53 protein-coding genes, 1 tRNA gene and 1 riboswitch (1 of these 55 only partly in view) are annotated in these 56,607 nt (G+C 60.1%); of the genes, 26 read left to right on the forward strand and 28 right to left on the reverse strand.

Translation table 11 applies throughout. The annotated features are described in order from the left end of the window. Positions 1-628: 628 nt before the first annotated feature. From BMY98_RS11075 to bglX, 3 genes are read right to left on the reverse strand one after another with little or no spacing between them, the layout of a single operon-like run. Complete coding sequence (locus BMY98_RS11075) at positions 629-1,975, reverse strand: sigma-54-dependent transcriptional regulator (RefSeq protein ID WP_074888719.1); 1,347 nt, start codon at positions 1,973-1,975, stop codon at positions 629-631. Further along, positions 1,969-3,732, reverse strand: coding sequence for a sensor histidine kinase (locus BMY98_RS11080; protein WP_074888722.1), 1,764 nt, complete (start codon positions 3,730-3,732; stop codon positions 1,969-1,971). Before BMY98_RS11080 ends, BMY98_RS11075 begins: the two co-directional genes overlap by 7 nt. Positions 3,733-3,775: 43 nt before the next feature. Continuing rightward, positions 3,776-6,073, reverse strand: coding sequence for a beta-glucosidase BglX (bglX, locus tag BMY98_RS11085; RefSeq protein WP_074888725.1), 2,298 nt, complete (start codon positions 6,071-6,073; stop codon positions 3,776-3,778). Between the two features lie 341 nt (positions 6,074-6,414). Here bglX and BMY98_RS11090 point away from each other — a divergent pair, with 341 nt between their 5' ends. The 4 genes from BMY98_RS11090 to BMY98_RS11110 all read left to right on the forward strand — a co-directional run bounded on the left by BMY98_RS11090 (position 6,415) and on the right by BMY98_RS11110 (position 9,440). Continuing rightward, positions 6,415-6,978, forward strand: a complete 564-nt coding sequence (locus BMY98_RS11090; RefSeq protein WP_425438866.1) for a LemA family protein — start codon at positions 6,415-6,417, stop codon at positions 6,976-6,978. Then, positions 6,978-7,763, forward strand: coding sequence for a TPM domain-containing protein (locus tag BMY98_RS11095; protein WP_074888730.1), 786 nt, complete (start codon positions 6,978-6,980; stop codon positions 7,761-7,763). The genes BMY98_RS11090 and BMY98_RS11095 overlap by 1 nt, the downstream gene beginning before the upstream one ends. Positions 7,764-7,790: 27 nt before the next feature. Beyond that, entirely contained in the window at positions 7,791-8,408 is a 618-nt protein-coding gene (locus BMY98_RS11100; RefSeq protein ID WP_074888733.1) for a TPM domain-containing protein, read from the forward strand. A gap of 537 nt (positions 8,409-8,945) precedes the next feature. After that, the gene (locus BMY98_RS11110; protein WP_074888738.1) at positions 8,946-9,440 is read left to right on the forward strand and encodes an Hcp family type VI secretion system effector; all 495 of its coding nucleotides are present in this window, start codon (positions 8,946-8,948) and stop codon (positions 9,438-9,440) included. A 539-nt stretch (positions 9,441-9,979) separates the two neighbouring features. Here the strand turns inward: BMY98_RS11110 and BMY98_RS11115 are convergent. Together BMY98_RS11115 and BMY98_RS11120 are read right to left on the reverse strand one after the other, a co-directional pair. Continuing rightward, positions 9,980-10,690, reverse strand: a complete 711-nt coding sequence (locus BMY98_RS11115; protein WP_074888741.1) for a DUF4225 domain-containing protein — start codon at positions 10,688-10,690, stop codon at positions 9,980-9,982. 40 nt (positions 10,691-10,730) lie between these two features. Then, positions 10,731-11,330, reverse strand: a complete 600-nt coding sequence (locus tag BMY98_RS11120) for a hypothetical protein (protein ID WP_074888745.1) — start codon at positions 11,328-11,330, stop codon at positions 10,731-10,733. Between the two features lie 234 nt (positions 11,331-11,564). On the opposite strand from BMY98_RS11120, the gene BMY98_RS11125 reads away from it, so the two are divergent. After that, positions 11,565-12,782 (forward strand): class I SAM-dependent methyltransferase, encoded by a 1,218-nt coding sequence (locus tag BMY98_RS11125; protein ID WP_074888747.1) that lies wholly within the window; start codon positions 11,565-11,567, stop codon positions 12,780-12,782. On the opposite strand, the gene BMY98_RS11130 is transcribed toward BMY98_RS11125, so the two are convergent. Next, positions 12,779-13,678, reverse strand: coding sequence for a DMT family transporter (locus tag BMY98_RS11130; RefSeq protein ID WP_074888751.1), 900 nt, complete (start codon positions 13,676-13,678; stop codon positions 12,779-12,781). The genes BMY98_RS11125 and BMY98_RS11130 overlap by 4 nt on opposite strands. A gap of 383 nt (positions 13,679-14,061) precedes the next feature. Between BMY98_RS11130 and BMY98_RS11135 the strand changes: the two genes are divergently transcribed. The 3 genes from BMY98_RS11135 (at position 14,062) to BMY98_RS11145 (ending at position 15,093) form a co-directional block, all read left to right on the forward strand. Next, positions 14,062-14,292 carry a hypothetical protein gene (locus BMY98_RS11135; protein ID WP_074888754.1) on the forward strand — a complete coding sequence of 77 codons (231 nt, stop codon included), beginning with the start codon at positions 14,062-14,064 and terminating at the stop codon, positions 14,290-14,292. Between the two features lie 120 nt (positions 14,293-14,412). After that, positions 14,413-14,646: a DUF4160 domain-containing protein gene (locus tag BMY98_RS28075; RefSeq protein ID WP_083398763.1), complete on the forward strand. Its 234-nt coding sequence runs from the start codon at positions 14,413-14,415 to the stop codon at positions 14,644-14,646. 3 nt (positions 14,647-14,649) lie between these two features. Beyond that, positions 14,650-15,093 (forward strand): DUF2442 domain-containing protein, encoded by a 444-nt coding sequence (locus BMY98_RS11145; RefSeq protein ID WP_074888757.1) that lies wholly within the window; start codon positions 14,650-14,652, stop codon positions 15,091-15,093. Between the two features lie 3 nt (positions 15,094-15,096). Here the strand turns inward: BMY98_RS11145 and BMY98_RS11150 are convergent, their stop codons facing one another. Then, positions 15,097-16,128 (reverse strand): DUF4917 family protein, encoded by a 1,032-nt coding sequence (locus BMY98_RS11150; protein ID WP_074889041.1) that lies wholly within the window; start codon positions 16,126-16,128, stop codon positions 15,097-15,099. Between the two features lie 215 nt (positions 16,129-16,343). Between BMY98_RS11150 and BMY98_RS11155 the strand changes: the two genes are divergently transcribed. Next, complete coding sequence (locus BMY98_RS11155; RefSeq protein ID WP_074888760.1) at positions 16,344-16,541, forward strand: SPOR domain-containing protein; 198 nt, start codon at positions 16,344-16,346, stop codon at positions 16,539-16,541. Positions 16,542-16,800: 259 nt separating this feature from the next. Next, entirely contained in the window at positions 16,801-17,277 is a 477-nt protein-coding gene (locus BMY98_RS11160) for a PA2171 family ribosome-binding persister protein (RefSeq protein WP_074888763.1), read from the forward strand. A 101-nt stretch (positions 17,278-17,378) separates the two neighbouring features. On the opposite strand, the gene BMY98_RS11165 is transcribed toward BMY98_RS11160, so the two are convergent. Then, positions 17,379-17,786: a type II toxin-antitoxin system HicB family antitoxin gene (locus BMY98_RS11165; RefSeq protein WP_074888766.1), complete on the reverse strand. Its 408-nt coding sequence runs from the start codon at positions 17,784-17,786 to the stop codon at positions 17,379-17,381. Between the two features lie 443 nt (positions 17,787-18,229). On the opposite strand from BMY98_RS11165, the gene BMY98_RS11170 reads away from it, so the two are divergent. Next, entirely contained in the window at positions 18,230-18,979 is a 750-nt protein-coding gene (locus BMY98_RS11170) for an alpha/beta fold hydrolase (protein WP_217648310.1), read from the forward strand. 57 nt (positions 18,980-19,036) lie between these two features. On the opposite strand, the gene BMY98_RS11175 is transcribed toward BMY98_RS11170, so the two are convergent. From BMY98_RS11175 to BMY98_RS11230, 12 genes are all read right to left on the reverse strand, one after another. Then, on the reverse strand, positions 19,037-19,846 hold the full coding sequence (locus tag BMY98_RS11175; RefSeq protein ID WP_083398764.1) for an EAL domain-containing protein: 810 nt from the start codon (positions 19,844-19,846) through the stop codon (positions 19,037-19,039). 236 nt (positions 19,847-20,082) lie between these two features. Beyond that, positions 20,083-20,156, reverse strand: a tRNA-Gly gene (locus BMY98_RS11180). Between the two features lie 183 nt (positions 20,157-20,339). Next, positions 20,340-21,224 carry an alpha/beta fold hydrolase gene (locus BMY98_RS11185; protein WP_074888772.1) on the reverse strand — a complete coding sequence of 295 codons (885 nt, stop codon included), beginning with the start codon at positions 21,222-21,224 and terminating at the stop codon, positions 20,340-20,342. Positions 21,225-21,307: 83 nt separating this feature from the next. After that, positions 21,308-22,000, reverse strand: coding sequence for a pseudouridine synthase (locus BMY98_RS11190; protein WP_074888774.1), 693 nt, complete (start codon positions 21,998-22,000; stop codon positions 21,308-21,310). Further along, positions 21,990-22,208, reverse strand: coding sequence for a cysteine-rich CWC family protein (locus tag BMY98_RS11195; RefSeq protein WP_074888777.1), 219 nt, complete (start codon positions 22,206-22,208; stop codon positions 21,990-21,992). Before BMY98_RS11195 ends, BMY98_RS11190 begins: the two co-directional genes overlap by 11 nt. Positions 22,209-22,290: 82 nt before the next feature. Then, the gene (locus tag BMY98_RS11200) at positions 22,291-25,515 is read right to left on the reverse strand and encodes a dermonecrotic toxin domain-containing protein (RefSeq protein ID WP_083398765.1); all 3,225 of its coding nucleotides are present in this window, start codon (positions 25,513-25,515) and stop codon (positions 22,291-22,293) included. 350 nt (positions 25,516-25,865) lie between these two features. Then, positions 25,866-29,555: an urea carboxylase gene (gene uca / locus BMY98_RS11205; RefSeq protein WP_074888780.1), complete on the reverse strand. Its 3,690-nt coding sequence runs from the start codon at positions 29,553-29,555 to the stop codon at positions 25,866-25,868. A gap of 136 nt (positions 29,556-29,691) precedes the next feature. Beyond that, positions 29,692-30,327 carry an urea amidolyase associated protein UAAP2 gene (locus BMY98_RS11210; RefSeq protein ID WP_074888783.1) on the reverse strand — a complete coding sequence of 212 codons (636 nt, stop codon included), beginning with the start codon at positions 30,325-30,327 and terminating at the stop codon, positions 29,692-29,694. A gap of 11 nt (positions 30,328-30,338) precedes the next feature. Next, positions 30,339-31,064, reverse strand: coding sequence for an urea amidolyase associated protein UAAP1 (locus BMY98_RS11215; protein WP_074888786.1), 726 nt, complete (start codon positions 31,062-31,064; stop codon positions 30,339-30,341). 12 nt (positions 31,065-31,076) lie between these two features. After that, on the reverse strand, positions 31,077-31,841 hold the full coding sequence (locus BMY98_RS11220) for an ABC transporter ATP-binding protein (protein ID WP_074888789.1): 765 nt from the start codon (positions 31,839-31,841) through the stop codon (positions 31,077-31,079). Next, complete coding sequence (locus BMY98_RS11225) at positions 31,838-32,653, reverse strand: ABC transporter permease (protein WP_074888792.1); 816 nt, start codon at positions 32,651-32,653, stop codon at positions 31,838-31,840. The genes BMY98_RS11220 and BMY98_RS11225 overlap by 4 nt, the downstream gene beginning before the upstream one ends. An 18-nt stretch (positions 32,654-32,671) precedes the next feature. Beyond that, on the reverse strand, positions 32,672-33,739 hold the full coding sequence (locus BMY98_RS11230) for a putative urea ABC transporter substrate-binding protein (RefSeq protein ID WP_074888794.1): 1,068 nt from the start codon (positions 33,737-33,739) through the stop codon (positions 32,672-32,674). 58 nt (positions 33,740-33,797) lie between these two features. Further along, a riboswitch (guanidine-I (ykkC/yxkD leader) is annotated at positions 33,798-33,899 on the reverse strand. A 277-nt stretch (positions 33,900-34,176) separates the two neighbouring features. Between BMY98_RS11230 and BMY98_RS27275 the strand changes: the two genes are divergently transcribed. Next, complete coding sequence (locus tag BMY98_RS27275; protein ID WP_074888797.1) at positions 34,177-34,746, forward strand: hypothetical protein; 570 nt, start codon at positions 34,177-34,179, stop codon at positions 34,744-34,746. 289 nt (positions 34,747-35,035) lie between these two features. Here the strand turns inward: BMY98_RS27275 and BMY98_RS11245 are convergent, their stop codons facing one another. After that, positions 35,036-36,148, reverse strand: coding sequence for an enoyl-CoA hydratase/isomerase family protein (locus BMY98_RS11245; protein ID WP_074888799.1), 1,113 nt, complete (start codon positions 36,146-36,148; stop codon positions 35,036-35,038). Positions 36,149-36,320: 172 nt separating this feature from the next. Between BMY98_RS11245 and ung the strand changes: the two genes are divergently transcribed. After that, complete coding sequence (gene ung / locus BMY98_RS11250; protein WP_074889050.1) at positions 36,321-37,016, forward strand: uracil-DNA glycosylase; 696 nt, start codon at positions 36,321-36,323, stop codon at positions 37,014-37,016. A gap of 199 nt (positions 37,017-37,215) precedes the next feature. On the opposite strand, the gene BMY98_RS11255 is transcribed toward ung, so the two are convergent. The 4 genes from BMY98_RS11255 to BMY98_RS11270 all read right to left on the reverse strand — a co-directional run bounded on the left by BMY98_RS11255 (position 37,216) and on the right by BMY98_RS11270 (position 41,284). After that, the gene (locus BMY98_RS11255; protein ID WP_074888802.1) at positions 37,216-38,262 is read right to left on the reverse strand and encodes an AbrB family transcriptional regulator; all 1,047 of its coding nucleotides are present in this window, start codon (positions 38,260-38,262) and stop codon (positions 37,216-37,218) included. After that, positions 38,255-39,769: a tripartite tricarboxylate transporter permease gene (locus BMY98_RS11260; protein WP_074888805.1), complete on the reverse strand. Its 1,515-nt coding sequence runs from the start codon at positions 39,767-39,769 to the stop codon at positions 38,255-38,257. The genes BMY98_RS11255 and BMY98_RS11260 overlap by 8 nt, the downstream gene beginning before the upstream one ends. 1 nt (position 39,770) lies before the next feature. Beyond that, positions 39,771-40,229 (reverse strand): tripartite tricarboxylate transporter TctB family protein, encoded by a 459-nt coding sequence (locus BMY98_RS11265; protein ID WP_074888808.1) that lies wholly within the window; start codon positions 40,227-40,229, stop codon positions 39,771-39,773. Between the two features lie 74 nt (positions 40,230-40,303). Further along, positions 40,304-41,284: a Bug family tripartite tricarboxylate transporter substrate binding protein gene (locus BMY98_RS11270; RefSeq protein WP_074888811.1), complete on the reverse strand. Its 981-nt coding sequence runs from the start codon at positions 41,282-41,284 to the stop codon at positions 40,304-40,306. A 474-nt stretch (positions 41,285-41,758) separates the two neighbouring features. On the opposite strand from BMY98_RS11270, the gene BMY98_RS11275 reads away from it, so the two are divergent. Both BMY98_RS11275 and BMY98_RS11280 read left to right on the forward strand, forming a co-directional pair. Then, positions 41,759-42,430 (forward strand): response regulator, encoded by a 672-nt coding sequence (locus BMY98_RS11275; RefSeq protein WP_074888816.1) that lies wholly within the window; start codon positions 41,759-41,761, stop codon positions 42,428-42,430. Next, entirely contained in the window at positions 42,423-43,847 is a 1,425-nt protein-coding gene (locus BMY98_RS11280) for a sensor histidine kinase (RefSeq protein WP_074888820.1), read from the forward strand. Before BMY98_RS11275 ends, BMY98_RS11280 begins: the two co-directional genes overlap by 8 nt. 18 nt (positions 43,848-43,865) lie before the next feature. Here BMY98_RS11280 and BMY98_RS11285 read toward each other — a convergent pair whose 3' ends face one another. Then, a complete protein-coding gene (locus BMY98_RS11285) occupies positions 43,866-44,687 on the reverse strand; it encodes an HDOD domain-containing protein (protein ID WP_074888823.1) in 822 nt (273 codons plus the stop codon). Positions 44,688-44,784: 97 nt separating this feature from the next. Beyond that, positions 44,785-45,726: a CAF17-like 4Fe-4S cluster assembly/insertion protein YgfZ gene (gene ygfZ / locus BMY98_RS11290; protein WP_074888826.1), complete on the reverse strand. Its 942-nt coding sequence runs from the start codon at positions 45,724-45,726 to the stop codon at positions 44,785-44,787. Between the two features lie 143 nt (positions 45,727-45,869). On the opposite strand from ygfZ, the gene BMY98_RS11295 reads away from it, so the two are divergent. Together BMY98_RS11295 and BMY98_RS11300 are read left to right on the forward strand one after the other, a co-directional pair. Further along, entirely contained in the window at positions 45,870-46,124 is a 255-nt protein-coding gene (locus BMY98_RS11295) for an FAD assembly factor SdhE (protein ID WP_065992433.1), read from the forward strand. Beyond that, entirely contained in the window at positions 46,108-46,575 is a 468-nt protein-coding gene (locus tag BMY98_RS11300) for a protein YgfX (protein WP_074888829.1), read from the forward strand. Before BMY98_RS11295 ends, BMY98_RS11300 begins: the two co-directional genes overlap by 17 nt. On the opposite strand, the gene nadB is transcribed toward BMY98_RS11300, so the two are convergent. Further along, a complete protein-coding gene (gene nadB, locus BMY98_RS11305) occupies positions 46,544-48,160 on the reverse strand; it encodes an L-aspartate oxidase (RefSeq protein ID WP_074888832.1) in 1,617 nt (538 codons plus the stop codon). The two genes, BMY98_RS11300 and nadB, sit on opposite strands and share 32 nt — an antisense overlap. Before the next feature lie 495 nt (positions 48,161-48,655). On the opposite strand from nadB, the gene rpoE reads away from it, so the two are divergent. From rpoE to era, 9 genes are all read left to right on the forward strand, one after another. Next, entirely contained in the window at positions 48,656-49,237 is a 582-nt protein-coding gene (gene rpoE, locus BMY98_RS11310) for an RNA polymerase sigma factor RpoE/AlgU (RefSeq protein WP_037014368.1), read from the forward strand. Between the two features lie 33 nt (positions 49,238-49,270). Beyond that, positions 49,271-49,858 carry a sigma-E factor negative regulatory protein gene (locus BMY98_RS11315; protein ID WP_074888836.1) on the forward strand — a complete coding sequence of 196 codons (588 nt, stop codon included), beginning with the start codon at positions 49,271-49,273 and terminating at the stop codon, positions 49,856-49,858. Positions 49,859-49,866: 8 nt separating this feature from the next. Continuing rightward, positions 49,867-50,829, forward strand: coding sequence for a MucB/RseB C-terminal domain-containing protein (locus BMY98_RS11320; protein ID WP_074888839.1), 963 nt, complete (start codon positions 49,867-49,869; stop codon positions 50,827-50,829). Positions 50,830-51,121: 292 nt separating this feature from the next. After that, positions 51,122-52,558, forward strand: coding sequence for a DegQ family serine endoprotease (locus tag BMY98_RS11325; protein ID WP_074888842.1), 1,437 nt, complete (start codon positions 51,122-51,124; stop codon positions 52,556-52,558). Between the two features lie 171 nt (positions 52,559-52,729). Next, positions 52,730-54,526 carry a translation elongation factor 4 gene (gene lepA / locus BMY98_RS11330; RefSeq protein WP_074888844.1) on the forward strand — a complete coding sequence of 599 codons (1,797 nt, stop codon included), beginning with the start codon at positions 52,730-52,732 and terminating at the stop codon, positions 54,524-54,526. Positions 54,527-54,535: 9 nt separating this feature from the next. Further along, a complete protein-coding gene (gene lepB, locus BMY98_RS11335) occupies positions 54,536-55,390 on the forward strand; it encodes a signal peptidase I (RefSeq protein ID WP_074888847.1) in 855 nt (284 codons plus the stop codon). Between the two features lie 100 nt (positions 55,391-55,490). Then, a complete protein-coding gene (locus BMY98_RS11340) occupies positions 55,491-55,868 on the forward strand; it encodes a DUF4845 domain-containing protein (RefSeq protein ID WP_074888850.1) in 378 nt (125 codons plus the stop codon). Beyond that, positions 55,865-56,554, forward strand: coding sequence for a ribonuclease III (rnc, locus tag BMY98_RS11345; RefSeq protein WP_074888853.1), 690 nt, complete (start codon positions 55,865-55,867; stop codon positions 56,552-56,554). Before BMY98_RS11340 ends, rnc begins: the two co-directional genes overlap by 4 nt. Continuing rightward, positions 56,547-56,607: the beginning of a GTPase Era gene (era, locus tag BMY98_RS11350; protein WP_074888856.1), read on the forward strand. The gene runs 842 nt beyond the window's last position; the window shows 61 of its 903 coding nt (coding positions 1-61); the start codon lies at positions 56,547-56,549; its stop codon lies off the right edge, out of view. Before rnc ends, era begins: the two co-directional genes overlap by 8 nt.

Here is a 56,607-nt window from a genome sequence, read left to right on the forward strand (position 1 = left end):
GCGTCGGATGTACCGGCCTCTTCGCGGGCAAGCGCGCTCCTACACCGATCGGCGGCGAGCAGTGACATCTGGTGGCAGACGCTGGTCTCTTCCCGCCTGAATGGAACCGGTCCCACGGAATCACCGCGTACTTCAGTGGGACCGGCTTTAGCCGGGAATGCGTCGGGTGCCACACCGCAGGGCAATTGATGTGCCCCATATCTGAATGTAGGAGCGCGCTTGCCCGCGAAAGTGTAGGCACGTACGACCATTACGCGTCGGATGTACCGGCCTCTTCGCGGGCAAGCGCGCTCCTACACTGATCGGCGGCGGACAATGAGATCTGGTGGCAGACGCTGGTCTTTTCCCTGCGGAATCGAACCGGTCTACAGAAACACTGCGTACCTTAGTGGGACCGGCTTTAGCCGGGAATGCGTCGGTTGTTACACCGCAGGGCAATTGACGTACTGCAGATATGTAGGAGCGCGCTTGCCCGCGAAGGCATAGGTAGGTACGACCATTACGCGTCGGATGTACCGGTCTCTTCGCGGGCAAGCGCGCTCCTGCACTGATCAGCGGCGGACAATGATATCTGGTGGCAGACGCTGGTCTTTTCCCGGATAAAGCCGGTACTACTGACGCACTTCGATCATCCTGTAGGGCTGACTTCAGCCAGAAAATCCTCGCGCACCAGCCCGTGCCGCTGCATCTTTTCATTCAGCGTACGGCGGGGCAGTTGCAGTTCGTTCATGACTGCCTTGATGTCGCCCCGGTGCCGTCTCAGTGCCGAGCGAATGCAGTGGGCTTCGAACGCTTCTTGCTGCGCCACCAGCGATTGCCCTATCGGGGTCCCTTGCGCAGCGGGACCGTCCAGCCCCAGCACCTGGCGCTCGGCCGTATTCGCCAGCTCGCGCACGTTCCCCGGCCAGTCATGGCTGAGCAGATGACTGAGCTGTTCACCGCTCAACGTCGGCACGCTGCGGCCGAGGCGCTCTGCCGCATGGCGCGAGAAGTGGCTGAACAGCATCGGGATGTCTTCTCGCCGTTCACGCAATGGCGGCAGTCGCAACTCGGCGATGTTCAGCCGATACGCCAGATCCTCGCGGAAACGCCCGGCCCTGGCTTCGTCCAGCAGATCGGGCTTGGTCGCGGCAATGATGCGCACATCAATGTCGATGCTCTGGTTCGAACCCAGTCGCTCGATCCGCCGCTCCTGAATCACCCGCAGCAGCTTGACCTGCTGCGCCAGCGGCATGCTTTCGATCTCGTCGAGAAACACCGTGCCGCCGTGGGCGTACTCCAGCTTGCCGATTCGCTTGCCCTGGGCGCCGGTGAACGCGCCGCTTTCGTGGCCGAACAGCTCGGCTTCGAACAACTGCTCCGGGATCGCCGCGCAGTTGACCGCAACGAACGGCTTGTCTGCCCGCGGACCGAAGTCATGCAGGCAACGCGCGACCATTTCCTTGCCGCTGCCGGTCTCGCCGCGAATCAGCACATTGACCGGCAATTGCGAGAGGTCCAAGACCTGCCGCCGCAATGTCTGCATCGTCGGCGACATCCCCAGCAGCGTTGCATCCAGGCGCGAGCGGTTGTCCGCCTGCTCATGCAGCGCGCGGTTTTCCAGCACCAGGGCACGTTTCTCCAATGCCCGCCGCAGACTGCCGAGCAGGGTTTCAGGGGTAAACGGCTTCTCCAGAAAGTCATAGGCGCCATCGCGCATGGCGTCCACGGCCATCGGCACGTCACCGTGCCCGGTCAGCAAGATCACCGGCAAATCGCGATCTCGCCGCTGCAACTCGGCCAGCAACTGCAAGCCATCCATGCCAGGCATGCGCACATCGCTAAGGATCACGCCGGGGAAGTGCTCCGGCAGCTGCGCCAGGCATGCCTCGGCACGGCTGAACAGGCGGACCTCGAACCCGGACAGCGAGAGCCATTGCTCCACCGCTTCCCGAATGGGCGCCTCGTCGTCCACCACGATTACCGAGTTCAGCATGGGGCTTCGGCCTCCGGGGCCTTGGTCAGACAGAAGAAAAACCGCGCGCCGTTGTTAATGTTTTCGGCGCTGAGCCGGCCGCCCAGTTCATGGACGATGGCAAACGAAACCGCAAGTCCCAGGCCCAGTCCATCGCCCACCGGTTTTGTGGTGAAAAACGGATCGAATACATTGGCCAGATGCTCTTCGGCAATTCCGCCGCCACTGTCGATCACGGAAACGCACCAGTGCTCGCTTTGCGCGTCGATGCGGATCTCCAGACGCTTGAGCGGTTTGTCGCCCATCGCGTCCAAGGCGTTGCGCATCAGGTTGATGAGCACCTGTTCCAGCCGAATCGCGTCACCGCGCACCCAGGCCGGACGCGTCAGGTCGAGCACGCAACTGACGCGCTCTTCGCGAAGCCGCGCGTCCAGTAACAGCAGCGCCTGATCGACCACGGTGGCGAGATCGAGGCGTTCGCGCAGGCCGCTGGGGCTTTTGCGGGCGAAAGTTTTCAGGTGGCCGGTGAGCGCAGCCATGCGTGTCAGTTGCTGATCCAGCAGGCTCAACGCCTTGTACGCATCGTCGACACGGCCATGCTCCAGCAACAGGCGCAGGGTCGCGAGTTGCATGCGTTGCGCCGTCAGCGGCTGGTTGATTTCGTGGGCGAGGGCGGCGGACATCTGGCCGAGCGCCGCCAGTTTGGTCGACTGCACCAGACCGTCCTGGGCGGTGTGCAGGTCCCGCGTGCGTTCGTCGACCAACCGCTCGAGCTCTTCGCGACTGCGCTGGCGCAACCGGCCAAGTCGCCAGCGCTGATACAGAAACAGCCCGAGGAACACCAATGTCAGCCAGATGCCTGCCGCCGCGAGACCCGCATTGCGCACATCTTCACTGGCTGCCTGCGGCTTACGCAGCAGGTGCAGGGTCCAGCCCTCGGTCGGCAGCGGCATCGACTGCCACAAGAAATCGGCCTGCTCGGCGGGGGCGTCGACCCGGCTGAGCTGGCTGTTCTCGCCGAACGTACGCAGTGGCTCCTGATGCAAGAGCGCCAGCGGCTGCTTGTCGTACTGACGCGTGCTGGCCAGTTCGGCGCGGTCTTGCTCGGTGAGAGGCCGCAGGGCCCGGTAGCGCCAGCCCGGCTGATTGGCGATGAAGACGATGCCCTTGGCGTCACTGACCAGCAGCAGGTCATCGTTTTGCGCCCAAGTGTGTTCCAGGTCCGGAAACTCCAGCTTGACCACCATGGCCCCGATGAACTGCCCAGCCTCGTCGAGCACTGCGCTCGACAGAAAATAACCGGGAATGCCGCTGGTCACGCCGACGGCATAAAAGCGTCCGACGCCGGTGGCGCGGGTTTGCGTGAAGTAGGGACGGAAGCCGTAATTGTGGCCCACGTAGCTGCTCGGCAGACGCCAGTTGCTGGCGCCGACGGCAAGGCCGTTGCGGTCGAGCAGTTCTAGGGTGGAGGACCGGGCAGCGCCGTTGATCTGCTCCAGTTTGAGATTGAGCGCCTGGGTGGTGTCAGCGCTGACCGGCCCGCTCAGCGCCCCCCGCAGTTGCGGATCGAGGGCCAGAACAGCCGGCAGTGCCCGGTAGCGCTCGATCAGGGTTTGCAGCGTGTTGGCATACAGCGCCAGTCGATCCCTGGAACGTTCAGCGTCTTCTTCCAGGGCATGCCGCTGAGCCTGATGCATCGCCAGTGTCGCCGCAATGACGGCACCGGCGAGGATCAGCAACACGTAGAGCACAAGGCGGACGGAACGGGGCATGGGCATGACCTCCTTTCAGTGGCTGGCGCATTCGCCCCGAATTCCTGCCTTACAGCAAATTGAACGTCGTCTCTTTCACGTTTTCCGAATCCAGTCCGATCATCAGCTTGAACTCCCCAGCCTCGGCTGCGTACTTCAGCGACGGGTTGAAGAACTTCAGGTCTTCTTCGGTCAGGGTGAAGCTCACGGATTTCTCTTCGCCAGGGTTCAGCATAATCTTCTGGAAGTTCTTCAGCTCTTTGACCGGGCGGCTGATCGAGGCGGCGACGTCGCGCAGGTAAAGCTGGACCACGGTTTCCCCGGCGACCTTGCCGGTGTTCTTGACCATGACGCTGGCGGTCAGCTTGTCCTTGCGGGTCATCTTGTTGATCGACAGGGTGATGTCCGACACGCTGAACTGCGTATAGCTCAGGCCATAACCGAACGGGAACAGCGGGCTGGTCGGCTCTTCGAAGTAGTTCGAGGTGTAGTTCGAGTCATTCGGGCGATACGGACGACCGGTGTTCAGGTGATTGTAGTAGGCCGGCACCTGACCCACGGAACGCGGGAAGGTCATTGGCAGTTTGCCGGACGGGTTGTAGTCACCGAACAGCACGTCAGCCAGGGCATTGCCGCCCTCGGTGCCGAGGAACCAGCTTTCCACCATGGCGTCGGCCAGCTCGTTTTCTTCACCCAGCGCCAGTGGCCGGCCGTTCATCAGCACCAGCACCAACGGTTTGCCGGTGGCTTTGAGCGCGCGGATCAGCTCACGTTGACGGCCCGGGATCACCAGGTCCACGCGGCTCGCCGCTTCGTGGGACATGTTGCGCGACTCACCGACCACCGCGACCACCACGTCCGCCTGCTGAGCGGCCTTGACGGCTTCGTCGATCATCTCCTGCTCGGGACGCGGGTCGATGGCGATCTGGTCGTCCATCTTGTTCAGGTAGGTAATGGCGTGCTGGTTGTCGGTGACGTTGGACCCTAGCGCATAAATCAGCTTGGCCTTGTCGCCGACCGCCGCTGCGATACCGTCGTAGGCATTGACGGTCTGACGCGCCAGACCGGCCGCCGACCAGCTGCCCATCATGTCCATCGAGCTTTTGGCCAACGGACCGATCACGGCGATGGTGCCTTGCTTCTTCAGCGGCAGGGTGTCGTTCTGGTTCTTCAGCAGTACGACGCTCTTGCGCGCGACATCGCGGGCTTCAGCGCGGTGCAAACGATTTTCGGCGTTACGGTCGGCCGGGTCATCCACTGCCGCGCCGATACGCAGGTACGGGTTGGCGAACAGGCCCATTTCCCACTTCGCGCCAAGCACCTCACGCACGGCATTGTCGACTTCTTTCTCCGACACTTCGCCGCTCTTCACCAGCCCCGGAAGCTCTTCGCCGTAGGCTTTGTCGTTCATGCTCAGGTCGACGCCGGCTTTAATCGCCAGCTTGGCGGCCTCGCGGAAGTCTTTCGCCACTCCGTGGTCGATCAACTCCTTGATCGCGCCGTGGTCGCTGACGGTCACGCCTTTGAAGCCCCAATCCCTGCGCAAGACATCCTGCAGCAGCCAGGCATTGGCTGTGGAAGGTACGCCGTTGATGGAGTTGAGCGCGATCATCACGCCGCCGGCGCCAGCATCAATCGACGCGCGATACGGCGGCAGGTAGTCCTGCTGCATGCGCACCGGGCTCATGTCGACGGTGTTGTAATCGCGACCGCCCTCGACCGCGCCATACAGCGCGAAGTGTTTGACCACTGCCATGATGCTGTTCGGGGCCTGCATGCTGGTGCCCTGAAACGCGCGGGTCATGGTGGCGGAGATGCGCGACACCAGATACGTGTCTTCGCCGAAGCCTTCGGAGCTGCGGCCCCAGCGTGCGTCGCGGGTAATGTCGACCATCGGCGCGAAGGTCATGTCCACGCCGTCGGCGGCGGCTTCGATCGCCGACACGCGACCGGTGCGGGTGATGGCGTTCATGTCCCAGGTCGACGCGAGACCCAGGCTGATCGGGAATACCGTGCGCTGGCCGTGGACGACATCGAAGGCGAAGAACATCGGGATCTTGTTGCGGCTGTGCCCGGCAGCGTCCTGCATCGCGCGGTTATCCGGCAGCACGACGGAGTTGAACGTGCCGCCGATGCGGCCTGCGGTGATTTCCTTGAGAATTTCCGGCTTGGGCATTTCCGGGCCGATGCTGATCAGGCGCAGTTGACCGATCTTCTCGTCGAGGGTCATTTGCTTCATCAGGTTGGCGATGAATGCATTCTTGGCTGGCAGCGTGGAAGCGGTGCCGACGCCGTTGGTGGCGCTTTCGGCCCAGGCGGACTGACTGACCAGGCCGATGACGAGACTCAGTAAACACAGCTTATTCATGAATGGTTTTCTCAAGGCGTTGCCGGCAACTCGCGCGTAATACCGGTCAGCCATTGTTATAGGTGTCGAACCTTTGGTTTTTATTGTCGTCAGGACGGCAACGTCGCTGAACTCCTGCCTCATATGAGCATCAGTAGCGCAACGAGTTTTATCTGATTGTGGCCCTGCAATCCAGAGCCCTGACAACGCGATGGGGCAGGATTATGCCGGGGATCGTCCGGTTTGGCTAAAGTCATGACTGACAGGACTAATTATTGATGAGTACAGGGAGCACGCACGCCATGCAAACAGAGCGTTATGACCACAGCCGGGGCAGTCGTTACAAATTGTCACTGGTGTTGATGATGCTGCTGACAACACTGTTGTCCGGCTGCGGGATCAACAACATTCCGACCTACGACGAGCAGGTCAAGGCCGCTTGGGCGCAGGTGCAGAACCAGTATCAACGCCGCGCCGACCTGATCCCCAATCTGGTGGAAACAGTGAAGGGCTACGCCAAGCAAGAGCAGGACACCCTGACCGCCGTTATTGAGGCGCGGGCCAAGGCGACGTCGATTCAGGTGGACGCCAGCACCCTGAACGATCCGGCCAAACTCAAGCAGTTCCAGGATGCACAGGGTCAACTGACCGGCGCATTGAGCCGTTTGATGGTGGTCTCGGAACGCTATCCGGACCTGAAATCCAACCAGAACTTCCTCGCGCTGCAGTCCCAGCTTGAAGGCACCGAGAACCGCATTGCGGTGGCGCGTCGCGACTTCATCACGTCGGTCGAGCGTTACAACACCGAGATCCGCACCTTCCCGGGCCGTCTGTGGCATACGGTGATGTACAGCGATCTGCCGGTGCGTCCGAACTTTGAAGCCACTGCCGCTGACGCTGACAAAGCGCCGCAAGTGAAGTTCTGATGGGACGCGCGCGCCGGGGAGTGCTGGTCGCGTTACTGACGATGTCGGTGGGTGTGTTTGCCCAGTGGGCGCAAGCCGACCTCACGTTTCCCCCGCTGACCGGGCGCGTCGTCGACACCGCCGGGATGATTGACAGCCCGAGCAAAGAGCATCTCGAACAGATGCTACGCGCCCATGAAGAACTGACCACCGAGCAAGTGGTGGTGGTCACATTGCCTGACCTGCAGGGCTCGACCATCGAGGACTACGGCTATCAGTTGGGTCGTCACTGGGGCATCGGGCAGAAGGGCAAGGACAACGGCGCCCTGTTGGTGGTCGCCCGGGACGAGCGCAAGGTGCGCATCGAAGTGGGTTACGGGCTGGAAGATCGACTGACGGATGCGCAGTCATCGGTGATCATCAATCAGATCATCACGCCGGCGTTCCGCCAGGGCGATTTCGTCGGCGGTATCACTAAAGGTGCCGAGGCGATGGTCCAGGTGCTCGGTGGCGATCCCCTCGCCGAGCCCGCTGTCGGCGCAACCGGCAGTGCAGCGGCGAGCGAGGACGAAGGTGTCGACTGGAAAGTGACTCTGCTGTTTCTGGTGTTGTTCGTGGTCATCAGTTACATCAGTGCACGTTCCGGGCGGGGCAGGTCCATCGGCTCCGGTGGCGGCGGTGGATTTGGCGGTTTCGGTTCCGGCGGTTCCGGCGGCTTCGGTTCAGGAGGATCGGGCTCCGGCTCCGGCGGTATGCGCGGTGGCGGTGGTGGATTTGGCGGGGGCGGTGCCTCCGGTGGCTGGTAGTTGTTCGCTCAGGAAGGGTTTACGTGCATGACATTGCTCAATAAAGACGAACAGCAGCGGATTGCCCACTCCATCGAAACCGTCGAGCGTCAGACCGACGCGGAGTTGGTAACGGTGTTGGCGACCAGTGCTGACGACTACACCTACGTGCCGCTGATCTGGGCCGGGGTTATCGCGCTGCTCGTGCCGGGGCTGATTAACCTGCTGACCGGCTGGCTCAATGCCAATCATTTGCTGCTGGCGCAGGTTGTTACGTTCATCGTCGTGGCGCTGGTGTGCCGGCTGCCCGGCATCACCACGCGGCTGGTGCCTGTACGCGTGCGGCACTGGCGGGCGGGCAATCTCGCCCGTCGGCAGTTTCTCGAACAGAACCTTCACGCCACCGCCAATGGCACCGGCGTGCTGATTTTTGTCAGCGAAGCCGAGCGCTATGTCGAGATCATCGTCGACGACGGCATCGCCCGGCGTGTGGACAACGAAGTCTGGCGCGCGATGGTCGAGACGTTCACCAAGCAGGTGAGGGACGGCCGGATTCTGGAGGGGTTTGTCGGGTGCATTCGTTCGTGCGGCGACGTGCTGAGCGAGCAAGTGCCGGTGACCCAGGCGCGCAACGAGTTGCCGAATCGGTTGGTGGTTTTAGACTGAGTCGTTCTCGATCGCTGCAGCGCAGATCTTGGCGGCCCATACGGCTTTCTGTAGGAGCAGGCTTGCTGGCGAACCCGATCAAGCAGTCAATATTGCAGCGCCTGACCAGACGTATTCGCCAGCAAGCCGGCTCCCACAGAAGGGTATCGCTGTGCGACCGCGTGGTGTCAGGAAATGATCGTTCCCGCACCAAGCGTCTGGCTCACTCAACTGGAAATGGACTACGATCTGCGCAGCCATGGGCTGAACGCTGCTGGCCACTGTCGTGGGTTTGCCGATGCTTCTGGTGCCTACGCCAAACGAAATCGCGGATCTGCGGGCCAATGTTGTTTTTCTGGAAGCCCGAGGGGGCAAAATTCAGCTCACCCAGTGTGGCCCAAGCAGCAATAGGGTTTTGTGCACAACTAGACATCAAAGCGAACACCGCCAAAAATGGGGCTTTCGGGTGGGGCAAGGACGGCAATTGGATGATTCTGCAGGGTATTAACATGTGGTTAATTTTTTAATTTTTTTGTTTTTGAAAAACAGGGAGCTTTTATGTCTTTTGATGCGTTTATGAAGGTTGATGGTGTTGAGGGCGAGTCTCTTGATGATGGGCACAAAGGTTGGATTGAATTGCTTTCCTACCACTACAACGCCATGCAATCCATAAGTCAGACTGCCAGCTCCAGTGGTGGAGCTTCTGCTGGAGGGGTTTCCCTTGGCGATTTCCAGATCAGCAAATATCTGGATAGAGCCACCCCAAAGCTATTTGAGCTTTGCTGTAGAGGTTCCCATATCAAAAATGTGACTATTCGAATCCATCGTGCAGGAACTGAAAAATTCAAGTATCTGGACATCGTGCTTGAAGAGGTGCTGATTTCATTAGTAAGCGGGCAGGGGACCGACCAATCTGGTTTCCCTGTAGAAGTGGTCACCCTAAATTACGGTCGAATCAAATTTGAATATTCACAACAGCGTCGTGCTGATGGTGGTAGTGCCGGTATCGTGTCTGGTGGTTGGGACAGGACTGCTAACAAGCCATTTGCGTAAGGAAACGGATTAGGGATCAATATAGAAAACTGAAAAAAGCGTACGCTAAGAATCCGACTTGTCAGGTCAAGGCCATAGAGATGGAGCCTCGGAGGTTAGAAAACCCTAGTCTGGCGTGGTACCAGTAAGCCGACTTGACTGTGTAGAGGCTTTCCTCCGTTTCACGTTCCTTAACGTACGCTTTTTCCCAAGTTATGTGCGCCATCCGTGAGAGGTTAAAGTGCTCAAGCTATTTTCGTGAAAACCAGCGTATGGGTTCATACTGGGTAGGAATGCAACATGTGTGGAGAAACATACTTACAAATGCAATCCAACCAACCGTATCATTGCCTTGAAGTATAGGTTTTAAGTCAGGAAAAATAATGTCGTACCCATATTCTACGGTACTCATGTGAAATGATCCAAAAAAGATAGTTAGAGATAAAAATATAATAAACCATTTCCATTTAAAATTTTTTCCCGAAAAATATCGCGATAAAATATATAAAGAGGAAAGCACTATCAAAGATAATAATAGGTATGAGATTGAAACATAAATATTATTTCCCATTGGACTTGTACTCCAGGTACATAGATCTACCTGTCACGCTATCACTGATGCCTTCAAATACAAGTGCCCTAGTACCCATTGTCTTATAAGCTCTCATATAATCTGTATTTATATACCTAAACAGACGCCAAGTGTCTGGCTTTAATACCATTCTGCTGACGCCATATGCAGAAAGTCCTAAGTCAACAGCACCATAGGCCATATCCCCTTCGAGTGTGTCGCCTAGTAGGCCCTGATAAGCTTTTCTAACAGGGCCTTGAGTGTCGGAACGATTTTCCAAGAGGTTGCGTCCGTTCTCATAGATATTATTAGAACCATGTGCCATCAGGGGAGCACCTACGAATAGGCACAGCGTACCTACTGAGCCGTAGCAGATTCCAGCTCCTGCTGCGATTTGAAATGCCCCGGCGATTACACCAATACCTTTCTGAGCAACCTCTAGTGACTGACTAAGCAGACTTTTTTGCTCATCCTTTATCTCTTTTAAACCATCTGAAGGGCTTTTTTTTCCTTGCGAAACGTCATTTAAAATGCTTTTAGTGTAATAAGATATTTCGTGGTTGAATTGTAAGCGTAGTGTGCCGTTTTTGATGTATCGAACACCTAAGATACATGCTTGGTTCCCAAGTTCTCCGGCCGCAGCACTGACCATCAAGTAATCGCTGCTACCAGGCTTGCAACTTTTGTTTTTTGGTTTCATTAGTTATTTCGCCTAGCTGTAAAGTCGTTCATGGTACTTATCAATTCCTTAAGTAAGCTCCGCCATTCACCCAATTAAGCGTTTTGGGATCGCGTGCTGCTTCGAGCAGCACTCCCTTTTTCCGGTACTCAGTGATTAGCTTGACCCGGTCGCCCTTGGAGAATAGTGCGGAATTCACCCAGTACAGGTTGGCCGAGCGAGGGGCCAAAAAGCGGTTTAGCAGCAGCGCCTTGAAACCGGTGTGGAACGTACGCTCCCCCATGTCCAAAACACGGCCGTTCAATCCATTACCAAACCAGTAGAGGTACACCAAGTCAGCGAAGCCGCCCGTCATGCTGGTGTTCTGGTACTCATCTAAAATCGCTTGAAAGACCCGCACGCCGGTCTTTGTCAGCCCGTACATGGCCTGTACTCCGGCAGCAAACACCTTGACGAACTCGGCGTCATCACGTCCCTCCACGGTGTGTATGGTAGCCACAGCAGATACTTCGCCTCTCAGCGTGTTAACGAGGTCGCTGCTGCGGCCTGTACGGACGTAGCGACGTTTAGTGATGACAGCGTTGTCCTCGATAAGAGTATTACGGTCTGGCGAGTACTGACGGTTCAGTTCGCGAAGGGTGGGTGCTTTGTTTGTCGTCACAACCGCAAGTCCCTATGCTTTTTTCTGCGGTCAAACCGTAACTCCCTGGAGGCGATACCGCAACTTTTATGGTTTTTTTCTACGGTGCCCCCGTAGGTGTCCGACTGAGTGATGATCGTTCCCGCGCTCCGCGTGGGGATGCCTCCTCAGACGCTCCGCGTCATTTAATTGCACCTACTCCTTACGACCCGCCTAAAATAGCGCCTCGCATTTCCGCTCCCGAGGCGCTTTCCGATGTCCGTTACCGCACCCGCCACCCTTCCTGCGCAGGATCACCGCGCTCAGTTTCTGAGTCTGCTCGACACCTGCCTGACGCAAAATTCGCTGATCAAACTGGTGCTGGCCAAGTACGTCGGAAGTGAAGCGGAGTTGCAGCGGGTCATCATCAAGCCCGTGACGGTCAAGGATCAGCCGTGCCTGTCCTTCGTTTATCGCTACAAGACCCGCGACATCACTAAAAATCACCCCCTCGCCGAAGCGCAGACGCTGATCGCCAGCCTGCTGCCCGAGTCCTTCAAGAACGCTCATCTGCTGTCGCTCACCGATGAAGTGCAGCTGGAATTCAGCAAGAAGGGCAAGAGCACGCTGTTCCGTAACAAGGCCCAGCAAGAACGCGAAGCCCCCACCGCCGAGCATGACCGCGAGAAAAAGCGTTATCTGGAACTGAGCCGGCCGTTCCTCACCGACCTGGGTGTGACCAACAAGCAACACGAGCTGATCCCGGCGATGTCGCGCAAGTGGAAGCAGATCAACAAGTTCATCGAAGTGTTTTCCCACGCGCTGGCGACTTCACCGATCAAGCTGGACCAGCCGGTGACGGTCGCGGATTTCGGTTCGGGGAAGGGCTATCTGACTTTCGCCATTCACGATTACCTGCGCAACACCTTGCAGGCCGAAGGCAATGTCACTGGCGTTGAGTTGCGCGAGGACATGGTCACGCTGTGCAACAACGCCGCCGCGCAGCTGGAGCATCCGGGTCTGGTGTTCAAGTGCGGTGACGTGCGTTCTGTGGCGCCCAGCGAACTGGACGTGATGATTGCCTTGCACGCCTGCGATATCGCCACGGACTACGCGATTCACACCGGCATCCGCTCGGGCGCCTCAATCATCATGTGTTCGCCGTGCTGCCACAAACAGATCCGCCTGCAGATCCAGAGCCCGACGCTGCTCAAGCCGATGCTGCAATACGGTTTGCATATGGGCCAGCAGGCCGAGATGGTCACCGATGCCTTGCGCGCGTTGCTGCTGGAAGCGTGCGGGTATGAAACCAAAGTCTTCGAGTTCATCTCTCTGGAGCACACCAACAAGAACAAGATGATTCTGGCGGTCAAGCGGGCTACCCCGGCGGATCCTGCTGAATTGCTGGCGAAGGTTCAGGAGCTGAAAGTGTTCTACGGCATTCAGGAGCAGTGCCTGGAGCGCTTGCTCCAGGCGGACGGACTGCTCGGCTAAACGCGAACGGCGGCAACGGGTTTGGGTGCAATCACAGCTGTTTTACGCCCGATGGCCAGCACGACCACGACACCGGCGGCGAAGATCCAGGTCGTAGGATCAATGTGCTCACCGAAAAACAGCGCCGAAAAGGCCATGGTGAAGAACAGCTGCACCAGCTGAATCTGGCTGACCCGCGCGATGCCGCCCATGGCCAGCCCGGCGTACCAGGCGAAGAATCCGATGAATTGCGAGAACAGCGACACGTAGCCGAAGGCCCACCAGGTGCCGGGGGAAATGGGGCCCTGGTGCTGCCACGCCAGATAACTGACGGGCACGATCAACACCGGAATTGAAATCACCAGCGCCCAGCAGATCACCTGCCAGCCCCCCATTTCCTTCGCCAGACGCCCACCTTCGGCATAACCCAGCCCGCCGATCGCCACTGCGGCGACCATCAGCACATCACCGGCCTGAAGATTGCCGGCGCCGCTGATCAGCGCGTAACCCAGCACTAGAACGCTGCCCATGGCCGCGCAGGCCCAGAAGGCTTTCGACGGACGTTCGTGGGAGAGCCAGGCGGCATAGATGGCGACCAGCAACGGTTGCAGGCCATTGACCAGTGCACCATGGGAGGCGGGCAGGGTTTTCATCGCCCATGCCGACAGCACCGGGAAACCGACGATCACACCCAGTGCGACCACCATCAGCGCCTTGAACTGCGCGCGGGTCGGCCATTTTTCCCTGCGCCACAGCAGCAATGCTGCCGCCGGCACCGCCGCAAACAAGGCGCGGCCCAGCCCGTTGAGCAAGGGATGGATTTCCTGCACCACGATGCGGGTCATGGGCAGCGTCAGACTGAAGATCACCACGCCGATCAGTCCGAGGACCATTCCGGTGTTTTCACGAGAGGACATAGTGGGGCGTGCCTTGTTCTTGTTGGTGCGAAACGCAGACGTATTCAGCCACAGAACCGCAGTGGCGGCCCTTTACAGATGTGCGCGGAATCGTCCGTACACTTCGCATGTTAATTCTGCGGCGCTCAAACGGGCCTCTTCCCGGCTGAAGCCGGTTCTACATCTGGATTGCGTGCATTGATCGGGACTGGCGGGTGTCCTCATTGCAGGACCGGCTTTAGCCGGGAATCGCGTACGGGAGGCGAGGGTGAAAATGCCGTTTTCGAGGGTTTTGTGGCTGCCGGCTGAATCGTTCTAAATGTTGGTGCAGAACTTGAATGCAACGATCCTGCAACAGTTGGAAGGTCAAATGGGTGCCGTCGAATTCAGCCAGGAGAATCATCGTGTCGGTTATCGGAAAATGGGCGTTGCAGGGTGTCGTGGTATTCCTTTTCGCATGGCTGGCGACGGTGGCCGCCCAATGGTCGGGCAGCGTTGTGCACACGACGAGCAGCGACCGACTCGCCGCCCTCGGCAGCATGCGCCTGACCACCGAATCGGTTGCCACCAGCGTCAATAAACACAACCAGGGTGGGGCCGTGTTGGTGGGGGCGTTGTCGGAAGGTAACGAGTAAAGGGCAGTGGCTGGGAAGATTGGAAGCGGTGGGAGATTGCAAGACCGGACCTGCAGGGTCCGGTTTTTGTTTTTGTCAGCAGAGTTTGTGCTGGGGAAAAAATTTCTCTAGTATCCCGCCATGGCTACCGTACATAACAATCGCAACTGGAAGATCAAAATCTATCCGGACGACCATGCCCCACCCCATTTCCATGTCCAGACGCCTGACGGGGAGTCATTCGTGCAGATTGACGGTTTAAGGGTCTTAGGCAGGGGCGCTGAGGGGAAGGCGCTGAAAGAAGCGCTGCAGTGGGCCAAGAATCATACCGGGGACTTGTGGCGTATCTGGTATGAGCAGAATCGGAGGACTTGAGACATGACCAGCAAATTACGCATCGTCGCTGCGCAACCTGTCGCGAACAGCCGCTCGTTGATCCTCGACTGGAACAACGGCAAGCGTCATACCGTTGATTTGTCGGCCTACATCGACCAATTTGAAGCGCTGGTGCCGCTGAAGGATGAAACGCTGTTCAGTCAGGTGGCTGTGGGTGATTGGGGGTTCGACGTCTCGTGGGGGAATGATATCGAGCTGTCTGCGTCGACGCTTCACCGGCTCGCGCTGGAGCAGGCCGGCGAAGTCATGCCGACGCGCGACTTCAAACAGTGGATGGCCAAGAACAACCTTTCGCTCTCGGCTGCGGCCATCGAGCTGGGCTTTACGCGTCGAACCATTACTGCTTATAGCAGCGGTGCTGCACTTATCCCCAAGCACGTGGCATTGGCCTGTCGGGGTTGGGAATATGAGCACTCACCGCGTTAAACCTCAGCTCTTCTTCAACTCCAACGCTTCCTTCAGTCGCGCCACCGGCACCGCAAGCTGCGGATCGCCCAGCGGGTGGGTGGTGGCGTTGAAGAATGTCAGCTCGATGTTCTGCCCTTCAAACAGTTCGCTGTAGCGGCGTTTCTGGTGCTGGATGAAGGCGTCACTGCGCGGCAGCACCGAGATGGCGATGCGCGTGGGACGGGCCTGGAGAATGGCGTTGAGGATGTGTCGATCCTGCTTGCCCAGCGAGTGGCCGAAGACGCACAGCGCGCCCTGATGCTGCGCCAGCTGGCCGTGGCAAAACGACAGATAGTCCGAGCCGCGGATGATCTTCATTTTGTCGTCGCTGCGCCCTTCGCATACGAATAGCGGCACATCCTCCAGCGCATTGATCGCGAAACTGCCCAGCAACGTACTTTCCGAGGACATTAGCTTGCGTGCCGAGCCATCGAAGTTCTTCACCAGATGCATGCCCCCGTGCAGGTACAAAATACGGGTGGCGTGGCTGTCGGTGCGGTGCAGGTTGAATATCGCATCGTCGTCGAACAGATCATCGAACGGCTGCGCGCCATGCATGGCTGCCCAGTACGCCAACAGATCGTAATTGGTGGAATACACCGTCTGGTACTGGCTCAGGGCGTCGCTGATCCTGGCGACGGTCGCCGCTTCCATCAGCCGCCACGGAATATGCGCCGAGCGGATGCCGTGAATCAGGGCTTCCTTGATCGCGAAATACCGGTTACGTGGCGATGACGAACCAATGGTCAGCGCCGCATTGACCCGCATGGCGACTTTCAAGCCGCTGAGTACGGGCTCGAAATTTTCCGTTTCCATGGATTTGAACAGCGCCAGCTCGGTGGCGCTCAAGGGTTTGTTGCGCGTGGTCTGCGCCAGCTCGAATAGCGAGTCATAGGCGAAGTTCTTCCACACGGCAAGACTGGCGCCGTTGCCCAGCAGCAATCCCGAGCAGGGAGTGGCGGCTTGCAGGGTGTTCCAGTCGGCCAGTTCGGCATCAAAATCCGTGAATTCCATCATCTCGCTTCGCTTTCAGGTGAGCAGGTACTGACCGGACGCCAGAACGGAGGGGACTTATAGAAACCCAGGTCAGCGTTGTCAACGCGGCATCCCGGCTTCCACCCATTTTGAGAAGGGAGCCGCCGGTCTCGGTAATGCCTATAGAGTGAAGGGCGGGTGTAAGGTTTTATCCGACATCCCACAACACTCTCTTGAATGAAGGGGAGATCACCATGCATACCGCAATGCTCAGCAAAACGCACTTCAACGGCTACGATGTGATCAACGTGAACAACGGTCCCTGGCGGGTCTGCACCCATCACGATCGATTAGGCTCGTTTTCCACCCGCGAAGAAGCCATGGCGTTCGCGGCTTCTTTGCCTGCTTATCAAGAGCGAACGGCGTTGGCACCTGCGATTAGAGCGCACTAATGACGCGTTTTATCGCTATTTGAGCTCTGGTTTTTACCGGAGCTCAATCGCGCGGATAGCAACTTGTGAACTGCACTATCCGTTTGCGAAGTTTCATGCAGCCTGCACGATTGCTTGTTTTCTTTATTTTTATAACTGTTTGATTGGTCAGGCTTTTCAATGTTTCGCGATATCGGCACGCTCGATGCAACGCTCATCACGAACCTGCAGGGTCGGCACTTAGATCGATCCGCTTACCGTGATCTAGAGGAAAATCCCCATGAATGCCATCGAACTATTGAAAGCCGACCATGAACGCGTAAAAGCCATCTTGACCCAACTAAGCGAATCCACCGAGCGCGGTGTTAAAAAACGCACCGACTTGCTCGCCAAGCTGGAAATGGAAATCACCATCCATACGAAGATTGAAGAAGAAATTCTCTATCCGGCGTTCAAGGAGGCGGGCGGCAAAGAGCAGGACATCATGTACTACGAAGCCAAGGAAGAGCACCGCACTGTCGATGCCCTTGTGCTGCCGGACCTCAAGCAAACCGACCCTACTACCCCGGAGTTTTCCGGTCGTGTGAAGGTGGTCAAAGAGCTGCTGGAGCACCACATCGAGGAAGAAGAGGAAGAGATGTTCCCGCAAGCTGAAAAATTGCTGGGCAAGCAGAAGCTGGAAGAGCTTGGCGCGCAAATGGAAGCTATGAAGGCTGAGTACAAGAAGTCCCTGTCGTCGCCGAGCCTTGCGGCGTAAGCGTTGATGGCATGGAAAAGCCCGGATGTTTCCGGGCTTTTTTGGGGTCACTGTTTTTGCCTATAGGCCGGGTGGAGATTTGTCCAACATCCTGGTTCCGCTCAAGCCTGCTGCAGCACTTTCAATGCGGCGGATGCCAGAAATCCTGAGCGGCTTTTTACTTCGGGATGATGTTTCACGTGTTCGTCTATGCGGGTGAGTAGGTGAGCCGGCAAGGTAATGTTGAGTTTTTCAGCCTTCCCCAGGTATTTGGTGATGTCTATGTCCACCAGTGCCCAGATGCAGCCCTCAAAGTCAGGATTGGCTTGGTGCACGGTCACCTTCTGAGCGGCGGGAATGGCTGCGCCGTCTTCAGCCAGGATCTCAAGGTGGCCTTCGATAGCTTCACGAGCCATTGCCATGGCGTCATCCAGATCGTTACCGGCTGAGAAGCAGCCAGGAATATCTGGAACCTCGACACCCCATGCGTGCTGCGCATCGCCAGGAAGAATCGCGATTGGATAGAGCACTTGGTGTTCTCCTCGGACTAGAGTAATAGCCCGTTCGTTAGAGTTGAGCTTGTCTCATGACGCTGCGTACAAGCATTAGCAGCGAAGCCATCACGCATCACACCGCAAAACTGATAGCGCGGCAACCGGCCTCTTCCCGGCTAAAGCCGGTCCTACATTTGAATTGCATGCATTCAGTGGGCCTGGCGGCGCGCGCCATTGTAGGACCGGCTTTAGCCGGGAAGGGGCCAGGCAGCACACTGCAAGACTTTGTATACCCGTGTATCCAGACCCCTTTACGAAACGTGCTGACTCAACGCTCCCCCTCAGCGACACACTGCAGATACGTGCAGCGCATTCAATGATTCACAACGAAGGGCGGGGCCAGGCTTTGGCTATCCCGGTCAAGCCCCCGCCCATGAATGCACACTGAGGACGCACCCCATGACAGAATCAACGCATCATTGCTGCCAAGCGTTTTTACGGCGGGCGCCCTGGCGCTGGGCGTTGCCAGTGCGGCGCAGGCTGCACCGGTAAAGAACATCGTGTTGGTGCACGGCGCCTTTGTGAACGGGTCGGGCTGGAAGCCGGTTTACGAGATCCTGCGCAAGGACGGGTACAACGTCTCGATCGCTGAACACCCGCTGACGTCGTTCGCCGATGATGTGACGGCGGTGAAGCGCATCGTTGACCAGCAGGACGGCCCGACCATTCTGGTCGGTCACAGCTATGGCGGCGCGATCATCACGGACGTCGGCAATGACGCTCATGTCGTGGGCCTGGTGTACATCGCCGCCCACGCGCTGGACCAGGGTGAAACCGAAGCGCAGAACGGCAAGCTGTACCCCAACGCCACCAACGCGGTGAAGAAAACCGCTGACGGCTTCCTGTCCCTCGACCCTGCGTTCTACCCGTCAGATTTCGCAGCCGACCTGCCCAAGGCTCAGGCTGAGTTCGAAGCCATTTCCCAGGAGCCGACCGCTGCGTCGGTATTCACCACGCCCGCTGGGGTGCCCGCGTGGAAAACCAAGCCTAGCTGGTACGCAGTGGCCGGGGCGGACCGGATCATCAACCCGGACCTTGAGCGCATGTACGCCAGGCGTGCCAACAGCCACACCATCGAGATCAAAGGCGCCAGTCACTCGGTGTACCAGTCTCGACCGCAGGAAGTGGCCGCGTTGATCGAGCAGGCAGCGACCCACGCGGCGGATTGACTTCTCGCTTTTGCGACGGACCTGCAGCCCATGCAATGTCGAATGTCGCCAGGAGAATCAGGCCACGTCGACAGCGTCTGAGCCGCATATCAGTTCCACCGGCATCGGTTGCAGGCGCCCGATCATGGGTTTGGCAAACAAGTAGCCCTGCATCAGCTCGACGCCCAGATTCAGCAGGGCGTCGCGCTCCTCGCAGGTCTCGATGCCTTCGGCCACGACGGTGATACCCAGACGCTTGGAAACCAGCACAATCCCTTCAACAATCGCCTGACGCACAGCGTCCCGATCAATATCACGGGTGAGCGCCATGTCGATTTTCAGGACCTGTGGCTGAAACATCGCCAGCATGTTCAGGCCGGAATAACCTGATCCGAAATCATCGATGGCGGTGGTAAAGCCTTGCCGCGCGTACTCTTCGAAAATGGATTTGAGGTGGTTAGGGTCTTCGACGCGCTCGCCTTCGGTGACCTCGAACATGAGCCGATCCACCGGGAAGTCGAACGTCCTGGACGCTTCAAGGGTTGCGCGAATGCAGGTTTCCGCCCGATACACCGCTTTGGGCAGAAAGTTGATGCTCAGCTTGCAGTCTGGAATGGCGGGAAGACCCAACTGCGTCGCGAGCTCGATGGCCCTCACCCGGCACGCCTGATCGAAACGGTAGCGGTTGCCGTCGTTGACTTGACCCAGAATGAATGCAGCCGACTCGCCATTGACGCCACGGACCAGCGCCTCATAAGCAAAGGGCGCCCCGGTGGTTACGTTGAAGATAGGCTGGAATGCCATGGTGAAGTCGAATCCCAGCGCTTCAAGATTTCGGCATTCCGCGCAGCCAATGGATTCGAAGGTTGCCAAGGGTATGTGTTGCATGATCGTCACTGCCTTGAGAATTCGTCAGTCGATGTGTGAATTTTGAGCGACTGGTTTCTCTGTATCGGCAGCGTGGGTGAAAACTGTTCTGCGGATTTTCAGCAGGGGATCAGTGGTAACGAAAAAGATGCGTGAGAGGGGTTTTAAAGTGGCTTGACCCTGGACAGGTCGGGGAAGGAGGCGCGGTTGCTTAGGAGGTGAAGGGCGGCTGGAAGGCCCGGAAACACTGGAGGAGATGGAGCGGGTAGAGGGAATCGAACCCTCAACTAAAGCTTGGGAAGCTTTCGTTTTACCACTAAACTATACCCGCTTTTAAATCGACGCCTTTGGCGCGGCTGACTTTGTACCAGATGCCGCGTGTTAATTGAAGCGTTATATGCCGCGCCCACCAAATGCCATCTCGCTCACACCTGATTCGCCGTGCACTGCACTCATCAGGCTGCGCAACAGACCCACTGCTTCGCTGTGTTCTGCCCTTTCATCTCCACTCCCGTCACACCGCAAACGCCTGTTGCGACTGACCCGCTCTGTAGTGAACGCGGCGGGGTTCGGGTGCGGGCGTCAGAAACCCCTGCAGCGCGCTTTTCGATGCCAGGCACGCCGCCTTGTTTTCCATGTCCAGAAAGTGCCCGGCATCCTGAATGGTGCTGAAGTGACAGTCGCGGATGTAGTGGGCGAAGTGGCGGGCGTCGGCAGCCGAGGTGTATTCGTCCCATGCGCCGTTCATGAACAGCACCGGCACATTGATGCGCTTGGCCGCTTTCATCTGAGGATGATTGCTCGCGTCCAGCACATGATCGATGTGGTGGTGCATCTGCGTGTACTCGTGCAGATCCAGGGAGCTAACGTGCTTGTGGTTGTAGCGCTTGAACAGCGAGGGCAGGTGTTTGCCCAACGTGCTGTTGAGCAACTCTCCGACGCCGTGACGATTGTAAGAGCCGAAATGTTGCCGGCCGCGCTCGAGGTAATCGCGCAGTGGCTCGCTGATCACGGGCGAAAACGAGCTGATCACCGCTTTTTCAATACGCTTGGGCCGGTGCGCCAAAGCGACCAGCGCCGCCGCGCCACCCCATGAGAACGACATCAGGAGTTCAGCGTTGAAATGGTCGATGAGCTCCAGAAGCAGCTGGCCTTCGAGCTCTTTGGTCAGCGGGCGTTCATGGGTATTGTGGGGTTTTGATTTGCCGGCGTAAGGCGGGTCGTACAGCACGACGTTGAATTGCGGATGAAGGTTGCGCACGGTCTGAGCGAAGGAGCTGGTCGTGGCCAGCGAGCCGTTGACCAGAATGATGGTCTTCTCGGCGGCGTCTGCACGATAGAGCTCCGTGTAAACCCGGAACTGGCCCTGTATATCCAGCACAGCGATTTCTGGCTTCATCTCCATGTCTCCTGACGAAAAAACGGGGTGCGCAGAGACACGTTGCACGGGTTTCGTGACAGGTAGGCAATGGGACGCAGGTTTCAGATCAAGGCGATTTCGTCGGCACTCAGGGCTCTGTACTGTCCGGGCGCCAATGCGGAGTCGAGCATCAGTGGCCCCATGCTTTCACGGTGCAGCCGGGTCACTTTGTTGTCGAAGTGGCCGAACATCCTTTTAACCTGGTGATACCGCCCTTCGACGATGCTCAACCGGGCGCAATGACTGGCAAGAATCGTCAGCTCGGCGGGCTGTGTCGTCAGATCCTCGAACGCGAAATAAAACCCTTCAGCGAATTTCTCGATGTAATGCGCGCCGACCTCGTCTTCGGTTTCGACGTAATAGACCTTCGCCAGTTTGGTGGTCGGCTGCGTCAGCCGCCGTGACCACTGGCCATCGTTGGTGATGAGCATCAGCCCCGACGTATTGAAATCCAGGCGGCCGGCGATGTGCAGGTCGTCCTTGTCCGGTTCATCAAGCAGGTCGAGGACGGTGGGGTGCTGCGGATCGACGGTCGCGCTGACGCAGCCCTGGGGCTTGTGCAGCATGAAATACCGGGCGGGTTTGCCGAGCTGAAGGACTTCGTCGTCGATCCGCACCTGACTGAATTCGCGGACCTCATGCAGCGGGTCTTTTACCGGCAATCCGTCGACCTCCACGCGGCCTGCGATCAGCGCCAGTCGTACATCTTTGCGGCTGAAGCGCGGCAGGTTGCTGAGGAAACGGTCAAGACGCATCGCGACGCTTCGCCTCAACGCCTGCACATTGCGGGCAAAGACACGCCTGTCCACGGACCTCTTCGGGCAGAGCTGCCAATACCGCCGGGTCGATCTCGGCGGTGAAACACCAGCAGGCCTGGTCCACTGTGCGCGGATCAGCCAGGGTGCAGCGGTTACCGGCGCCGCAAACCGGACAGATGCTCGTGTCGATGATGTGAGTGTCCATTTAGGGCGCCGCCTTTGAATGCCGCCAATGCTAGCGCGCTGCCCTGTCTTGCGCCATGAGCATGTGATCTCGGGCAATGCGCCTACGGGGTGATGGGCGACGGCCCCTTGGATGCTACAAAAGAGGGGGAGCGCCCCAGCATTGAACCGACGGCAGGGCAGCGGCAATGCACCAGCAGGATGTTGTCGTAATGAATCCCTTGCCGATGCAACTCCCCGAACAGGTCCTGCAGGGTCGGGTTGGTCATGCCGAACCGGTTGCGCACGGTCAGCACATCCATGGGCGTTGCAGGGAGCGGGCTCGGTAACGGAGGTTGGTGACTGTTGCGCACGATCTGGCAGATGTCCCGATAGCTCTCATAGTGCTCGCTCTGAAATTTCGCCAGGGTGTAGTTCTTGATGCGCCCTGGCAGCGAGGTGCCGGCCATCAGCGTGTCACCCGCCAACAGGTCGGGAAAGGGCCCGACACCCGGGCCGGGAACCGTCTGTGTACTGTTCAGCCTTGCGTATGGCCTTACCGACTGGCTGGCGATGCGGTGCAGCATCGGGTCAACCAGTTCATGGCCGTGGGGCGCGAAGGTTCTCAGTTCAGTGCCATTCGGGATCGCTGTCGTGCGCGTCCATGGCAGGTAGTAGCCATGGCTGCTGACGACCAGCGTGCGGGCCTGGTTCCGGTCTGATGTCCACAGCAGAAACTTGCGCCCCAGCTTCCACACCTGAACCGCTGAAGTGCCGAATTCGGCGTTGCCCGCCACGCTCCACGTCTTCATCAGTCCAGTCCCGTTGAAAAACGGCTTGATCAGCGTCTTGCGCGTCTGGGTCGCACGCCGCAGCCAGTCCCCGAAACGACGGGCAGGCAGAGCGACGTGGCCCCGCGCAGTCTCTCGCCCAATCCCTCGACTCAGAGATGCAGTCGGCGCTGCCAGTTTGCGGAACGCCTGCAAAAGTCGTGGTGTGGCCGGAGCCATGTGCAACAGCCCCAGAGACAGGAGGGCGAACATCACCTGGCGCCGTTCATCCTGGCGGTCGCCGGGAAGGTTGGCGGCCTGTATGCCCAGCGCGACACTCGCGGCGCTGGCCGTCAGCGCCGCTATCGAGGCGGCCGGCAGAACGAGCGCTATCGGTGCCAACAGCAGTTGCAGGCGATCAAGGTGTTGAATCCAGGCGCTGAGTGCCTGTTCGCGGTCGGTCACGATGCTGTCCTCGGCGTCGTACTGGCTGTTAAGGCGCAGGCCCTCACAGATGAATCCCATGGGCGAGCCGGACACGTGATGCTCGCACAGTTGATGCCGTCGGGCGGCATGGGTATCCGGGTGGTACAACGGCTCGGTCCAGGGGCGCAGGATCGAAACCGGTTCTGCGGGCGCACGAACGCCGCCCCACAGTTCTAGGATGTAGCTGAGTCTGGCGTGAAAACGGCACGGCATGTAGTTGAGCACCGTCTCGCGCCATGCAGGGTTAGCGGCTGCGGCCTTCAAATGGCTGATCAGCTGCTGACGATTGCTGAATGCCACGAAGGGCGTGGACTGCCCGGCCTGATAAAGCACGCCGCCTTCCTGGTCGGGAGCGCTGATCATCAGTAAGCCGACGCAGGGAGGGCAGTCGGAACTCAGTGGCAGGCCGTTGCTGACGTATAGCCCTGCAGCGCTCCAGCGGATGCGTGTTGTCCCGAAAGGTGGCGTTTGCGGCAGAGACACCTGCTGAGCCTGCTCTATGGCGCCTATGATGAAGTTGAAGCTGTCCCTGGAAAGTTCGCCGCTCTTGAGGGCCAGCAGCGCCTGGCTGACAAACGTCGACCAGAGCGAGCGCTCGATGTCAGCGCGTTGCTGCTGCCAGAACTGGTCGAGTCGGCGCTGCATGTGTTCGAGAAAGTCGATGCCCTGAATGTACGCCTCGACGGCGGCCGCACTGATATTCAGCTCCGCCTCGGGCGACCACGTCCCCTGGCCGCTCGGGTCTGCATAGACGACCCAGCGACCGCCTTCATCATCGTATCCCTGAGGCCGAAGTGCCCTGAACCGGCGCATCAGTGCCTGACCCAGCGTGACGGGTTTGTCATCCGGCGTGAAGGCGACGTTCGCTGCGGCAATCCGCGCATGACCCCATGGCGTCCTCGATGTGCCGGGCAGGTAGCGGACGAACACCCGCTGCGGGTCTGTGGTCGCCGTGTGGGTTTGCTTCAACGGGACCCGATCGAACCCGGGAGACATCTGCCTGAGCCACTGACCCATGAGCCGGTTTGCAACCCCGAGGGGCGTAGGGAGTCGCGCCAGCAAGGACTCATGGTGTTGCCAGTGATCGAGGGCGCTGACCAATGCCATCGCGGGCTCGATGGGCATGAGCGCCGCATGGTCGTCGTCGATGAATGCGTCGGGTGATTCAACCGCGTCGACGCCCGTCAGTCGTGTAGCCCAAAAGCGTTCCTGGGCGACACGCAGTTGAGCGAACACGTCGTCCGCGGGAGCCGGCAGCTTGAGGAGGGTTTGCGCGCTTTCCAGGGAGAGATTCAGCCGATGCCAGGCCGAGGCGTTGATCGCCTCCAGCACCTTGTCCGCCCTCCAGGGCGCGTCATCGCTGATGTACTCATGGCACTGAGGCGTGCTGCCCAGCACATGAACATAGCAATGCCCCGTGGTGTTGGATCGTACGTGGAAGATACCGGGGATGATCTCGCCGTTCAGCGCCACTCCACATACGATCGAGCGTGCCGGCGGCCTGATCGGCTGCAGGTCCTGAAGGTGTTGCGGGAAACGTTTGAGCCCCAGCGCATCCATCGCCAGCAGATGGCCCTCGTTATCGAGGCGCTTGCGCGAATGCAGACGGGTCACACCATCGAGAAACGCCAGCTTGGCGAGCATCTCCCATGTGTCACCGTGCTGCTCCCAGAACTGACGCTGCACCTGCTCATATTCCAGCGTCCATCGGGCTTCGGTGAGCAGCTCGAAAAACACCGAGACGGTCAGTTTGGGTGTAGAAGCCGACAGGGGGCGATCAGCCTCGGCGCACCGTCGAAGTGCGAGCAATGCTGGCGGGTTGAGTACTTCTCTGGCCAGCTCGCGCAACGTCAGGCGCAGCTCGAAACGCTCCCGGCCGTCGGCCTCCACGGCTGGCTCCAGCGCAGTGCTAAAGCGGATGTGCAGCTCATCGATGTCAAGGGGGGCGCCAAATTGCGCCTGCAGGGTTTCCTGCAGTCTCTGGTCCAGATGGCTGACGATCGGGGGCGGAAATGCCAGATCGAGTTGCCACGCCTTCAGCACCCAGACCGATCCGTACAACAATTCGGCGACCGGGCTAACGGCCTGGCGCATCAGTCTTTTGTGATTGAGCGTGTGAACTTCGGAGGGCGCGACGGCAGCGGGTTCGAGGGGTTGTGCCGGCCGCACTCGCTCCGCGAATGGGGAAACGCTTAAGGCGCTGCCATCGGGGAGAGTGTCGTTGGAAGTGAGATCCAGGCCGCTCGTGGAACAAGAGCTGCTACGGTCGTTCATGAAAAATCGCGCCACGGGGAAAGGTGCCCACTATGGCGCGATGCCGGGTTGCAATGGCGTTAACTATGTATCGCGTATGCCACCGCGTTTTATGCCTGGGGGAAAGCTGCAATCGCTAAGCCGCAAGCCGCAAGCTGCAAGCTGCAAGCCGCAAGGAACAACAGTGCCAATCAGCCTACGTCCAGCACCACCACCCGTTGCCCGGCACGCACCGCTGAGCCAGGCTGCACGCGGACGTCGCTGACCACACCGGCGTGGGGTGCCAGTAACGGAATCTCCATCTTCATCGACTCCAGAATCACCAGCGTTTCCCCCGCTTCGACGCGCTGGCCGACGCTGACCTGCACCTGCCAGAGGTTGCCGGCAATATGGCTGTCGATGCTGGTCTGCCCGCTTTCCAGCGCGGCTTCTTCCGTGGATTCGGCCACCGCTTCGTCGCTCTCGAACGAGGCCTGGCCGTTGGCGATCCAGCGCTCGCGCTCGGCGTTGAACGCACTCTGCTGCTGGTTGCGGAATGCGGCGATGCTCTGTGCTTCATCGGCCAGAAAGGCTTGGTACTCGGTCAGGTTGAGCGTGCTGTGCTCGATCTGCAGCGGGTATCGCCCGAGGGGGAAATCCCGGCGAATGGTCAACAGCTCGTCGGCGCTGACCGGATAAAAACGGATCTGGTCGAAGAACCGCAGCAGCCACGGTTTGCCATCGAACGCCGCCACGGCGCGATAACGGTTCCACATCTGTAAAGTGCGCCCCACGAACTGATAACCGCCGGGGCCTTCCATGCCGTATACGCACATGTACGCGCCGCCGATGCCGACGGAGTTCTCGGCGGTCCAGGTCCGCGCCGGGTTGTATTTTGTGGTGACCAGCCGATGCCGGGGGTCCAGCGGCGTGGCGACCGGCGCGCCGAGGTAGACATCGCCCAGCCCCATCACCAGGTAGCTGGCGTCGAAGACGGTGCGGTGCACTTCGTCGAGGTTTGGCAGGTCGTTGATGCGGCGGATGAATTCCAGGTTGCTCGGGCACCATGGCGCGTCCTTGCGCACGGTGGTCATGTACTTCTCGATGGCCAGCTGACAGGCCGGATCGTCCCAGGACAAGGGCAGATGAACGATACGCGACGGCACTTCCAGATTCTTGCTGGCGCAGACCTCGTCCCACTCGCCGGCGACCACATCGAGCAGCGTCTTCAGCGGCAGTTGCTCGGGCTGGTAATGCACCTGGAGCGAACGAATGCCAGGCGTCAGGTCGATCACCCCGGTCAGCTGTTTGCTTTCCAGCGCCTGCATCAGCGCATGGCCCCGAAAGCGCAGCACCAGATCCAGCTCCGGCGCGCCGATTTCCAGCAACAGATGGGTGTCGCCGGAAAGCCGGGCGACCAGGCGGGTGTCGTCCTTGCCGATGTCGAGCACCACCGGCGAGGTCAACGCTGCACCTTGTGGGAACACAACAGGCGAGGTCAGCGCTGCACCCTGTAGGAGTGAGCTTGCTCGCGAAGACTCTGGTCGAGTCGCTACATAGTCATCGGATGTACCGACCTCTTCGCGAGCAAGCTCATTCCTGCCCAGATCGGTATTCAGTTTCAGCGAGCGGGCGGCTTCGACACTCACCGGATGAAACCTCACCTTGTCCCCGGCCTTGAGCTGCCCCAACTGCCACAGATCCGCCTCAATGATCGTCACCGGGCAGACAAACCCGCCCAGGCTCGGCCCGTCCGGACCGAGGATCACCGGCATGTCCCCGGTGAAATCCACCGCGCCGATGGCGTACGGATTGTCATGAATGTTCGACGGGTGCAGGCCCGCTTCACCGCCGTCCGCGCGTACCCATTCCGGCTTAGGCCCGATCAGGCGCACGCCGGTGCGGCTAGAGTTGAAATGCACTTCCCAGTCAGTGGCGAAGAAGGTCTCGATGTAGCGCTCAGTGAAATATTCGGGAGCGGCGTGTGGGCCATAGATCACCCGGATATCGCGCACGTCCGGCAGCTCGGCGACTTGCGTCGGTTCAAGCCGTTCGCCTGCGCTGCGGTCAGACAATGGCGCGACATGCAACACGTCCCCCGCGCGCAACGCCCGTCCGCCGTGGCCGCCAAACTGGCCCAGAGTAAACGTGCTTTTACTGCCCAGATAATCCGGCACATCCAACCCGCCGCGCACGCACAGATAACTGCGGGCACCGGCGCCAGCGATGGTACCAAGCACCAGCGTCGAGCCTGCCGAAACGAGCGACGATTGATTCATCGGCAGCGCGTCGCCATCCAGCGTCAGCGGAATGACCGCGCCCGTCACGGCAATCACCGCATCGGTGTTGAAGCGCAGCGTCGGCCCGCTCATGGTGATTTCCAGCGCGGCGCAGCCTTCAGCGTTACCCACCAGAGCATTGCCCAGACGCAACGAACGACTGTCCATTGGACCGGACGGCGGCACGCCCACCGCCCAGTAACCCAGACGCCCCGGGTAATCCTGAACGCTGGTTTGGGTGCCACCGCTCAGCACCTCGAATGTGTCGGCACGATAGGTCAGCCCCTCAAGGCACCGCGTCCACGGCTGACCGCTGGCGAACGGCACGTCCGCGAGAATCTGGCGCAAGTAGTCGCGATTGGTCTCGATGCCGTAAAGCCGCGTTTCACTGAGGGCTTGGGCCAGACCGTCGCTGGCCGACGCCCTGTCCGGCGCCCAGCTGATGACCTTGGCAATCATCGGATCGAAGAACGGCGGAATCTCGCACCCGGCCTCGACCCATGTGTCGATGCGCAAGTGTTTGCCGTCGGCGGCGGGCAAGTGCACCGAGGTCAGCAAGCCCGGGCTCGGCTGAAAATCCCGACCCGGGTCTTCTGCGTATAAGCGCGCCTGGATCGCATGGCCGACAGGCTGTAAGCCCGCCCGCAACTTAACGAGCGGCGGCAGATCGCCGGCCGCGAGCTGAATCATCCAGCTCACCAGGTCCACGCCCCAGACCTGCTCGGTCACGCCATGCTCGACCTGCAACCGGGTGTTCACTTCCAGAAAATAGAAGCGCTGATCGTCGCTGTCGAAGACGAACTCGACCGTGCCGGCGCTGCGATAGTTGACCGCTTTTGCCAGCTTGATCGCCGCTGCACACAGTTCATCGGCCATGCCGGCGGGGAGGTTAGGCGCGGGGGTTTCTTCGAGGACTTTCTGATTGCGACGCTGCACCGAGCAATCGCGCACGCCGAGGGCGATCACCTCGCCACGACCGTCGCCGAACACCTGCACTTCCAGATGGCGGGCACGCTGGATGTACTTCTCGATGAACACGCCGGCATCGCTGAAGTTGTTCTGGCCCAGTCGTTTGACGGCCTCGAACGACTCGCTCAGTTCGCTGGCGCTGCGGCACACGCGCATGCCGATCCCGCCGCCGCCCGCCGTGCTTTTCAGCATCACCGGGTAGCCGATGGTTTCGGCAGCGCTCAATGCGGCTTCAAGGCTGTCCAGCAGTTCGGTGCCTTCGAGCATCGGCACGCCGTGCTGTTTCGCGAGGGCGCGGGCGGTGTGCTTGAGTCCGAAGACCCGCAGTTGCTCGGGCGTCGGGCCGACGAAGGCGATGCCGGCGTCTTCACAGGCCTGGGCGAAGGCCGCGTTCTCCGACAGGAAGCCGTAGCCCGGATGAATGGCTTTGGCGCCGGTGGCTTTGGCGATAGCCAGAATCTTGTCCACCGCCAGGTACGTGCCGGCGGCGCCACCTTCGCCCAAACTGTGGGCTTCGTCGGCTTGCAGGATGTGCAGACTGGCAGCGTCCGCTTCGGCGTACACCGCGACGCCGCCGACCTGCAGGTCGCGAAGGGTACGCAGGATGCGGCAGGCAATCGCGCCGCGGTTGGCAATCAGCAGTTTGTCGAACATGGCATAGACCCCGGGGATCGATAGCGATCAACCCCACACTGGGTAGCGGGCCGTCCCGCTGTGGTACGCGTTGCACGAAGGCCGTCCCTCGCGCCGAAGCCTTGAAGCCCTGAACACTTGAAAGTGTGGTCAGCGATCAGTCCCAGACGAGCAGTTCCGCCGGCGTGGGGTTGTAGCCGTTGCAAGGATTGTTCAGCTGCGGGCAGTTGGAAATCAGCACGATCACGTCCATCTCGGCGCGCAGTTCGACGTACTTGCCGGCGCCGGAAATGCCGTCTTCAAAGGTCAGGCCGCCGTCCGCCGTGACCGGTACGTTCATGAAGAAGTTGATGTTCGGGCCGATGTCGCGCTTGCCCAGTCGACCGTCATGGATGCAGGCGCGAAGGTAGCTGTCGCGGCAGCTGTGCATGTGCTTTTTCTCCAGCGCGTAACGCACGGTGTTGCTCTCCTGGGCGCAGGCGCCGCCGAGGGTGTCGTGGCGCCCGCAAGTGTCTTCGACGATGGTCAGCATCGGCTTGCCCAGGTTCGAATACAGGACGCTGCCCTTGCTCAGGTAAACGTTGTTCTGCCGGCGCAGCGTACGTTGCACGTCATAGCGTTCGCGGGGGTTGGCAAGGCTGTAGAACAGCGTGTCGACCGCCTGATTGCCTTCGAGGTCGAGCAGGCACAGGGTCTGCCCGGCCTTGAGTTCGGTCAGCGATGGCTCGCCCGCCGGGATGTGGGTGATGGAAACGGGGGCGTTCGTGTGGTGATGAGAGTGTGCAGTGCTCATGGCGAAACTCCTCAGGCGAACAGGCGATCGGTGTTGATGAAGCCGCGCACGTTTTCTTCGCGGGACGTGCGGCAGCGTTCGGCGACGCTGGGGTCGGCCTTCATCCAGCTCAGCTGGACCGGCTGCGGTGCGTACTCGGGGTTGGGGTCCATCGGGTGTTGCAGGGCCGTCATGACCACCAGTGTGTCCATCGGCGCGTACAGCTCGATGCTGTCGCCCGCTTTCGAATTGCCCGGGACGAAGGCCAGCGCGCCGTGATCGTCGACGTTGACCCGGCTGAACAGGTTCAGCGTCATCAACAGATCGGAAAGCCCCAGGCCCCACTTGCCCATCTCCACCAGCAAGTTGTCAGCGCCGTTGCGGAAGAAGCCGTTGCGCAGTTCCTGGTAGCGGCCCTGGCCGTATTTTTCGCTGACCTCTTCTGCGCACAGCACGCCGCCGATGCTGTCGCTCCAGCCGCAGGTGTCAGCAGTGATCGCGGCCAGTACCCGACCCATGTCCGAATACAGGCAGTGACCGGTGGTGAGCTTGGCGGTGTGTTGGCATTTGAGGCTGTCGGGCAGGTTCAGGCGCTCGGTTTTTTCATGGGCGTTGAACATCGTCAGGCTGACGTTGGCGTTGCCGTTCAGATCGGTCAGACGCAGCAGTTCGCCTCTTTTGAGCACGAACGACAGGTGGCCGCCGCCTGGCAGGAGTTCTTCGGCGAACACGGGAAACAGCGGGGTTGATTCAGTCATGGTCAATGTCCTTCAAACCGTTTTCAGCGAATCGAGCGCCACGCGGGCGGCGCGACGATCGCTGTTCAGGGGAATGTCGTAAGTGATGCGCGCGCCATAGGCGCCGGGGGCGTGGGGATCGATGCGGACCTTGTCGAACACCAGCAGTCGAGTGCCGAGGTTGAAGCCTTCCGACAGGTCATGGGTGACCATGAACACCGTCAGCCTGGTTTCGCGCCACAGCTCCAGCAGCAGGGCGTGCATGTCCTTGCGGATACCGGGATCGAGCGCGCCGAACGGCTCGTCGAGCAGCAGAACCCGAGGTTTCATGATCAGCGCCTGGGCGATGGCCAGACGCTGCTGCATGCCGCCCGATAATTGCGTCGGGTACTTGTCCAGCGCGTGATCGAGGCCGACCTTGTGCAGCAGCGCCGCCGCCTGTTCGCGGGCGTCACGCTTGGCGGCACCGAACAGCCGCCCGAGCAACCCCGAGCGGGGCAATTCGAGGCCCAGCGCAACGTTGTCCAGCACCGACAAGTGCGGGAACACCGAATAGCGCTGAAAGACCACGCCTCGGGTCGAATCCGGTTCCTTCGCCAGCGGTTCGCCGTCCAGCAGAATCGTGCCTTTGCTGGCGACTTCCTGGCCCAGCAGCAGGCGCAGGAACGTCGATTTACCGCAGCCCGACGCGCCCACCAGCGTGCAGAACTCGCCTTCGGCGATGCTCAGGTTCAGGCCTTCGAGCACCACCTGGTCGCCGTATTGCTGCCAGACGTTTTTGACCGAAATAAAGCTCATGGGCGCGCCCCCTCGTACCACGGGAACGCCTTGCGCGTGAGCGCTTTCAGGCCCCAGTCCATCAGCCAGGCGAGGAGGGTGATCCACACGACGTAAGGAAGAATCATGTCCATCGCCAGATAGCGCCGCACGAGAAAGATCCGGTAACCCAGCCCGTCGGTGGAGGCGATGGCTTCGGCCGCGATCAGAAACAGCCACGCCGATCCCAGCACCAGCCGCAGGGAGATCAACAGGCGCGGCAGCAATTGCGGCAGCACCACCCGCAGGATCAGCGTCCAGGTCGAGGCGCCCAGGGTTTGCGCCTTGATCAGCAGCTCGACCGGAATCTCCCGGGCGCGCTGCTCCAGGTCACGGGCCAGCACCGGCGTGATGCCGATGACGATGAGCATCACTTTCGATAGCTCGCCCAGGCCGAAGACGATGAACAGGATCGGCAGAATCGCCAGCGGTGGCACCATCGACAGCACCGTCAGCAACGGCGACAGCGGCGCGCTGAACAAGGGCAGCACCCCCGACGCGATGCCCAGGCACAACCCGACCACGGCGCTGATTGCCAGGCCGATTGCCAGACGCTGCAGACTGGCGCCGGTGTCCTGCCAGAGCAGGTATTCGCCGGTGCGTTGATCGGGCACGAACGCCACCCGTTTAATCGCATCGGTCATCTGCACGGCGCTGGGCAGCAGCTTGTCGTTGGGGTTTTCCGTCAGCCGCGTCGCCGAGCCCGTGAAATAGGCAAACAGCAACAGGGCGAACGGCAGGAGCACCAGGATCAATCGACTGGCGCGATCCGGGCGGCGGTTTATCAGGCGCATGGCAAAGACCTTTGGTTGTTACAGCTTGGCGTCGGCAGCCATCTGCACGTAGCTCGGGTCGAAATGCAGCTTGAGGTTGGCCTTGTCGCCTTCGGTCACGCCGCCTGCGAAGGTCATGCCGACCGCGCTGGCGTCTCTGGCACCTTCGCCGAGCAGGCCGTGGTCGAAGGAGAAGTCAGCGACCTTGCGCATGGTCGTCGGCAGCTGCTTGCTGGTGACGAAGTCCAGCGCTTCCTTGGGCGTGGCGAACAGCTTGGTGGTGTCCAGCTGCGACTGGAATCCGGCCAGATCGGTGCCCGACGCCTGGGCCATGTGCTCCAGTGCGGCTTTCGATTCGGCGGATTTGGCGTTCATCAGCGCCACCACTTCAAACCACGCGCCGGTCAGGGCTTTACCCAGTGCCGGGTTGTCTTTCAGGGTCTGGGTGTTGACCACCATCATGTCCATGATCTCGCCAGGGATCTTGCTGGAATCGAACACTTCGGTGACGCCGGGCTTGGCCTTGATCTCCGAGAGCATCGGGTTCCAGGTGGTGACGGCCTTGACCTCGCTGGTGTTGAAAGCAGCGGCGATGTCGGCGTCGGAGGTGTTGACGACTTTCAGGTCTTTTTCAGTCAGGTCCACCGAGTCCAGCGCGCGGGCGAGCAGGTAGTGGGACACCGACAGCTCCACCAGATTGACGTCCATGCCTTTGAGGTCGGCAACTTTTTTGCCGTCGCCCTTGAGGACGATGCCGTCGTTGCCGTTGGAGAAGTCGCTGACCACCAGCGCCGTGCTTTCAACGCCACCGGCGGCGGGGATGGTGAGGGCGTCCATGTTGGTCATGGTGCAGCCATCGAACTGGCCGGCGGTGTATTGATTGATCGATTCGACGTAGTCGTTGAGCTGGGTGACCTTGATGTTGATGCCGTACTTCTTGGCCCACTTGTCGACGATGCCCTGAGTCCCTGCGTATTCCCATGGCATCCAGCCGGCATAAATGGTCCAGCAGACGTCGAAATCTTTTTTCGGAGCGGCGGTGGCCGAGAGGCTCAATGCCGCGAAGACGCCTGCGGTGAGCAGACTGAACAGACGGGACTTTTGCATGGGGTGTCTCCAGTAGCGAAAAGGGCGGTCAGGAGTACGGCGACACCACTGGTGTCCTGTCTCCCGGGCTTTTATCCCGCCGTGTAACCTCTACTGGAGGTCGCCAACTCTCGGACCAGCCACTCGCTAAACGCGAGCCGGAACCCTAGTCGGCTATTGCAAATTGTGGTGCCGCGAACCTGAGATGACTCCTGCACACCCTCTTCCAAGCGAGAGTTGTGCCAAGTTGCGCAAACCCTTGTGGCGCCTGAGTCGGGAAGACGTTTGGGTTTTTACGAAGGGCCAAGTGTGCACTGATGCAGGGCGCCGTCTGGCGCCTCGGTACCGCAGTGGGGCACTAGGTCTGCAATTCGCAGTCTCAGTTAACGTTCTCTGCAGTTTCGGGAACGCCGACCAGCGCCGCTGGTTCGAGCTCTACCGCGGTCCGGGAGGCCGCCATGTATCGACGATTGCTTACCGCTTTGATGACGTTGTCCCTGGCAGGTTGTTACGGAGGTTATTACGAATCAGAAAGCTATACGCAGCCGATCTATAGCAGTAGCTACAGCAGCGGCTACGTGTACGACAGTTATCGCCCGGTCGCTCCGGCGTATTCCGGAGGGGCGGTGTACTACTCCTCTCCGCGTTATTACTCGGCGCCTCGCTATTACGCGCCGCCCCCACGTTATTACGCTCCACCACCTCGTTATTACGGGCCCGGATACGGCGGTGGGCGCCCCGGTTACGGTGGTCGCCCGGGTTACGGTGGCGGCAACTGGAATGGTGGGGGGTACCACGGCGGGGGTGGCTACAACGGTGGCGGCAACGGCTATCGTCCACCGCCCCCAGGTCCGAGACCCGGAGGTGGCTATGGTCCCGGCCCCGGCAGTGGCTGGCATGGCAATCCCGGCGGTGGCGGTGGCGGACCACGTCCCGGCTTTGGACCCGGTGGCTCGGGCGGCGGTCACCGAGGAGACGGCGGTTTTGGTCGTGGCGGTCACGGCGGACCGGGTGGCGGCAATCGCTGAGTCACAACAAAACGGCGCTCCGAGGAGCGCCGTTTTTTATGGGATTGGATTCATGACCCTTGTTAAAGGGGACTTACTGTTAAAGGGGACTGATTTATTTACAACGCTTTACCGTAAATTAATCTGTCCCCTTCTCCTGAAAATCAAATAAATCAGACCCCTTTTAATACGTGACGCTTTCCCGGCTAAAGCCGGTCCCACAGGGAGTACGCATTCCAATAGTGGGACCGGCTTCAGCCGGGAAGAGGCCGGTGTGGGCACCCCAATATTTGTGGTGTGAATTAAAGCCTCAATACTCCGACAAATCCGCCAGCGGGTGCCGGCCTTCCCAGGCTTTTTCGAAATGCGCGTCCACTACCGCCAGAGGAATGCTTGAAATGTCCTGCCAGTGCCAGTGGGGCTTTTGATCCTTGTCGATCAGCCGTGCACGCACGCCCTCTGCGAATTCGGGATGTCGGCAGCAGTTAAGGGCCATGGTGTATTCCATCTGAAACACCTCAGCCAACGACAGATGCCGCGCCCGTTCGATCTGTTCCCAGACCAGATGCGCCGTCAACGGGCAGCCATCGGTCAGGGTTTTCGCCGCCTTGGCCAACAACAGGTCATCGGCATTCACTTGATGTTTCAACGCCTGCCAGGCGCTTGGCGCGTCAGCCACATCCAGCAGTTCATCAAGGGCCTCGCGACGAGGCAGCCATTGCGCGGCAGGCATCTGATCCACTGCCTCCATCTGCAGCGCTCTGAACAGACTGGTCAGTTGCACTTTCGTCTGCTCCTGCCAATTGAGCTGCAGCAGCCGGTCGATCATTTCTTCCTGCTGATCGTCCAGCAGAAAGCGATCGGCGAGCCCTAGATCCAGCGCGTCACGGCCGTTAATGTGCGCGCCGGTCAACCCGAGAAACAGCCCCAATTTGCCCGCCAGCCGCGACAGGAACCAGCTGGCGCCGACGTCAGGAAACAGGCCGATGCTGATCTCCGGCATCGCCAGCCGGCTGCCTGGCGTGACGACACGGATGTTCGCCCCTTGCAGCAAGCCCATGCCGCCGCCCAGCACATAGCCGTGACCCCAGCAGATCAGCGGTTTGGGATAGGTGTGCAGCGTGTAATCCAGTCGATACTCCGCCGCGAAAAACTGCGCAGCCAGCGGCGGAACCGCGCCGGGCTGACCGCTCCCTGCCTCGACCAGCGCACGCACGTCGCCACCGGCGCAGAAGGCTTTTTCGCCATTGCCGCGCAGCAACACGCAGACGACTTGCGGGTCGCTGGCCCAGTTGTTTAGCCGGTCCTGCAACGCCAGAATCATCGGCAGCGACAGGGCGTTGAGGGATTTTTCCGCATCCAGCGTGGCGATGCCCAGGCGGGCGCCGTCCGTTGCGGTGAGCTCTTCAAATTGCAGATTCATCGTGACCTCTTGTCAGTGGTACGGGGATCTATCGAGAGTTGTGAGTCCCCTCGACGCCCGGAAGTTGCAAACCGGCGACTGTGAACGAGTGTAGGAAAGCGCACCGTGCGCTGCGCTGGAAATAATCAGCCACAGTCCCTAAAGTTGCGCATTGTTTCTGCCGGATCACACCATGACAAACGACGACCGCATCAAACTGGAGCCCAGCTGGAAGCAGGCCCTGCGCGACGAGTTCGAAAAACCTTACATGGGCGAGCTGCGCGAATTTCTGCGTCAGGAGCATGCGGCGGGCAAGGAAATCTATCCGCCGGGGCCGCTGATCTTCAATGCCCTCAACTCGACCCCGCTGGATAACGTGAAAGTGGTCATCCTCGGTCAGGACCCTTACCACGGCCCCAATCAGGCCCACGGCCTGTGCTTCTCGGTGCAGCCCGGCGTGCCGGCGCCGCCTTCGCTGGTCAACATCTACAAAGAGCTCAAACGTGACCTGAACATCGACATTCCCAACCACGGCTATCTGCAATCGTGGGCCGAGCAGGGCGTGCTGATGCTCAACACCACGCTCACCGTCGAGCGAGCCAACGCCGCGTCCCATGCCGGCAAAGGCTGGCAGCATTTCACCGACAAGATCATTGAAACCGTCAGCGCCCAGCAGCCCCATTTGGTGTTCCTGCTGTGGGGCGCCCATGCCCAGAGCAAGAAGAAGCTCATCGATGCATCCAAACACCTGATCCTGACCGCCGTGCACCCGTCGCCGTTGTCGGCGTACAAAGGGTTTCTCGGCTGCGGGCATTTTGGTCTGGCGAACAAGTTTCTGGAGCAGAACGGCCTGGCGCCTATCGAGTGGCGATTGCCAGCCAGCGTATGACGCAAATGCTTCGTCCGCCGCGAATTTTCTAGGAGCGCGCCCAATATCTGCGCCTGCCGCAGATCCCCATGTAGGAGCGTGGCTTGTCCCGCGATCGGCCGGGAACCGGTCGTGGAATGGGTGCATGGGGTGGATCAGGGAAGAAATCGATGGCTGTTGTGCTGCCGCTGCGCGCCAGGTCGCGGGACAAGCCACGCTCCTACAATTTTTTGCCTGCGCAGGCCTTGCGATCCCAATACCGAAACAGCGGCTCGGCGAGAAACAACACAAACAACAGCCTCATCACTTGCATCGCCGTCACCAGCGGCACCGACAGTTGCAGCACCTCCGCCGTCAGGCTCATTTCTGCGATCCCGCCCGGCATCATCCCCAGCGTCAACGAGCGCAAGTCCAGATGGGTCAAAGCGCTCAGCCCCAGTGCGCACAACGCCGCGATGCTCATGGTCAGCGCTGTCCCCAGCAACGTGCGACCAATGAACGACGGTGCACGACGAAAGAACGCGCGGTTGAAGTGGCAGCCCAGACCGCTGCCGATCAGCCACTGCCCCAACTGACTGCCACCCTGTGGCAGGCCGATGTGCAAATCAAAACTGACGCTGATCACCGCGCTGATCAGCAACGGCCCGAACAACCACGGATTGGGCTGTTTCAACCGCTGCCAGCCCCAGGCCACCAGCGCGCCCAGCGGAAACAGCAGCATCAGCCACCGCCAATCCAACACCGTCGCATGGGAAGGCGGGCCGCCGTCGCCCATCAAATACTTGAAGATCGCCGGTACGCACAGCACCACCGCGAGCACCCGCAGGCTCTGCCCGGCGGCGACGTTGCTGAGAATCGCGCCGTTGCGTGCGCCGAGGTTGACCATCTCGCCCGAGCCGCCGGGCATGCTGGAGAAGAACGCCGTGGCGCGGTCCTCGCCGGTGCGCAGCATCAGCCACACGCCGACGACGCTGGAGACACTGGTCACCAGTGCGCCGATGAAGATCAGGCCAAAGTGGGAAAGGACTTGTTCGATGACGACGGGTGTGAAGTGCAGGCCGATGCCGATGCCGACCACCCATTGGCCGCATTTGCGGCCGCCGGGTATTTCAGCCAGCTGCCAGGGCGTGAGGCAGCGGATCAGTATGATCGCCAGTAACGAGCCGACCATCCAGGGCAGTGGCCAGCCGACCTGACTGGCGAGAAATCCCCCCAGCAGGCCAACCAGCGGTGTTCCCCACCATGTACTGAAGGGTCGATCAGACATCGGCCAGCGCGCGACGCTGCCTGGAGCGCTTGCGCCAGATGCGGATCAGCGGGAACACCAGCATGAACGCCGTTCCGACCCACATGCCCAGGGTGATCGGGCTCGACCACAGAATTTCCAGGCCGCCGTTGGAAATCGACAACGCACGGCGCAGGTTCTGCTCCATCAGCCCGCCGAGGATGAACCCCAACAGAATTGGCGACAGCGGGAAATCCAGCTTGCGCAGGATGTAGCCGAAGATGCCGATGCCGACCATCAGGAACAGGTCGAAGGTGGTGGCATGCACCGCGTAGACGCCGATCCCGGTGATGATCGCGATCACCGGCACCAGTGCCCAGTTCGGCACCGCCAGAATGCGGGTGAAGATGCGGATCATCGGAATGTTGAGGATCACCAGCATGATGTTGGCGACGAACAACGACGCGATCAGGCCCCAGACGATGTCCGGTTGCTGTTGAAACAGCAGTGGCCCGGGCGTGATGTTGTACAACGACAGGGCGCCGATCATCACTGCGGTGGTGCCCGAACCCGGAACGCCCAGCGTCAGCATCGGCACCAAGGCGCCGCAGGCCGCCGCGCCGATGGCAGTTTCTGGCGCTGCCAGACCGCGCATGTCGCCCTGGCCGAATTTGCCGCTTGCACCGGCGATTCGTTTCTCGGCCATGTAGGTCACGGCGCTGGCCAGCGTCGCGCCCGCACCTGGCAACACGCCCATGATGAAACCCATCAGACCGCAACGGATGTTCACAAAAAAGACCGAGCTGGCTTCCTTGACGTTGAACATCATGCGCCCGGTCGCTTTCACCGCTTCCTGACCGCGATGGGTCTTCTCCAGCAACAACAGGATTTCGCTGATCGAGAACAGGCCCAGCACCAATACGACGAACTGAATACCGTCCGCCAGATGGATGTTGTCTCCGGTGAATCGGTACACGCCGCTGTTGGCGTCGATGCCGATGCTCGACAGGAACAGGCCGATCAACGCCGCCACAAACGTCTTCAGCGGTCGATCGCCGGCCATGCCGCCCAGGCACACGATGGCGAACACCATCAGCACGAAGTATTCCGCCGGCCCGAAGGCAATTGCCCATTTCGCCAGCAGCGGCGCGAACATGACCATGCCGCAGGTGGCGATGAGCGCGCCGATGAACGAACTCCACGCCGACAGCGACAACGCCACACCGGCCATGCCTTGGCGTGCCATCGGGTAGCCATCCAGCGCGGTCATGACGGTCGATGCTTCACCGGGGATGTTCAGCAGGATCGAGCTGATGCGGCCGCCGTACTCGCAGCCCAGGTACACCGCCGCCAGCAGAATCAATGCTGACTCCGGCGGCAGGCCCAGGGCGAAGGCAATCGGGATCAGCAGCGCCACGCCGTTGATCGGTCCCAGGCCCGGCAGCAGGCCGACGACGGTGCCGATCAGCGTGCCGGAAAGGGCGGTAATCAGGTTGTAAGGGGTCAGCGCGACGCCGAAGCCCTGGCCAAGATAGCCGAGAGTGTCCATATCAGTTCTCCAGAACGTCGAGCAGGCCGAGAGGCAGGGGCACATCCATCACTTTGTCGAACAGCACGTACAGCGCGATGCTCATCAACGTGATGATCACGACACTCGGCAGCCAGCGGCCGCCGTACAAGCGCGCCATGGGAATGCCGACCAGGATGCTGCTCAATACAAAGCCCAGCGGCTCGAACAACCCGGCGAACACCAGCAACAACACGGTGCAGATACCGATCTTGATCAGCGTTAGACGGTCCAGTGCAGGCTCTTCCTCGGAATGCACGATCGGTGTCGGACGGATCGCCATGTACAGCAGCGAGATGCCCATCAGCGCCAGCATCAGCAGCGGGAAAGCGCGGGGGCCAACGGGTTCGTAGGAAAACGGCGCCTGATAAGGCCATGCCATCATGGCGAGGCCGATACAGACCAGCAGCAGCACGACGGCGAAAATGCGTTGTATAACCATGGAAAGCTCCCGGATCACGCCACCGCGCAGGCGGCGCAATCCTTAGTCAATCGAGTACGCTTCGATGGGTTCAGTCACTGAATCAGGCCGAATTCCTTGGCCAGCGTTTTGTACTCGGCGACGCGGGTTTTCACGTACTTGTCCAGCTCTTCACCGGTCATGGCGAACGGGAACAGCTCACGCTGATCGCGCAGCTTGGCGAAGTCTTCCGAGGCCAGCAGCTTGTCGAATGCCGCTTTCCACCAGTTGTATTCCTCGTCCGACACCTTTGGCCCCAGATAGAAGCCGCGCACCACCGGCCAGACGATGTCGTAGCCCTGTTCCTTGGCGGTCGGAATGTTCTTCATTTCCGGCTCGTCCAGACGCTCTTCAGAGAACACTGCCAGCAGGCGCATGTCGCCGCTGAGAATGTGCGGCATGGAGTCGGAAATGTCGGTGGAGCCCACCTGGATGTGGCCGCCGAGCAGGGCAGTGGCGATTTCACCGCCGCCTTCGAGAGCGACGTAACGCAGTTCGCGCGGGTTGATACCGGCCGCTTTGGCGATGAGTGCGGTCTGCATCCAGTCCTGGCTGCCTACGGTGCCGCCGGAGCCGATGACGACTTTGCCAGGGTCGGCTTTCAGCGCTTTAACCAGATCGTCGAGGTTCTTGTAAGGCGAGTCAGCCTTGACTGCGATCGCGCCGTAGCTGGTGCCGACGGCGGCCAGCCAGCGCACGGCGTTTTCATCGTAACGGCCGAATTTGCCCTGTGCCAGGTTCAGCAGCGAGCCGCTGGACCAGGCCACCAGCGTGCCGGCGTCGGCAGGGCGCTGGGCTACCACCGCGTTGTACGCCACGGCGCCGACGCCGCCTGGCATGTAGGTGACGCGCATTGGTTTGGAGAGGATTTTCTCGTTGATCAGCGCGCTCTGCGCCAGTTTGCACGTCAGGTCGAAGCCACCGCCGGGGGAAGCCGGCGCGATGCATTCAGGACGATTGGGCTCGGCGGCCCACAATTGGGTGGCCATCAGCATGCAGCTGGCGGCAACGCTGATATGTCGCAACGATAGGTTCATGGTCCGTCTCCAGAGGAGTTGTTGTTTTAATGGGGGTAGGCGGTCGTACGTTTGTCAGGCAGTCGTCTCACACCCTTTAGATGGAGTGGGCCGACAAGATGCGGACGTGACAAAACACCGCGCAACAGGGCTGCGAGGTGAACAGTAAACACAACGGGGTTCAGGCGGCACGAGGGCCGAGGATTGCAGTGAGGGCATCACTGATGACTCCGATATTGTTTTTATTGTTGAAAACGCATCAAGGCGTTTTTCGTCACGACCCTGGCATCAGCAGCGTCACGCGGGACGCGATCGTGACAAGTCGTAACGGGATCCTAATCAGCGAAGCTTTCGTGAACCTTTCAACTACCTTTCAGGAAGCTTTCAACTGATCCGCCTCAAGGGCAGGAGGTGGCTGTTCCCGCGCGCCGGACCTTCACAGACGACGGCGCCCCTGTAAACTCCGCTCATAAAATGCTCACTGGGGAGAAGTCGATGCGTGTCCTGCTCGTCGAAGATCATCTGCAACTGGCTGAAAGTGTCGCGCTGGCCCTCAAGAGCAGCGGCATGACCGTTGACGTTCTGCACGACGGCGTCGCAGCTGATCTGGCCCTGAGCAGCGAAGAATATGCTGTGGTAGTACTGGATGTCGGCTTGCCGCGCATGGACGGCTTCGAAGTGCTGGCGCGTCTGCGGGCGCGGGGCAAAAACACGCCAGTGCTGGTGCTGACCGCCCGCAGCGACGTCAAGGACAGGGTCCACGGCCTCAACCTCGGCGCCGACGACTATCTGGCCAAACCCTTCGAACTGTCCGAGCTGGAAGCGCGAGTCAAGGCGTTGCTGCGCCGCAGCGTACTCGGCGGCGAACGCCAGCAACGCTGTGGCGAACTGGTCTACGACCTCGACACGCGCCGCTTCACCCTCGGTGAAGAGCTCCTTACGCTAACGTCCCGCGAGCAAGCGGTGCTTGAATCACTGATCGCCCGCCCCGGCCGGGTGATGAGCAAGGAGCAGCTGGCGGCGCAGGTGTTTGGGCTGGACGAAGAGGCCAGCGCCGACGCCATCGAAATCTACGTGCACCGTCTGCGCAAGAAACTCGATGGCCACCCGATTGCGATCGTCACCTTTCGGGGGCTGGGTTATCTGCTGGAAAGCCGGGATGCTTAATCCGTTTCCTTCAGCGGAAAACAGCCTGCGCTGGCGCTTGCTGTGGAACCTGGGCTTGCTGCTGGTGGTGCTGATGATCGCCAGCGGCATGAGCGCCTACTGGAACGGACGCGAAGCGGCAGACACCGCTTACGATCGCACTTTGCTGGCCTCGGCACGGACCATCGCCGCCGGGTTGTCGGAACGCGACGGCACCCTCAGCGCGGACGTGCCCTACGTGGCCCTGGACACCTTCGCCTACGACAGCGCGGGCCGTATCTACTATCAGGTCAACGACATCAACCAGAAGCTCATTTCGGGCTACGAAAACATCCCCGCGCCGCCGCCGGGCACGCCGCGCACCGACGCTTACCCGGCCCTCGCCAAGTTTTACAGTGGCCGTTATCAGGGCCAGGACGTGCGGGTGGTCAGCCTGCTCAAGGCCGTGAGCGAGCCAAACATGAACGGCATGGCCGAGATTCGCGTCGCCGAAACCGAAGAAGCGCGGGTGGATATGGCCCAGGCGCTGATGGCTGATACGCTGTTGCGGCTGGGCATGCTTGGCAGCGGCGCGTTGTTGCTGGTCTGGTTCACGGTCAGCGCCGCGTTGCGACCACTGGACCGGCTGCGCACGGCGGTGGAAGAACGCCAGCCTGACGATCTGCGCTCATTGCCGTTGGTCGAAGTGCAGCACGAGTTGCGCCCGCTGGTCAGCTCACTCAATCACTTCACCGAGCGGCTGCGCATGCAGTTCGAGCGCCAGGCGCAATTCATCGCCGACGCCGCCCATGAATTGCGCACGCCGCTGGCCGCATTGAAGGCGCGACTGGAGCTTGGGTTGCGTGATCAGGAGCCTGCGGCATGGCGCAACACTTTGGAAAGCGCCGCCTCCGGTACCGACAAACTGACCCACCTGGCCAACCAGTTGCTGTCGCTGGCGCGCATCGAAAACGGCGCGCGGGCCATTGCGGAGGGCGGCGCGCAATTGCTCGACCTCAGCCAACTGGCGCGCGAGCTGGGCATGGCCATGGCGCCGCTGGCCCACGCCCGGGGTGTGGCGTTGGCTCTGGAAGCCGACGAGCCGGTGTGGATGCGCGGCGAACCCACATTACTCAACGAGCTACTGAGCAATCTGGTGGACAACGCCCTGGCTCACACCCCGGCGGGCGGCAACGTGATCTTGCGTGTTCACGCGCCGTGCGTGCTCGAAGTCGAGGACGACGGCCCCGGCATCCCGGCCCACGAACGCGAACGGGTGTTCGAGCGATTCTACCGGCGCAATCAGCAGAGCAAGGGCTCCGGCCTGGGGCTGGCGATTGTGGGAGAAATCTGCAGGGCACATCTGGCGCGCATCACCTTGCATGACGGCGCTCAGCGGGGCTTGAAAGTAAGGGTGAGTTTTATGGTGCCGGAGTCGGGGCTGGTGGGACTGGTTTGACCGGTTAGGCGAAGGCAATCAGTACAACAGCGTCATCGCCTGGTTCATCTCATTGATCAGCCCGCCGTCGGCCATGTTCAAACCCAACTGCGCCACGGCCGGCACTGACTGAAAATGCAGGTTCGGGTAAGGCGTGCCGTTCATCTCATGAATATGAATCGTCGCGACCTGCACCAGATCCACATAATCGGCCTGATTCGAGACACGGCTGAAATTCTGGAACTGCCGAGGCACGCTCGCCAGGTTTTCCGGGAAATCCCATGAACGCAGCAGCCGCTCGCCGATGATCGGATGGATGCGTTCGATCACGTGATTGAGGCTGATCGGGTCGGAGAGCAATTCGTAATTGTCCTCGGCGTACGTCAGGATCGGCAGCACGCCGATCAGGTGGATCAGCCCGGCGAGGGTGGCCTTGTCAGCCTTGAGGCGCGCACTGCGGTAACTGAGCACGTTGCTGACCCCGGCCACCTGCATGCTGAGTTTCCAGATGTCGCGCATTTTGGTTTCGATGACGTCGGACTTGGCGTGAAACATTTGCTCCACTACCAGCCCGATGGCCAGGTTACAGCTGTAATTCACGCCAAGACGCCGAACCGCCGTCAGCACGTCGCTGACTTCAAAGTTTGGCCGCAGCAAAGGGCTGTTGACGACTTTGATCAGCCGGGCGGACAACGCGGTGTCACTGCCGATGACCTTGCTCAGCGCCGCAATGGAGATTTCCGAATCTTCCGCCGCCAGGCGGATCTTCAGTGCAACTTCGGGGAGAGTTGGCAGAAACAGAGCATCCTTGTCGATCGCCTTGATCAGATCCCTCTGCACTTCGTCAGCCATGCTACTCATATTGGATCTCTGGACATTGCATTCCGGCCAACGGCCGTCCACTCAGTGGTCCGGCGCTGGAAACTACGCTGACGTCTTGCACATGCTTCAACCGGGTTCAACGCTGTGTTTCGAGCTTCGCGTCGAGGGTGTATGGCAAATCGTTTAATTGCAGGGCTTCGCCATCTGCCGCACCAAGGTGGATCCGACCGTCTTCCGCCGCATCCGCCTGCAAGACCGCCAGCACCTCGATCCCGACATCAGACCGGGCCGCGATCACAACGTTGCCTACCGCACTTGAATGAACTGGCGAAAACAGTGCAGAGCCCGCTTCGGGCAGTTCGGTGCCTCCCATGGTGAGGCGATACAGCCGGCGTTTCAGCTTGCCGAGGTATTGCATACGCGCCACGATTTCCTGGCCGGTGTAGCAACCTTTCTTGAAACTCACACCGCCCACGGCTTGCAGGTTGATCATCTGCGGAATGAACTCTTCGCGGGTCTGCCCGAACACCTGGCCGATGCCGGCGCGGATCTGCCCCAGCAGCCAGTCGTTCAGCGGCGCTTCTGGCACGTGGGCGATCAGCCGGCTGCGCACATCCTCGGCCTGCTCGGCACGCACCCACAATTCGGCGCGGGCAGGGGAGACGCGGACGGCGATGAGGTCATTGGCGCGGACGACCGAGTCGGTTTCCTGTGCGAGGTCGAGGCCGAGACTGACGAGCGCGCCGTCACCGTCCTGCAAACCGAATCGTACCCAGGACGCGCTTTCGTCGGTCAGTTTTGATTTGGAGAAGACTGCGTATTTCTTCAGGTCCAGCAATTGCGCTTCGATCAGCTCGCTGGCCATTGCCAGCAGCATGCCGTCACCTTCATGCAGGATGCGAAAGCTGGACTGCATGCGGCCTTTTTGCGTGCAGCGGGCACCGAGGGTGGCCCGGGCTTCGCCGAGGTAATCAATGTTGCAAGTCAGTTGGCCTTGCAGGAATTTGCCGGCATCCACGCCGCGAACGGCGAGCACACCTTCGTGGGACAGGGGACAGAAAAAAGCTGTAACGGCCATGAGTCATCGCAGGGGTAGAAGTCTGGGGGACCATCATAGTGCCGCGTGCCGCTAATGGGTATACGCAAAAAGCCGAGACCAACTCCAGGTACGCCCCGGGACGATGCGCCTGTATACTCGCCGGCAAATTCGAGGAGCACTCCATGGTCGAAGATGTTGAACTCAATCGCCTCTTTTGGCACAGCCGTCGCGGCATGCTCGAGCTGGACGTATTGCTGGTGCCGTTCGTCAAAGAAGTCTACCCGACGCTCAACCAGGTCGATCGCGACCTCTACGTGCGCCTGCTGACCTGTGAAGATCAGGACATGTTCGGCTGGTTCATGCAGCGCGCGGAATCCGAAGATCCGGAGCTGCAGCGCATGGTTCGGATGATCCTGGACCGTGTCCAGCCGAAGTGATCGTTTTGAATGCCGTTGGCGGCCCTCCCGTGCGCTGCTGACGGCATACCTCGTCGCGCAAGTTCTTGCGCTGGCGTCGACAGTTCTCCTTTCAATTCCCCTGTGGGCAAAGGCCGTCGTCGTTTTGCTGTGCGCCTTGCACGCATCACGCAGTCTTCGGATGTTCATTCTGCTCGATCAGCCGCAGTCTCCTGCCGGGCTGAGGCGGGACAGCAACGGCTGGGCTTTGTGGAACGAAGAGGGCGGCTGGCAGCCGGTGCAGCTACGTCCGGACAGCCTGGCGCTGCCGCACATGGTTGTGCTGCGTTTCAGAGCGGTGACGGGCCATTGGCTGAGCCGCTGGTGGGTGCGAAGCCTGTGCATCCCGGCAGACGCCATGGCGCCGGATAGCCACCGACGCCTGCGTTTGCGCCTGAAATTCAGCCGGCAAAGGTGGGCGGCACCAGAATAGTGTCCAGCGCTTCGGGCAGCATATCCGGGTAATCCAGCGTGTAGTGAAGCCCGCGGCTTTCTTTGCGCGCCATCGCCGAAGCAATCATCAGCTCTGCCACCTGGGCCAGGTTGCGTAACTCGATCAGATCCCGGCTGACCTTGTAGTTACTGTAGAACTCGTCGATCTCGTCCAGCAACAGCCGCACCCGATGCCGGGCGCGCTGCAGTCGCTTGTTGGTCCGCACGATGCCCACGTAGTCCCACATGAACCGACGCAGCTCATCCCAATTGTGGGCGATGATCACGTCCTCGTCGGAATCGGTTACCTGAGTCGCATCCCATGCCGGCAGGTTTTGCGGCTGCGGGACGTGATCGAGCTGGGTAACGATGTCTACCGCGGCGGAGCGGGCGTACACAAAGCATTCCAGCAGCGAGTTGCTGGCCATGCGGTTGGCGCCGTGCAGGCCGGTGAAGCTGGTCTCGCCGATTGCGTACAGCCCGGGCACATCGGTGCGGCCCTGTTGGTCAACCAGAACACCGCCACAGGTGTAGTGAGCCGCCGGAACCACGGGGATAGGCTGACGCGTGATGTCGATGCCGAACGTGAGGCAGCGCTCGTACACCGTCGGGAAGTGGCTCTTGATGAACTCTTCGGACTGGTGACTGATGTCCAGAAACACGCAGTCGGCGCCCAGGCGTTTCATCTCGTGGTCAATGGCGCGGGCAACGATGTCGCGTGGCGCCAGCTCGGCCCGTGGGTCAAAACGCTGCATGAAGCGCTCGCCATTGGGCAGCTTCAGGTGAGCGCCTTCGCCGCGCAGGGCTTCGGTAATCAGAAAGCTCTTGGCTTGCGGGTGATAGAGGCAGGTAGGGTGGAACTGGTTGAACTCAAGATTGCCCACGCGGCAGCCCGTACGCCAGGCCATCGCGATGCCGTCGCCGCAAGCGCCGTCGGGGTTGCTGGTGTACAGGTAGACCTTCGCCGCGCCGCCGGACGCCAGAATGGTGAAGCGCGCGCTGTGGGTGTCGACCTCTCCCGTCGAACGATCCAGCACGTAAGCGCCCAGGCAGCGCTGCCCATCGAGCCCCAGCCGGGGCTCGGTGATGAGATCGACCGCCACGCGCTGTTCCAGTAATTCGATATTGGGGCGTGCGCTGGCCTGCGCCAGCAAGGTGCGGAAGATTGCAGCACCGGTGGCGTCGGCGGCGTGAATGATCCGGCGGTGGCTGTGCCCCCCTTCGCGGGTGAGGTGAAACTCGAAACCGCCGTCCACGACGGTCGACGGGTCATCCCGGGTAAAGGGCACGCCAAGGTCGATCAGCCACTGAATGGCCTCGCGGCTGTGCTCGACGGTAAACCGGACTGCGTCCTCATTGCACAGACCGCCGCCCGCGTTGAGGGTGTCTTCCACATGGGACTGTATGGTGTCGGCGTCATCCAGCACCGCCGCGACACCGCCTTGGGCCCAGAACGTCGAACCGTTCGCCAGATCACCTTTGCTGAGGACCGCCACGCGCAAATGCCCGGGCAATGTCAGTGCAAGACTCAAACCGGCTGCGCCGGACCCTATTACCAATACGTCGTGCTGGAAATGCTGACTCATCTCAGGTACCGGCGTCTAAATGGCCACTAGTATAAGCAAGTGCGGAACGGCACAATGTCCGCGCTTTATGGCAACGGTGAATCACGGTGGGAGCGGAGTGTGCGCCAACCCGCAATGTCCCGCACCCCGTTTGATGGACGCGATCTTTCCTACAGCTTCATATGGATTGAGTCCTACAACTGACGGGGCATGTGTCTTACGTCCAATAATGAACGGCGGGAACTTTTCACGAACCTGTACGTTCAATAGTGGGTTGCCCATAAAGGAACAGCGTCGACGTTGCGCAGTGGCAGTTTTCAGCCAGTACCAACGGTTTTGACGACAAGATTATTTACGCAGCCGACCTGGTTCGAGCGGCGTTTTCTGTGCGGGCAGCAGACGCCCGCCGGAAACTTGCTTGAAGGGGGGAGAACTTTTGCTTAAAGCCCGAGTCTATGTTTGCAAGCCTGCGAAAGAGCCGATGCGATGCTCCTTTAAGCTTTATGAGGAGTGTTCATGCTAACCCAGGAAGAAGATCAGCAGCTGGTTGAGCGTGTACAACGCGGCGACAAGCGAGCATTTGATCTGCTAGTGGTGAAATATCAGCACAAGATTCTTGGGTTGATCGTGAGATTCGTTCACGACACCCACGAAGCCCAGGATGTTGCGCAAGAGGCGTTTATCAAAGCCTACCGCGCGCTTGGTAACTTCCGCGGTGACAGTGCGTTTTATACGTGGCTGTACCGTATCGCCATCAACACGGCGAAGAACTATCTGGTGTCGCGAGGTCGGCGGCCGCCGGATAGCGATGTCAGATCGGAAGACGCGGAGTTCTATGATGGCGATCACGGCCTCAAGGACATCGAGTCGCCAGAACGGGCATTGCTGCGGGATGAGATCGAGGGCACTGTCCATCGAACCATTCAGCTACTGCCAGAAGATTTGCGTACAGCTTTAACTTTGCGTGAGTTCGACGGTCTGAGTTACGAAGACATTGCCAGTGTCATGCAATGTCCGGTTGGTACCGTGCGCTCTCGCATTTTTCGCGCTCGGGAAGCCATCGACAAAGCCTTGCAACCTCTGTTGCAGGAAACCTGAGACAGCGGCGATAGCCACAAGAGAGGAACCGCCATGAGTCGTGAAGCCCTGCAGGAATCGCTGTCCGCGGTGATGGATAACGAAGCGGACGAACTGGAACTGCGTCGCGTGCTTAGCGCCATTGAAGATGCTGATACACGCGCCACCTGGTCCCGTTATCAGATTGCCCGTGCAGCGATGCATAAAGAACTATTGATGCCTCATCTGGATATATCGGCTGCCGTTGCTGCCGGGATCGCCGATGAAGTCAGCCCGCTCAAGGCCGGCCGTGGCCCTTGGCGCACAATGGGTCGTCTGGCGGTAGCCGCCTCGGTGACTGTGGCCGTTCTGGCCGGCGTGCGTTTGTACAATCAGGACGAAATTGCAGGGGCGCAACTGGCTCAGCAATCTCAGCCGGCCACCGTTGCAATGCCGCAGGCGAAAGGCCCGGCAGTGTTGGCAGGCTACACCGAGGGCGAGCAGTCCCCGGGTCCGATGGCGAGCGGTGTGCTGCAGAACCAGGCTGGCTGGCATGACCAGCGTCTGCCGGGTTACCTTCGTCAGCATGCACAGCAAGCTGCAATGAAAGGCGCTGAAGGCGCTCTGCCATATGCTCGTGCTGCAAGCCTGGAAAACCGTTAAGGAGGATCATGCGCGCCATCCCTCTATTGCCGATTCTGCTTGGTGGATGGCTGGTCCTTCCAGCTCATGCCGATGATGCGCAAGACAATCTGAAGCGTCTTGCGCAGGCAGAGCAGCAACAAAGCTATACCGGCACATTCGTCTACGAGCGTAACGGTAGCTTCTCTACTCACCGAATCTGGCAGCGCGTTACCGACGGCAAGGTTCGGGAGCATCTTCTTCAACTGGATGGCTCTCCTCAGGAAGTACTGCGCGTTGATGGGGTTACCCAGTGCGTCAGCGGTACCCTCGAGGAGGGCGTGTCCAGCGTCCCCGATTCTCCGGCGCGAGCCTTCGATGCCGCCAGGTTGTCATCCTGGTATGACATCAAGTCGGCAGGTACGTCACGTGTGGCCGGACGCCTGGCCAATGTCGTGACACTCACGCCTCGTGATCAGCACCGTTACGGCATCGAACTTCACCTCGACAATGAAACTGGCTTGCCGCTGAAGTCATTGTTGCTCAGCGACAAGGGCCAATTGCTCGAGCGTTTTCAATTCACTGATCTCAATACCTCGCAGCCACTGACCGATCAGATGCTGTCGCCAGGTGCTGACTGCAAGCCGGTCGAAGTGGTCAAGTCCAAGGCTGATGCGCCCAGGCAGAAGGTTGCATGGCGCTCCGACTGGCTGCCTCCTGGTTTTGATCTGAGCAGTGCTGCCGCCCGCAAGGACCCGGATTCCAAGAGCCTGGTGACGAGCCTGATGTATGACGATGGTCTCGCCCGTTTCTCGGTGTTCGTCGAGCCAGTCACCGGCGCAGCTGTCACGGACATTCGTACCCAGTTGGGTCCGACCGTTGCTGTCTCCCGCCGCGTAACAACGCAGAAGGGTGATGCAATGGTAACCGTGGTCGGCGAGATCCCGATCGGTACGGCCGAGCGCATCGCGTTGTCGATGCGAGATGACGCTGCGTCCACGAGCAAAAACTGATTCTGCACACCGGTGATGGTCACCATGAAAAAGGTTTCATTTGGCCGTTTCACGTTCACAAGCCTGTAAATATGGGCTTCACTGGTACTGCTGAAATGTTTAGTGCGCTTTGTCGGTTGCAATCGGATGTGTTTTTTTCTATAGGTCACAGCTTCGCAGCTGTGGCCTTTGTTGTTTCAGGGTCCAGGAAACTGGAGCAGATACAGGCGTCGCTGGAAACTGCGACGTACAGATGCTTCGCGAGCCTGCGGGCTCGTACCGCTTAACCATGCTCGTTGTAAACGGGAGCCATATGTCGATACCACGTTTGAAACCTTACCTGGCCTGGATGGCCGCTGTGCTGATGCTTGGACAGGTCGTCACCGCTCAGGCCGAAGCCCTGCCGGACTTCACCTCTCTGGTGGAGCAGGCTTCCCCTGCAGTCGTCAACATCAGCACGCGTCAGAAGTTGCCGGATCGCTCGGTTGCCCAGGGTCAGATGCCTGACATGGAAGGCCTGCCGCCGATGCTTCGCGAATTCCTCGAGCGCAGCACGCCGCCAGGATCCCGTGCGCCGGGAGGCGGCAAGGGCGATCGTCAGCGTGAGGCTCAGTCATTGGGCTCGGGCTTCATCATTTCCGCTGACGGCTTCATCCTGACCAACAATCACGTGATCGATGGCGCTGACGAGATTCTCGTGCGTCTTTCAGATCGCAGCGAGATGAAGGCCAAGCTGATCGGCACGGATCCACGTACCGACGTCGCGGTGCTGAAGATCGATGGCAAGGATCTTCCTACCGTCAAGCTGGGTAACTCCGACAAACTGAAGGTCGGTGAGTGGGTGCTGGCGATCGGCTCGCCGTTCGGCTTCGATCACTCGGTGACCAAAGGCATCGTCAGTGCCAAGGGCCGCAGTCTGCCGAATGACACGTACGTGCCGTTCATTCAGACCGACGTGGCGATCAACCCGGGTAACTCGGGTGGGCCGCTGTTCAACATGGCGGGCGAAGTGGTGGGGATCAACTCGCAGATATTCACCCGTTCCGGTGGTTTCATGGGCCTGTCGTTCGCGATCCCCATCGACGTGGCGATGGACGTTGCCAACCAGCTCAAGGCCAGCGGCAAGGTCAATCGTGGCTGGCTGGGTGTCGTGATTCAGGAAGTGAACAAAGACCTGGCCGAGTCCTTCGGTCTGGACAAGCCGGCCGGTGCGCTGGTGGCTCAAGTACTCGAAGACGGACCGGCCGCCAAAGGTGGTTTGCAGGTCGGCGACGTGATCCTGAGCGCCAATGGCACGCCGATCGTGATGTCCGCAGATCTGCCGCACTTGATCGGCAATTTGAAGGATGGCAGCAAGGCCGAGCTCGAAGTGATTCGTGACGGCAAGCGTCAGAAGCTCACCGTGACCGTGGGTGCATTGCCGGCCGAAGGCGAAGAGATGGGCGCGGCCGACACCGGTGTCGAGCGCAGCAGCAACCGCCTGGGCGTGTCGGTGGTCGATCTGACCGCTGAACAGATGAAGTCGCTGGACCTGAAGGGCGGCGTCGTTATCAAGGAAGTTCAGGAGGGTCCTGCTTCCCTGATCGGTTTGCAGGCGGGTGATGTCATCACTCACTTGAATAACCAGGCCATCACGTCGTCCAAGCAGTTCACTGAAGTAGCCAAGGGCCTGCCGAAGAACCGCTCTGTCTCCATGCGCGTTCTGCGTCAGGGCCGTGCGACGTTCATCACGTTCAAACTGGCGGAATAACCCGTCGGGAACAGCAAAAAGGAGCGGTCAGACCGCTCCTTTTTTTGTGCCCTGGCGGTGCATGGCGGGCATGGCCTGTGCGTGAACGTGACGCCTGATCGTTCCTTCAGGTACAATTCCCGGCTATTTTTGGCGGGCAGTCTGCCTGCGACCTTTTTCGAGTGTTGATCCGTGAGTGATTTGAGTCATATCCGCAATTTCTCCATCATCGCCCACATTGACCATGGCAAGTCGACGCTGGCTGACCGGTTCATCCAGATGTGCGGCGGCCTTACCGAGCGCGAGATGGAAGCTCAGGTGCTGGATTCCATGGACCTGGAGCGTGAGCGCGGGATTACGATCAAAGCCCACAGCGTCACGCTTTATTACAAGGCGAAGGACGGGATCACCTACCAGCTCAACTTCATTGATACCCCCGGGCACGTTGACTTCACCTACGAAGTCAGCCGCTCGCTGGCAGCGTGTGAAGGTGCGTTGCTGGTGGTGGATGCCGGCCAGGGCGTTGAAGCCCAATCCGTCGCCAACTGCTACACCGCTATCGAACAGGGCCTGGAAGTCATGCCGGTCCTGAACAAGATCGACCTGCCCCAGGCCGATCCGGACCGGGTCAAGGAAGAGATCGAAAAGATCATCGGCATCGATGCCACCGACGCCGTGGCCTGTAGCGCCAAGACAGGCCTGGGCGTCGACGAAGTGCTCGAGCGTCTGGTCCACACCATCCCCGCGCCGACCGGCAACATCGAAGATCCGCTGCAAGCGCTGATCATCGATTCGTGGTTCGACAACTATCTGGGCGTTGTTTCCCTGGTGCGTGTGCGTCACGGCCGCGTCAAGAAAGGCGACAAGATTCTGGTCAAGTCGACCGGCAAGATGCACCTGGTCGACAGCGTGGGCGTGTTCAACCCCAAGCACAGCGCCACCGCTGATCTGAAAGCCGGTGAAGTGGGCTTCATCATCGCCGGCATCAAGGACATTCATGGTGCGCCCGTGGGCGACACCCTGACCCTGAGCACCACGCCGGACGTCCCGGTGCTGCCCGGCTTCAAGCGTATCCAGCCGCAGGTCTACGCCGGTCTGTTCCCGGTCAGCTCCGATGACTTCGAGGACTTCCGCGACGCCCTGCAAAAGCTGACGCTGAATGACTCATCCCTGCAATATCTGCCGGAAAGCTCCGACGCGCTGGGCTTTGGCTTCCGCTGCGGCTTCCTCGGCATGCTGCACATGGAGATCATCCAGGAGCGCCTCGAGCGCGAGTACGACCTGGACCTGATCACCACTGCGCCGACGGTAATCTTCGAGCTGCTGCTGAAGACCGGTGAAACCATTTACGTCGACAACCCGTCGAAATTGCCAGACCTGTCCACCATCGAGGACATGCGCGAACCGATCGTGCGGGCGAATATCCTTGTGCCTCAAGAGCACCTGGGCAACGTCATTACGCTGTGTATCGAGAAGCGTGGCATCCAGCACGATATGCTGTTCCTCGGTTCGCAGGTGCAAGTGACCTACGATTTGCCGATGAACGAAGTGGTTCTGGATTTCTTCGACCGACTGAAGTCGACCAGCCGTGGTTATGCCTCGCTGGACTACCATTTCGATCGTTATCAGTCGGCCAATCTGGTTCGCCTGGACGTGATGATCAACGGCGACAAGGTCGACGCTCTGGCGCTGATCGTGCACCGTGACAACGCCGCCTACAAAGGCCGCGCGTTGACTGAAAAGATGAAAGAACTGATTCCTCGTCAGATGTTCGACGTGGCAATCCAGGCCGCCATTGGCGGCCAGATTATCGCGCGTACAACCGTCAAGGCGCTCAGAAAGAACGTACTGGCCAAATGTTACGGTGGCGACGTCAGCCGTAAGCGCAAGCTGCTCGAGAAGCAGAAGGCCGGTAAGAAACGCATGAAGCAGGTTGGCAACGTGGAAATTCCACAAGAAGCCTTCCTTGCAGTGCTCAGGTTGGAATAGTCAGGCCCTATGTCACTAAATTTCCCGCTGTTGCTGGTCGTCGCCGTGTTTGTCTGCGGTTTGTTGGCCCTGTTCGATCTGATCATATTGGCGCCGCGTCGCCGCAACGCGATAGCGAACTATCAGGGCAGCGTGAGCCAGCCTGATGTCGCGGTCGTGGAGCGGTTGAACAAGGAGCCGTTTCTTGTCGAATACGGCAAATCGTTCTTTCCGGTGTTGTTCATCGTTCTGGTCCTGCGCTCGTTTCTGGTTGAGCCGTTCCAGATCCCGTCGGGCTCGATGAAGCCAACGCTGGACGTGGGCGATTTCATTCTGGTCAACAAGTTCTCGTACGGCATCCGCCTGCCGGTGATCGACCTCAAGGTCATCCCGGTCGGAGACCCGCAGCGTGGTGACGTGATGGTGTTCCGCTACCCAAGCGACCCCAACGTCAACTACATCAAACGCGTCGTCGGCCTGCCAGGGGATGTGATTCGCTACACCAACGACAAGCAGTTGTTCATCAATGGTCAGTTGGTGGCCAAGCAGTTGATCGGTTCGGAGCCGGGCACGCTGGGCAGCGCAGAGCTCTACAACGAGAAGCTGGGCGAGGTGGAACACCAGATCCGTCAGGAAATGAGCCGCTACCGCGCGCCGCCTGATCATGAATGGACCGTTCCGGCCGCGCATTACTTCATGATGGGCGACAACCGCGACAACTCGAATGACAGCCGTTACTGGGATGACCCCAATATTCCCAAGGACGAGCTGGGCATGGTCCCCGACAAAAACATCGTCGGCAAAGCCTTTGCAGTCTGGATGAGCTGGCCTGAGCCCAAACTCAGCCACTTTCCGAACTTCTCGCGAGTCGGTCTGATCAAGTAATCGATGCGGCGCTGCCACTGGCAGCGCCGTATGTCATTCAGGGCCATGTTGCGTGGCCGATCTCGCAGGTGACAGGGAAGGGCTACTCTTGAAAGCAATCATGACGTCTGCCGGTCCGCAAAAAGGCCTCTCGTTCATCGGCTGGCTTGTGCTGCTGGCGGTTCTGGCCTTCGTCGGAAGCGCTGCCGCCAAGATCGTGCCGCACTACATGGACTACCTGTCGATGAAGAAAATCATCGAAAGTGCCGGCACTGATCGCACGGCAGACATCACCAACGCCGGTGACCTTTACGCCTACGTGGCCAAAGGCATGCAGGTTAATAACATTCGGGATTTGGATTTGAACAAGGCGTTAACTGTGACGACGGAGAACAACAGGTTCCTCGCCCATTTGAACTACGAAAAACGTGAGTCACTGATCCAGAACATCGATCTGGTGGTCAAGTTCGACCACGAATTCAGCGTGGGTAAACCGTGAGCGTTTCATTGAGTCGCCTGGAGCGTCAGCTCGGCTATACCTTCAAGGATCAGGAGCTGATGATCCTGGCCCTGACCCACCGCAGCTTTGCCGGACGCAACAACGAGCGTCTGGAATTCCTCGGTGATGCCATTCTCAACTTCGTCGCCGGCGAAGCGCTGTTCGAGCGTTTCCCCCAGGCGCGTGAAGGTCAGTTGTCCCGTCTGCGCGCCCGTCTGGTGAAAGGCGAGACCCTTGCCCTTCTGGCCCGCGGTTTCGATCTGGGCGAGTACCTGCGCCTGGGCTCGGGCGAGCTGAAGAGCGGCGGCTTTCGCCGTGAGTCGATTCTGGCTGACGCGCTGGAAGCCCTGATCGGCGCGATCTACCTCGATGCCGGGATGGACATGGCAAGGGATCGCGTGCTCGCCTGGCTCGCCAGCGAGTTCGAAACCCTGACGCTGGTCGATACCAACAAAGACCCGAAAACACGGCTGCAGGAATTCCTTCAGTCACGCGCCTGCGAACTGCCGCGCTATGAAGTGGTGGATATCCAGGGCGAGCCGCATTGCCGAATCTTCTTCGTCGAATGCGAGATCTCTTTATTGAATGAAAAAAGCCGGGGACAAGGCGTCAGCCGTCGCATTGCCGAACAGGTAGCAGCGGCCGCAGCCCTTATCGCCCTGGGTGTGGAGAATGGCAATGACTGATTCACCTGCAACACGCTGTGGCTATGTTGCCATCGTTGGCCGGCCAAACGTGG

This window comes from Pseudomonas graminis, assembly GCF_900111735.1.
Classification (GTDB): domain Bacteria; phylum Pseudomonadota; class Gammaproteobacteria; order Pseudomonadales; family Pseudomonadaceae; genus Aquipseudomonas; species Aquipseudomonas graminis.

Excerpts from the sequence above, each read along its gene's own strand:
- BMY98_RS28075 (WP_083398763.1), top strand. The coding sequence starts at position 14,413 with ATGGCTACCGTACATAACAATCGCAACTGGAAGATCAAAATCTATCCG.
- uca (WP_074888780.1), bottom strand. The coding sequence starts at position 29,555 with ATGTTCGACAAACTGCTGATTGCCAACCGCGGCGCGATTGCCTGCCGC.
- BMY98_RS11075 (WP_074888719.1), bottom strand. The coding sequence starts at position 1,975 with ATGCTGAACTCGGTAATCGTGGTGGACGACGAGGCGCCCATTCGGGAA.
- BMY98_RS11110 (WP_074888738.1), top strand. The coding sequence starts at position 8,946 with ATGTCTTTTGATGCGTTTATGAAGGTTGATGGTGTTGAGGGCGAGTCT.
- BMY98_RS11190 (WP_074888774.1), bottom strand. The coding sequence starts at position 22,000 with ATGCGTCTTGACCGTTTCCTCAGCAACCTGCCGCGCTTCAGCCGCAAA.
- BMY98_RS11090 (WP_425438866.1), top strand. The coding sequence starts at position 6,415 with ATGATGCTGCTGACAACACTGTTGTCCGGCTGCGGGATCAACAACATT.
- BMY98_RS11295 (WP_065992433.1), top strand. The coding sequence starts at position 45,870 with ATGGTCGAAGATGTTGAACTCAATCGCCTCTTTTGGCACAGCCGTCGC.
- nadB (WP_074888832.1), bottom strand. The coding sequence starts at position 48,160 with ATGAGTCAGCATTTCCAGCACGACGTATTGGTAATAGGGTCCGGCGCA.
- BMY98_RS11245 (WP_074888799.1), bottom strand. The coding sequence starts at position 36,148 with ATGAATCTGCAATTTGAAGAGCTCACCGCAACGGACGGCGCCCGCCTG.
- rpoE (WP_037014368.1), top strand. The coding sequence starts at position 48,656 with ATGCTAACCCAGGAAGAAGATCAGCAGCTGGTTGAGCGTGTACAACGC.
- BMY98_RS11315 (WP_074888836.1), top strand. The coding sequence starts at position 49,271 with ATGAGTCGTGAAGCCCTGCAGGAATCGCTGTCCGCGGTGATGGATAAC.
- BMY98_RS11275 (WP_074888816.1), top strand. The coding sequence starts at position 41,759 with ATGCGTGTCCTGCTCGTCGAAGATCATCTGCAACTGGCTGAAAGTGTC.
- BMY98_RS27275 (WP_074888797.1), top strand. The coding sequence starts at position 34,177 with ATGTATCGACGATTGCTTACCGCTTTGATGACGTTGTCCCTGGCAGGT.
- BMY98_RS11265 (WP_074888808.1), bottom strand. The coding sequence starts at position 40,229 with ATGGTTATACAACGCATTTTCGCCGTCGTGCTGCTGCTGGTCTGTATC.
- BMY98_RS11185 (WP_074888772.1), bottom strand. The coding sequence starts at position 21,224 with ATGAAGCCAGAAATCGCTGTGCTGGATATACAGGGCCAGTTCCGGGTT.
- BMY98_RS11210 (WP_074888783.1), bottom strand. The coding sequence starts at position 30,327 with ATGAGCACTGCACACTCTCATCACCACACGAACGCCCCCGTTTCCATC.
- BMY98_RS11200 (WP_083398765.1), bottom strand. The coding sequence starts at position 25,515 with ATGCGCCAGGCCGTTAGCCCGGTCGCCGAATTGTTGTACGGATCGGTC.
- BMY98_RS11195 (WP_074888777.1), bottom strand. The coding sequence starts at position 22,208 with ATGGACACTCACATCATCGACACGAGCATCTGTCCGGTTTGCGGCGCC.
- ygfZ (WP_074888826.1), bottom strand. The coding sequence starts at position 45,726 with ATGGCCGTTACAGCTTTTTTCTGTCCCCTGTCCCACGAAGGTGTGCTC.
- BMY98_RS11325 (WP_074888842.1), top strand. The coding sequence starts at position 51,122 with ATGTCGATACCACGTTTGAAACCTTACCTGGCCTGGATGGCCGCTGTG.
- BMY98_RS11080 (WP_074888722.1), bottom strand. The coding sequence starts at position 3,732 with ATGCCCATGCCCCGTTCCGTCCGCCTTGTGCTCTACGTGTTGCTGATC.
- BMY98_RS11215 (WP_074888786.1), bottom strand. The coding sequence starts at position 31,064 with ATGACTGAATCAACCCCGCTGTTTCCCGTGTTCGCCGAAGAACTCCTG.
- BMY98_RS11145 (WP_074888757.1), top strand. The coding sequence starts at position 14,650 with ATGACCAGCAAATTACGCATCGTCGCTGCGCAACCTGTCGCGAACAGC.
- BMY98_RS11130 (WP_074888751.1), bottom strand. The coding sequence starts at position 13,678 with ATGTCCTCTCGTGAAAACACCGGAATGGTCCTCGGACTGATCGGCGTG.
- BMY98_RS11115 (WP_074888741.1), bottom strand. The coding sequence starts at position 10,690 with ATGAAACCAAAAAACAAAAGTTGCAAGCCTGGTAGCAGCGATTACTTG.
- BMY98_RS11155 (WP_074888760.1), top strand. The coding sequence starts at position 16,344 with ATGCATACCGCAATGCTCAGCAAAACGCACTTCAACGGCTACGATGTG.
- BMY98_RS11340 (WP_074888850.1), top strand. The coding sequence starts at position 55,491 with ATGACGTCTGCCGGTCCGCAAAAAGGCCTCTCGTTCATCGGCTGGCTT.
- BMY98_RS11270 (WP_074888811.1), bottom strand. The coding sequence starts at position 41,284 with ATGAACCTATCGTTGCGACATATCAGCGTTGCCGCCAGCTGCATGCTG.
- BMY98_RS11100 (WP_074888733.1), top strand. The coding sequence starts at position 7,791 with ATGACATTGCTCAATAAAGACGAACAGCAGCGGATTGCCCACTCCATC.
- BMY98_RS11095 (WP_074888730.1), top strand. The coding sequence starts at position 6,978 with ATGGGACGCGCGCGCCGGGGAGTGCTGGTCGCGTTACTGACGATGTCG.
- BMY98_RS11230 (WP_074888794.1), bottom strand. The coding sequence starts at position 33,739 with ATGCAAAAGTCCCGTCTGTTCAGTCTGCTCACCGCAGGCGTCTTCGCG.
- bglX (WP_074888725.1), bottom strand. The coding sequence starts at position 6,073 with ATGAATAAGCTGTGTTTACTGAGTCTCGTCATCGGCCTGGTCAGTCAG.
- BMY98_RS11175 (WP_083398764.1), bottom strand. The coding sequence starts at position 19,846 with ATGCAACACATACCCTTGGCAACCTTCGAATCCATTGGCTGCGCGGAA.
- BMY98_RS11220 (WP_074888789.1), bottom strand. The coding sequence starts at position 31,841 with ATGAGCTTTATTTCGGTCAAAAACGTCTGGCAGCAATACGGCGACCAG.
- BMY98_RS11320 (WP_074888839.1), top strand. The coding sequence starts at position 49,867 with ATGCGCGCCATCCCTCTATTGCCGATTCTGCTTGGTGGATGGCTGGTC.
- BMY98_RS11280 (WP_074888820.1), top strand. The coding sequence starts at position 42,423 with ATGCTTAATCCGTTTCCTTCAGCGGAAAACAGCCTGCGCTGGCGCTTG.
- BMY98_RS11260 (WP_074888805.1), bottom strand. The coding sequence starts at position 39,769 with ATGGACACTCTCGGCTATCTTGGCCAGGGCTTCGGCGTCGCGCTGACC.
- BMY98_RS11255 (WP_074888802.1), bottom strand. The coding sequence starts at position 38,262 with ATGTCTGATCGACCCTTCAGTACATGGTGGGGAACACCGCTGGTTGGC.
- BMY98_RS11225 (WP_074888792.1), bottom strand. The coding sequence starts at position 32,653 with ATGCGCCTGATAAACCGCCGCCCGGATCGCGCCAGTCGATTGATCCTG.
- BMY98_RS11160 (WP_074888763.1), top strand. The coding sequence starts at position 16,801 with ATGAATGCCATCGAACTATTGAAAGCCGACCATGAACGCGTAAAAGCC.
- BMY98_RS11125 (WP_074888747.1), top strand. The coding sequence starts at position 11,565 with ATGTCCGTTACCGCACCCGCCACCCTTCCTGCGCAGGATCACCGCGCT.
- ung (WP_074889050.1), top strand. The coding sequence starts at position 36,321 with ATGACAAACGACGACCGCATCAAACTGGAGCCCAGCTGGAAGCAGGCC.
- BMY98_RS11150 (WP_074889041.1), bottom strand. The coding sequence starts at position 16,128 with ATGGAATTCACGGATTTTGATGCCGAACTGGCCGACTGGAACACCCTG.
- BMY98_RS11285 (WP_074888823.1), bottom strand. The coding sequence starts at position 44,687 with ATGAGTAGCATGGCTGACGAAGTGCAGAGGGATCTGATCAAGGCGATC.
- lepB (WP_074888847.1), top strand. The coding sequence starts at position 54,536 with ATGTCACTAAATTTCCCGCTGTTGCTGGTCGTCGCCGTGTTTGTCTGC.